A 47,310-nucleotide genomic window follows, 5' to 3' on the forward strand; every position below is an offset into this window, starting at 1 on the left:
ATGACCAATAATCCGGGGCTCGAGCGTATCTTCAAGACCACCACCCTGGGCGTGCAATACTACATCTCGCCCATGGCGCGCGTCACATTTAACTACGCGATCAATCGTATCGATATACCGCACCTTTCCTCGGTGGGTCCGGCCGCGGCGCAGAACAATGCCTCGGCGGTTGCAAGCGCCAAGGACAATACGATCGCTTTGCAGACGACACTGCTCTTTTAAAGGACCCAAACTACAGGAGGTTTTGTGAAAAAAGGCGCTTTATGGACGGCCCTGTCCTTTCTTGCGGTAAGCGCTCCGGCGCTGGCCGTGCAGGGGAACCTGCACTGGCACAAGATCCATATCCAGATCCCGGTGCGCTTGAAGGCGGCCAAGGTGGTCTTCAATATGGACCATCCGGTGTTCATTCCGCACACGCGGGAGCCCGTGGGCCTCTCGCAGATGCGGATGATGCTGGCGAAGTTCACGCGCGACCATACGCACTGGAAGATCGATGCGGTCTTCCAAGGGGCGGATGGTTATATGTTGCTGAACGACAAGGCCTACAACCAGTTCATGCATGTGCGTACTGGTAACCCCTACCGCGGTCAGATCGAGGCCCTGTTTCATAAGGGCATCGACATCGAGGAGTGCGGGGTCACCATGCGCGCCCATCACTGGGGCAACAAGCAGCTCTTGCCCAATGTGAAGGTGAACGCCGGGGCGGTTGCCCGCATCATCTGGCTCCAGCAGCACGGTTACATCGAGGTCAATCCTTAACGGATGCGGTAACGCGGCGTTCCGTCGCGGGTAAGGATCTGGGCGAGGGTCGGCACGACCTCGCCCAATCTTTTTTTAAGGCCGTAGGGTGGGTTCAGGATCACAAGCCCCGAGCCGTTCAGGCGGTTTTTGACATCCGGCGGCCAGGTCAAAAGTTCCACGCACAGGGTTTCTTTGCCGAGGGCCGACACGGCTGTGACCAGCCGATCTGCGTCGTGCTTATCCTTGATCGGGTACCAGATGAGGTAGATGCCCTGAGGGAAGCGCTCGAGCGCGGTCCTAAGGCCCGTCAAAAGCGCGCTGCGCTCTGTCACGCGCTCGTACGGGGGATCGATCAGGATTACGCCCCGGCGTTCCTTGGGCGGGAGCAGGGCCTTCAGCGCATGGTAACCATCCCCAAGAAAGATCTGGCCCTGCTCCGGGGGCAGGACCTGCTGTAAGGCGTCGTGGGTCTCGCGTGTCCCTTCCACCGCGACGAAGCGGTCTTCCGGGCGCAGCTGTCCGGCTATGAGAAGCGGCGAGCCCGGGTAGTCTCTGAGCTTGGGCCCGTTGAAGCGGCCTACCGCCTCGAAATAACGCGTTAAGGCCGGCCATTCGGCGCGACGGTCCCAGAGGCGCCGGATACCCTCGTCGGCCTCGCTTTCGGGCTGCAGGCGATAGAGCCCCTCGCCTGCATGCGTGTCGAGCGCGAAGAGGGGCTTCGGTTTCTGTAAGACGCGGTCCAGAGTCTCCAGGAGCACGACATGCTTCAAGACGTCGGCCGCCGACCCGGCGTGGAAGGCGTGGCGGTAGTTCACAGGTAGTCCGTGTATTTGCGGGCGCTGCCGCGCACCTTGTCGGCCGGGTACTTGGCGGCGTTCTTCTCGATCTTGGCCCATGCCGCCTGCTCAAGATCGATCCCGAGTCGATCGCAGAAGCGCAGCAGATAGAGGAGTACGTCGGCGGCCTCTTCACTCACCGCTTGGCGCTGCGCCTCCGGGAGTGCGTGGCTCTCCTCTTCGCGCAGCCATTGCAACTGTTCCACGAGTTCGCCTGCCTCGACGATGAGCGCCATGGCCAAGTTCTTCGGGGAATGGAATTGTTCCCAGTCGCGCTCTTTCGCGAATTGCGCGAGCCGTTCGGTCAGATCCTGAAAGCCGCTCATGAGGTCCTCCGGAGGGGTGGGCGCACCCTGGGTCATGCGAGATGGGCCAAGGGGCGCGCGCCTGCGCCCTCGTTCAAAAGCCGCCAGTCTAACGGATTTTGGGGAGCGCGTCCGGGGCCGGGGCCGCAGAAAGCGGCTGTCTGCGGCCCCATTCGGCGTCATAGCTTCGTCATGCAGCGCTTTTACTATCGGCTCCGTGATGCAAGGCGGCCCCTAAGACCGCCGCGCGCGTGCCTTAGGTAAGGCGCAGTACTGGACCGTCCCCCAAGGAGAGAGAGTTATGGCCCAAGACCATCGTTCGATTCTGCAGGCGCTTGACGAGGCGCCGGTGAGCTTCTTTCATATGCGCGCGGCCGTGACCGCCGGCATGGGATTTTTTACCGATGCCTATGACCTTTTTATCATCGGTATGGCGCTCGTCTACCTGAAGCCCGAGTGGCACCTGAGCGCGAGCCAGATCGGCTTGCTTGGGAGTGGGTCGCTGCTTGCAGCCTTCCTCGGGGCGCTCACGCTCGGGCGTCTGGCTGATCGGATCGGCCGCAAGGCCATCTACGGACTCGAGGCGGCGCTCATGGCTATCGGCGCGCTTGCCTGCGCCTTCGCCCCCAGCTTTGCTTGGCTGCTGCTGTTCCGCTTGATCCTGGGATTCGGGATCGGCGGCGATTACCCGATGAGCGCCGTGCTCATGGCCGAGTACAGCAATGCCCGGCAGCGCGGTTCGCTGGTGTCGCTGGTTTTTGGCATGCAGGGCCTGGGTCTCGTGTTTGGGCCCGTGGTCGCGCTCACGCTCCAGGCGGCGGGCCTTGGCCATGACATCGTATGGCGCATCATGCTGGGTCTGGGCGCGCTTCCGCCGCTTGCGGTCCTTTATCTGCGCCGCACCATGCCCGAGTCGCCGCGTTATAAGGCGCTTGTGCGCGGACAGTCGGAGGCCGCTGCCCATGACATGTCGCTTTATTCTGAAGGTCAGGTCCAGGCCTCCGGCCCGGTCGTGCGCCCTCGCCCGATGACGCTGCGCGCTTTTCTGGGTGATCGGCGTCATCAGATTATGATCCTCGGCACGGCCGGCGCCTGGTTCCTGCTCGACTACGCCTTCTACGGCAATGTCATATCGACGCCGCAGATCATAGGCCTGCTCGCGCCGCACGCGAGCCCCATGCAGGCGACCGCTTGGGCGCTCATGATCTTTGCCGCTGCGGCGGTGCCCGGCTATCTCGCCTCCATCGTATTAATGGATCGCATTGGCCACCGGCGCCTGCAGATGATCGGTTTTGCGGTCATGGCCATAAGTTTCGGGCTGATTGCTCTCGTGCCCGACATGACCCATGACGTCCTGCCGTTCCTGCTTCTGTATGGTGTGAGCTTCTTTTTTACCGAGTTTGGGCCCAACTGCACCACCTTCGTGATCCCGGCCGAGGTCTTTCCGACCGGCGGGCGCACCACAGGTCACGGCATCGCCGCTGGGATCGGCAAGCTCGGCGCCTTTGTAGGCACTTTCCTGTTCCCTTACATAAGCCATGCCGGCGGCCTGAAGGGTGCCATGATGTTCGCGGCAGGTGTGTCGGCCCTCGGTCTTTTGCTGACGCGGCTTACCTTGCCTGAGACCAGCGGCCAGAGTCTGGAGACCCTATCGGCTGAGACGCAGGAGGTCTCTCCGCCTGCAGGCGGGCTTGCGGGTTCCGGCGCCTCTTTGATATAGGGCGGCGGGTGTCCAGCGGGGGGTGGCCATGGTTCTCAAATACCGCGGCCATGGCACCGGGTATCAGCCTAGGCTCTTGGCGTAAGCGCCTAGAGGCCGCCGATGCGTTGGCTGATGTGTCCGGCGGCTATCTCGCGAACCTTCCTGAGGCTGGCGTGCCAGACGAGAAGCCGCGGGCATGGGCCCCGGACATGTGGGCCAAGATTGGCAAGAGCTTGGGTCGTCGCGGGCTCGCAGGCCCGAGAGGTCGCAGCGAGCGCAGCCTCGTCCTGGCCGTCAGCACTGTCGCCATGTTCAATGGGTCAAGGATCTTTTGGGCCGGCTTCACTTCGGCGGCCCGTCGTGGCTGTCCTGCGATATTCACGGGCCCGGTTGACTTGTTTTGGTGCTCGCGCTTAGGGTTAGGCCTGCGCCCGGCGGAACTTGGGCGGTCTCGTCGGGTCTCAGTGACACAGTTTCGGCCAATTTGGCCAGGCATCTCTTTTTGAGGGGGAACGCAATGGACTACCAGCAGGCACAAAACCAGTTGGCGCTCGTACAGCAGCAGAACCAGACGGCCATGCAGACGCTGCAGGCCCTCGCGCAGAAGCTCGCGGCGGCGGCGCCGGATCCCACGACCGGGCGTGAATGGGCGATGGATCTACGCGAGGCGGCGATGGCGATGCAGACCCAGGCGCAGAGCACGACCATGCTGGTCCAGCAGATGGCCCAGTATATACAGCAACTCGAGGGGGCCCTGGCCACCCACCCGAATGCCCCAGTACGGCCGACTGGCTGGGCCAATCAGCCATCTGCGGGCAGCGGTTTCCTGGGTTCGCTCGTAGGCGGCCTTGGCATGGGCGCCGGCTTCGCGGCGGCCGACAATATCGTGAACGATATCTTCGATTTGTTCTAAGCGGGCCTACCTTCCAGGTCGGCGAGGCGCGTCCGCCCGCGCGCGACCGCCTCATGCACTTGCCTGGGGGCCGTGCCGCCAAGGTGGTCGCGCGCGGCCAGCGACCCTTCCAGGGTGAGCACGGGGAAGATGTCCGCCTCGATCAGGGCTGAGCAGGTCTTCAGCTCGGATAGTGGCAGTTCCGCGAGATCCACGCCCCGGTCTATGGCAAGCCGCACGGCGCGGCCGGCGGCCTCGTGGGCGTCCCGAAACGGCAGGCCCCGTCTCACCAAGTAATCCGCGAGGTCGGTTGCAGTCGGGTAGCCGCGACGGGCCTCTTCACGCATCCGTTTCCGATGGAAGGTGGTCGCCGGCAAGAGCTCGGTGAGTGCGCGCAGGGAATCGCGGACGGTGTCCAGGGTGTCGAAGAGCGGCTCCTTGTCCTCCTGGTTGTCCTTGTTATAGGCGAGCGGCTGCCCCTTCATGAGGACCAGCAGGGCCGTGAGATGGCCTATGACGCGGCCGCTCTTGCCGCGCAGGAGCTCGGGGACGTCCGGGTTTTTCTTCTGGGGCATGATCGACGAGCCGGTGCAAAAGCCGTCGGCCAGCTCTATGAAGCCGAACTGGGGTGTCGACCAGAGTACGAGTTCCTCAGCGATGCGTGACAGGTGGACCATGATCAAGGCCGCGGCCGCCGTGAATTCGATGACAAAGTCCCGGTCCGAGACCGCGTCGAGCGAGTTTTCGGTCGGGCGCGTAAAGCCCAAGGCCTGGGCCGTCATATGCCGGTCGATGGGGAAGCTCGTGCCGGCCAGCGCCCCGGCCCCGAGCGGCATGACGTTCAGGCGGGCGCGGGCGTCCTTGAGGCGTCCTGCGTCGCGCAGGAACATCTCAAACCACGCGAGCAGGTGGTGGCCCAGGGTCACGGGCTGTGCCACCTGTAAATGGGTGAAACCCGGCATGATCGTCTCGGCCTCGCGCTCGGCCAGCATGAGGAGCACGGATCCGAGTCTCTGGAGCTGGCCCACGAGCCCGTCTAGACCCTCGCGCAGATAGAGACGCACCGCGGTCGCCACCTGATCGTTGCGCGAACGGGCCGTGTGCAGTTTTTTGCCGACCTCACCGATACGCTCGATCAAGGCGGCCTCGACGTTCATGTGGACGTCTTCGCGCCCCACAGACCATGTGAAACGGCCCGCGTCGATGTCCTTCTCTATGGCGGACAGCCCTTCGGCGATGAGTGCAGCCTCACTCTCCTGGATAATGCCCACCGCCGCGAGCATGTGCGCATGCGCGATCGAGCCGCGAATGTCATGGCGGTAGAGCCGTTGGTCAAACCCGACCGAGGCCGTGAAGGCTTCCACGAAAGCATCCGTGGGTTCGGTGAAGCGGCCTTTCCAGGCTTTGTCGGTAGGAGACATGCGCGCGCTCGACGAAGGAAAAGGCGTCCATGGTACCGAACTGTGGGCGTGCCGTTAAGGGCGGCATGTGTTTGCCACTTGTCCGTCGACCTGTTCCGATCATCGGTGATGGGTTGAGACGAGCTCATGCGTCGACTAAGGTTGTTTCCGTAGTGCCTGGGCCGGACTCTCCTTATGCACCCCCACCCCGAAATGCCGGCCCAGGGTTGCCGGGCCCACGAGCACGACTCGGGGCCCTCTTTTTCCTGCTAGTCTAATGGTAGTCCCGATCCCCCGGGGCCCCGGTCTCGCGTATAAGGTGGTCATGAAGGACTCGACGAGCTATTTTCTGCCCGATTTCGGTTCTCTCGCCATTGCCGCCAAGGTGCTCCTCATGGCCGAGGCGATCGCCGTGATATTCGCTATCGCTCGAAGCGACAGCCTGGGACTGACTACGGGCCGCTATTTCCTGTTCCTTTCGGCCTACACCCTCAGCATAGCTCTGGTGAGCTTGGGGTTATGGCGGCTCGTCAACCGCGGATTGCACCGGTTGTCGGCCACGGTGGGCTCGTTGCTCGTGATCGCGCTCATGATCGTGGCGGTGGTGGTGGTCACCGAGGGCTTCATAAACGGGCTCTACGCGCTCGGCATCATCCCCAACCGTTCGCCCGCATGGCAGCTCACCATTTTGATCCACGGCGTCCTGATCGGTACCATAGTCATGCTGCTTGGTCTGCGCTATCTGTTTGTGTCGCACAAGGCGCAGATCGATGCCAAGCTCGAGCAGGAGGCCCGTATCCAGGCCCTGCAGTCGCGCATTCGACCGCACTTCCTCTTCAATAGCATGAACAGTATCGCAAGCCTTACGCGCAGCGACCCGCCGCGCGCCGAGGCCGCGCTCCAGGATCTTGCTGATCTGTTCCGGGTATTGCTCGCCGATGCCCGCAAGCTCGTGCCGATCTCGGCTGAACAAGAGATATCGCGCCAATATCTGGAGATCGAAAAGTTGCGGCTCGGCGACCGACTCACCGTGCAGTGGACTGTGAGTAACGTTCCCCGCAATGCACTTATTCCAACGCTGACCTTGCAACCGCTCCTCGAAAACGCCATATATCACGGTATCGAACCGCGGTTCGGCGGAGGTACGGTCAAAGTCGAGCTCTGGGGAGATAACGCCGAGACCTTGAACGTCCTCATCAGTAATCCGATTCCGGAGGTCCGCAAGCACGCCCACGGGCGCGGCAACAAGATCGCCATGGATAATATTCGCCAGAGGCTCGCTTCGCACTTTTCGGATGCGGCCACCTTGCAAACGTTCGAGGAAGGCGATCAATATCATGTCAAAATAAAAATGCCTATTGTGAGAAACCAGGGGGGCAGCTACTAAGCGGAGAGTTCACGATGAGAGAGAGCGGCGCACCAGCTGAACAGAGGAGGGACACAATGAGGGTCCTGATCGTAGACGACGAAAAATTGGCGCGCGATCGGTTGCGGGAGATGGTGGGGGAGATCGGCGAACACACGGTGGTGGGCGAGGCCATGAACGGCAGTGAGGCCATTGCCCAGACCGAACGCCTGAACCCCGACGTGCTGCTCATGGATATCCGCATGCCGGGCATGGACGGCCTGGAGGCGGCCATGCATCTTATGGGGCTCGATACGCCCCCCGGGGTGATCTTCACGACCGCCTACGACCAGCATGCCCTCGACGCCTTCGAGGTCAATGCCGTCGACTACCTCTTGAAGCCGATCCGCAAGGACCGCTTGGCCAAGGCCCTGAGCAAGGCCGGCAAGCTGAGCCTGCAACAGCTTCAAGACCTGAATCAGGCGCAGGATTCACCCATTGTCCGCACCCACTTGAGCGTCCATCTACGCGGCAATATCCGTCTGGTCCCAGTGCAGGATGTCTTGTACTTCCTGGCGGACAACAAATATGTGACGGTGCGTACCGCAAGCGAGGAACACCTGATCGAGGACTCGCTCGTGAATCTCGAGCGCGAGTTTGGCGAAAGCTTTTTGCGCATCCACAGAAACGCCTTGGTCGCCACGCCCTATATCAGCGGCATAGAGAAGGACACGAGTGGCACCTGGCATGTCACGCTCAAGGGCCTCGACAAGCGGCTCGCAGTCAGCCGGCGACACGCCGCAGCGGTCCGTCGCTGGGCGCGCCGCTAGCCTACAAGGGGACGCCCCGGCTCTGCCCCGGGAGATGCTTGCTCGTTCACATGCGCCAGAGGGCGGCGACCGGTCGCTCGCTATAGTCCGCAGATTCGAGTGGCAGCCGGTGCTGACGGATGTCGTCCAAGGTCTCGGCGACGCGCGCGAAGTCATGTTGGAGCCGCCAGTAGACGCGGGCGCGGTCGCTATGTCTCTCGAAGTCGGCTGTTTGCCCAAAGGCGCTGCGCCCGTGATCGGCGTAGTAGGATAACTGTCCGCGTGAACGCAGTCGCTCCCGAAAGAAGCCGCTCATGAAGAGTGCGTATTCGGCCATGTGGCGCACGACGACCATCTCGTGGGCGCGGTCCTGCTCCTGGGCGGCCCTTTGTTCGGCGAGAAACTGCACGAGGGTGGTGAGCGGGCGTTTTTCGTGGTCGTTCAGCGGATAGAGGGCTTCAGTGCGCGCGAAGCGGGTGAGAAGATCACTGACATAGGCCACGGTGGCGGGTTCTCCGATCCCGGCGCGCCGCAAGCCCTGCTGGATGTGGCGATGAAAAAACTGATAGAGAGTCGGCGTCACGATTACCTCCTAACACGATCCCTACCTCTTATTATAGTTATAGCGTAGCGCGGGACTACCCCTCTCCGGCAGGGGGATTGTGGGAGCGTCACCGACGGCATGAACGTAAGCGGCGGCGCGACTCCTCGGTGACTGCGAGGCGCCGTTTGGCGGTCGCGCCCTTCCAAGTATGTGCCCATGCCTGGACGCTCCAAGGGCTTTCTTTTTCGCGGGTCTTGCGCGAGTATTGCTCGCGCCCGTGCCGCCCCTGACGGGGTCGCGGAGCCGGACGCGGACGAGGGCTTTAGAGGGTCCCGTAGGCCCTACGGGGCGGCGCTCGGACTTTCCGAGCTTTAGGTGTCGCTGCGAAGGATGGGCGGTCGGGAACGAATTGGGTGTCGATACGGGGATCGGGGACGCCCGCGCGAATAGGAAGGAAGAATGACAGCAACGACATTGGATAGACAGACGGCCCTGATTGTGGTCGATCTGCAAAAAGGGATCGTGAGATTGCCCATGGCGCATCCGACGGCCGTGGTCGTGGCGAAGGCCGTGGAGTTGGCGGCAAGTTTTCGGCATCATGCCTTGCCGGTCGTGCTCGTGAACGTAGACGGCCGGGCGCCGGGGCGCATCGAACGAGGGCCCCTCAGCACGGAGCGTCCCCCCGACTGGACCGAACTCGCGACGGAACTTGGCGCGCACGCGACGGATCATCGGATCACGAAGCGCAGCTGGGGGGCGTTCACCGAAACGGGGCTTCTGGAGTTCCTACGCGCACGCCAAGTCACGCAGGTCGTGATCGCGGGGATCGCGACCAGCATCGGTGTCGAAACCACGGCGCGCCAGGCCTACGAACTTGGGTTCAACGTGACGCTTGCGTGCGATGCGATGACCGATTTCAGTAGCGAGTCTCACGATCACAGTGTCCAGCGCCTCTTCCCGCGCCTGGGCGAGACCGCGACGGTCGCTGAAGTCGTTAAGCTGCTTGCCCAGCGGGACATGTGAGCGACGCGGGCGCACCCCGTTCACCCCGCCCCTTGAGCGCGACCTTCCGCGCGCTCGCGACACGGGATTACCGCCTCTGGGCGGCCGCGGCCCTGGTCTCCAACCTTGGCACCTGGATGCAGCGCACGGCCCAGGACTGGCTCGTGCTCACGCAGCTGACCGCTCATAGCGCGGTAGCCTTAGGGCAGATCACGGCCCTGCAGTTCGCGCCTCAGGTCCTGCTTTTGCCATTGATCGGCTATGTCGCCGACCGTCTTGATCGTCGCCGGCTCCTGATCGTTACTCAATCGATCATGGCGTTGCTCGCCCTCGTGCTTGCCGTCCTTGTCCTGTCCGGCGCGATCCGCCTATGGGAGACTTATCTTCTCGCGCTCCTGCTTGGGATCGCCGCCGCCTTCGATTCGCCGGCCCGCGGTGCTTTTGTAGCGGACCTTGTGCCGCCACGGGATCTTGCCAACGCGGTCGCCCTCAATTCCCTGTCCTTCAACATCGCCCGCGCCTGTGGTCCTGCGCTTGGCGGGATATTGATTAGTTCGCTTGGCACGGGCCCGGTCCTTTTGCTAAACGCGGTTTCCTTTGGGGCGGTGCTTGCGGCCTTACGCCGATTGCGGCGCTCCTCCATCCGCAAGCCCGCGCGTCTCATGGTAGCGTCCCGCGCCTTTGCGGAGGGGCTGCGCTATGTCGCCGCCAAGCCCGAGATCAAGGCCGTCCTTGCGATGTTCTTTTTGATCGGGGCGGCCGGTGTCGCCTTCCCCATCCTGATATCGGCCATGACGGTCAGCGTTTTCCATGCCAGCGCCGCGCTTTATGGTCTGCTGATGTCGCTCATGGCGGCAGGTGCCGTGGGTGGCGCCTTGTTCGCTGCCTCGCGCGTGCCGCGATTCGCGGTCTTACAGGGGGCGGTCGCGCTGCTTGCCGTGGCGGGTGTCGCGGCCGCGGTTGCGCCCGGCCTGGTCGCGTTTGCCTGCCTGCTCCCCATCCTGGGTTTTGCCATACAGGTCTTCACGACATCCGCCAACAGTCTGATCCAGTCTTTGGCGGAGCCTGCGTTGCGCGCGCGTCTGCTCGCCCTCATGATTGCCTCAGCCTTGGGCGGCGCCCCGATCGCGGGCCCTCTTGCGGGCTGGATTGCCGACCACCTGGGCCCGCGGCTTGCCTTCCTTGAGATCGCCGTGCTCGCGGGCTTGGCGCTCGCCGTGGGTCTGCGCCGTCGTCGTGCCGCAAGGGCGCTCGGTGCACCCGCGTCTTCGGGGGCGAACCCGCCCGTTTCGGTAGGGGTCTCTGTCACGCTCGCGGTCGAGGATTGAGGCCGAGGTTCCCGGTGCTTCACCCCGGAATATAAAGAATTGACAGGCCGGGGGTCAGGGGTATGATGCGCGGCAACCACCCCCACCCCCGCTGCGGAGTTCTTGTCATGACAGTTTTGGGTACCCCCTTGACACGCGACGCTATGCGTCTGCTTTTGCTCGGTAGCGGCGAATTGGGTAAAGAGGTCGCCATCGAGGCCCAGCGGCTCGGTGTCGAGGTCATAGCGGTCGATCGCTACAAGGATGCCCCGGCCCATCAGGTGGCCCATCGCTCCTATGTCATCGATATGCGTGACCCCAAGGCTGTGCGCGACATCATCACACGCGAGCGGCCGGATTTCGTGGTCCCAGAGATCGAGGCGATCGCCACCGAGACCCTGATGGAGATCGAAAATGAGGGCCTGGCCGAGGTCATACCGACCGCCCGCGGGGCCTTCCTGACCATGAACCGCGAGGGCATTCGGCGGCTGGCCGCCGAGGAGCTCAAGATCCCGACTTCGCGCTACGCCTTTGCCGGCAGCCTCGAGGAATTGCAGGCGGCGGCTGTCATGGTGGGCTTCCCTTGTGTCGTGAAGCCGGTCATGTCGTCCTCGGGGAAGGGTCAGTCGGTGGCCGCGAACGAGGCGGAACTTGTGGCGGCGTGGCACGAGGCTCAGAAAAAGAGCCGGGTGAAGATGGCGCGCGTCATTATTGAGGCCTTCATCGAGTTCCAGTACGAGATTACCTTGCTCACAGTACGCGCCGCCGGCCCCGGGGGCGTGATCGAGACCCATTTCTGTGAGCCCATCGGGCATCGTCAGGAGCGCGGGGACTATGTTGAGAGTTGGCAGCCGCAGCCTATGAGCGAGAAGGCCCTATATCGGGCACGCGAGATGGCGGAGAAGGTGACGGGGGCGCTTGGGGGGCGCGGTATTTTCGGCTGCGAGTTCTTTGTGAATGAAGACCAGGTCTGGTTCTCAGAGGTGAGTCCGCGGCCGCACGACACGGGGCTTGTGACCCTGGCGAGCCAATATCAGAGCGAGTTCGAGCTGCATGTGCGGGCCATTCTGGGCCTGCCGGTGTCGACGGAGTTGATGCGCCCTGGGGCGAGCGCCGTCATTTACGGCAACCAGGACGCGAAGGGCGTCCGCTTCGGGGGTCTGGATCAGGCACTACGGGTACCCGGCACCAAGCTGCGGCTCTTCGGCAAGCCCGAGAGCTTCGTGCGGCGGCGCATGGGCGTGGCGCTTGCCGTGGCATCCGACATCGACACCGCGCGCCGTCGTGCCCAGGAGTGCGCGAATCTCGTCCAGGTCCTTGCCCCCAAGTCCTGAGCGAGAGGCGGATCCCGATCCCGAAGCTCCGGCATCGCAGTCGGCTGGTGTGCCAGGCGGGACGAGCTACGGTACCTGCGGGTAGACCGTGGGCCTGACCGATCCGTTCCGGGCAGGTACTACTCACGCCCTCAAGGGCGGAGTCTCTCCACGGCATGACCGCTGAGCCGAAGGGGTGATCTGCACCGATTCCCGCCCCTGCGGGCTACCGCGGCTGCTGTCAACGGGCATGGGACCCGCGGTACGCGCCCAGGAGGGTGTGCTGGCGGACATCGGCCATAGGCTGTCGCGGCGCATCTTGATTGAGGCGGCCGGGTGCTATCGTTTCACGCCACGCATCGGCGAATCCCTTCAGGCCCGCCCCGATCGGGCATCACGATCGCCTGGAGGCGCGGCTGAAGGTCAGTCACAGCAGGTCATTCGTCCTCTAACGCCGTGGCGTGCCCTCTAACAAGGCGTATTTGGCGCGATACCGCTCTTGAATGCCAAATAAAATGGCGCGATACTCAGTTGTGCGACAAATAAAAGGCTTATCGTGCCAAAAGTGATCCCTTTAGCGGATTTTGACCAGATAGCGGAGGTCGTGCGCCGATTTCCCGAGGGAGCAGGGCTTGAGGAGATAGCGGCGGCTATGGGTGAGGGACTGTCGCGGCGAACGCTTCAGCGCCGCCTTGCCGATTTGATTGCCCAGGGACGTATCGCCGGTCGACGCGAGCGGAAGGCATTCAAATATCGGTCTGCCGCTATCACGGGTACGTGGGATGTCACCAAAGGGCGTGACCGGGTGGAGGAGCCAGTCGAGGTTTATGTCCCGACCTCTCCCGGCGGCGCGGACATCAAGGCTTACGTGCGCCAACCCATTCAAGGGCGCCGCCCCGTTGGCTACAGGGCCGAATTCCTGGACGCCTATAGGCCGAACGAAACCTGGTATCTACCAGAGACACTGCGCGGGCAGCTCCACACTCTGGGCCGCTCTCCTGCCGAGCAGATGCCGGCCGGCACTTTCGCCCGTGACATTCTCAATCGGCTGTTGATCGATTTGTCATGGGCCTCGTCGCGCCTGGAGGGAAATACCTACAACCGCCTCGACACGGAACGACTCATTCGGCTCGGGGAAGTTGCGGAGGGTAAGAATGCGATTGAGACCCAGATGATTTTGAATCATAAGGCGGCCATCGAATATCTCGTTCGTGACGCCGAGCAAATAGCGGTGGATAGGAACACCGTCATCGCCCTTCACGCCCTTTTGTCGGATGGCCTGCTCTCTGATCCGATGATGTGCGGCAAGCTGCGTAACCGCGCCGTGGAAATCGGTGGTAGCGTCTACCGGCCCATGGCGTTACCGCAGCGCGTCGAGGAATATTTTGGCGTCGTGCTCGGCATGGCCGCCGACATTGAAGACCCATTCGAGCAAGCCTTCTTCCTGATGGTGCATCTGCCCTACCTCCAGCCCTTTGATGACGTGAACAAGCGCGTGTCGCGTCTCGCGGCCAATATTCCTTTGATCAAGAGTAACCTGAGTCCGCTCTCGTTCATCGATGTGCCAGAGTCTGCTTATGTTGATGCCCTGTTGGGTGTGTACGAACTGAATCGCATCGAATTGTTGCGCGATGTCTTTGTCTGGGCCTACGAGCGCTCCTGCCAGCAGTATGTGGCTGTCAGGAGCCATCTCGTGCCACCCGATACCTTCAGACTGCGCTACCGGGCTGCATTAACGGAAGCTGTGCGTGCCATCGTTCGGGGTGGGCTGCCAGCCATGATAGAAACAGTCCGTCAGTCGATGCCCGCATCGGTCGTGCCCGGTGATCAAGAAGGTTTTGCGAAACTCGTTCTGGAGGAGTTCAAGACCATGCACGCGGGAAACGCGGTCCGCTTCGGCCTCCGGCCATGGGAGTTCGAGGCCTGGAAGCAACAGAACCCAAGCATAGGATCAAATCACTCTTGTGGGCCTTGAGGTCATGGATCGCACGTAACGACCCATGAATCCCCGCCGCTTGCGGCCGAGCCGGTCAATACACGCAGTCTAGAGGCCGATCCCGATCCCGAAGCCGAAGTTCCAGCGCCGACGTCGCGGCCGGTAGGCGTGCCAGACGTGGCTCGCGAGCAGCTGCACCTGCGGGTAGAGGTAGTGCGCTTGGCCGATGAGCCCCGGACGGGTGCCGGTCACAGTCCCCACGATCGTCACGAGTCGGCCGCGCGCAAAGAGCATGGGGTCGAGGTAGCCGGGGGCGACGGCCTGGAAGCGCCCCTCCGGCATGGCGCTAAGCCGGGGGCGACCGCTTGCGCTCAAGGGATAGGCGAGCACAGTGAGCGTGCTGTGTACGGGCCCCACATTGTCTTGTACCACGACGCCACCCCAGCGTACCCGCGCCCCGCGCGTGCGCTGGGGGTGGGCAAGAACGGCCTGCAGGCCCATGTGGCGATCGATGTGGGTGGCCTCGGGCCGCGGATGCACGGCGCAGCCGGCGAGGCCCAGGGCGAGAAGGGCGACCGCAGCGCGCATCGCCCAGGTCTGGGTCATAGGCATTCTAAGTCAGCCCTCCTTAGCGTCTGTTTATGGCCAGTAGCCCGGACCTTCGTCCTCCTCGTGCCCGCCTCCGTCGAAATCCGGGCCAAAATCTATACCCCATCCCCATGGCCAGGGGCTGGCATAGTAATAGCGCGAGTATCGCGGGCGCGGGCGCCAAAGGTGGACGGCAGTCGTCTGGACGACCGGAAAGTCGTACAAATAGCGTCCGATGGGGTCTTTCTGGTAACCGGAGAAGGTTCCGAGCACGGTCACCTTGCGGCCCACCGCATAGACGGCGGGGTCGAGGAAGCCCGGAACCCGCGCCATGAAACGCCCCCCGCTGAAGCGCGCCCGGCGCGGCCTGCCATCGTGGCGCAAGGGTCGGCTCACGACCTGCACCCAGGTGGCGTGGGGGCTATTAATCACCCGGCTTATGATGCCGCCCCAGCGCACGCGTACACCGAGCGGCGCCGTGTGGGCACGCGCCGCCGCGACGCTCACAGGCGCGATGTCGGGCGCGCGCAAGGATCTCGGCACGGGTGTCGCGCATCCGGCGAGCAAAAACAGACTTCCGAGTACCGCGAAGGCTTTCATCCGTGTCGGCCTCCATGTCCCATCGTAACGGCCCTAGGGGAGTATCATAAGACCGCACTTAGGTCTTGGCCAGAGACCAGCTTTACCCGTGCGACCATGGCCGCGTACCGGCGCCGGCGCGTTCTGACACAATGGCCGGACCTTGAACCGAGCCTGGGTGGCCCCATAAGAGGGGCTCAGCCCCTAAAAAAAACGGCGAACGATAATTGATGACCATGAGCGATCCTGAATCGATGGCCGCGCCTGGCGGGACCCTGGCGCGGGCTGGCGATGTGCTGCCCACGACCCTTGCCGTTGTGCCCATAACCAATCGCCCCTTCTTCCCGGCTCAGGCCATCCCCTTGGTTTTGGATCGCGACCCCTGGAGTTCCACGATTGCCGCCGCGACCGAGAATCCGCATAAGGTCGTGGGGCTGGTCTTGATCCGCAAGGATCAGGCGACGGATGTCGTAAGGGGTGACTTCTACGATACGGGGACCGTCTGCCGTATTCATAAAGTGGCCCATAACGAGGACAAGCTCCAGGTGTTCGTGGAGGGCCTGCAGCGCTTTCACGTTGATCAATGGGTCTCGGACGAGCGCCCTTTCGCGGTGCGCGCGCGCTATTTTGCGGAGCCCGAGGCCGTCGAGGGCGCGGACATCAAGGCCTATTCGGTGGCGATCATCAACACCATCAAGGAGCTCTTGCCGTTGAACCCCCTGTACGGGGAGGAGCTCAAATTCTTTCTCACGCGCTTTGGGCCCGACCAGCCTTCGCGCTTGGGCGATTTCGCAGCCAGCCTCACGACCGCGAACAAGGAAGAGCTGCAAGACGTCCTGCGCACGGTCGATCTCGAGCCGCGGCTTGAGAAGGTGCTCTTTCTTCTCCGCAAAGAGCTTGATCTTGCCAAGATCCAGGCGCGCATCAGCGAGCGGGTCGAGGAAAAGATCAATGAACAGCAGCGGCAGTTCTTCCTGCGCGAGCAGCTGAAGGCCATACAGAAGGAACTTGGCATCGCCAAGGATGATCGCACCGCTGAGATCGAGGCCTTCCGCGAGCGGCTCACGACAGTCACTCTTCCCGCGGCCGCGCAAAAGCGTGTCGGGGAGGAGCTGCAAAAGATGGCGATCCTTGAGATGGGTTCGCCCGAGTACGCAGTCACGCGCAATTATCTCGAGTGGCTGACGACGCTGCCGTGGGGGCGTTATTCCAGCGACAAGATCGACCTGAAACAGGCCCGCCAGGTCCTCGATCGGGACCATGACGGTCTTGAAGACGTCAAGGACCGGATCATCGAGTTTCTGGCGGTCGGGGCGATGAAGGGTGAGGTGGCGGGCTCCATCCTGCTGCTCGTGGGGCCGCCCGGGGTGGGCAAGACCTCCATAGGCCGCTCTATCGCCGCCTCGCTCGGGCGCACCTTTTATCGGTTCTCCGTGGGGGGCATGCGCGACGAGGCCGAGATCAAGGGTCACCGCCGCACTTATGTCGGCGCGATGCCGGGCAAGTTCATCCAGGCGATCCGTGAGGTCGGGGTGGCGAATCCGATCATCATGTTGGATGAGATCGACAAGATCGGTTCCTCCTACCAGGGGAACCCGGCGTCGGCGCTGCTCGAGGTCTTGGATCCCGAACAGAACGTGGATTTCCTGGACCATTATCTCGATCTGCGCTTCGATTTCTCCAAGGTACTGTTCATCTGCACGGCCAACCAGCTCGACACCATACCGCGGCCACTCCTCGATCGCATGGAGGTCATACGGCTCGCGGGCTATATCACGAGTGAGAAGATGGCGATCGCCAAACATCATCTCCTGCCCAAGCAGATGGACAAGGTGGGTCTGAAGCGCGGACAGTTGCGCATCGAGGATCAAGCCATACGCGAGATCATCGAGGGCTACGCGCGCGAGGCCGGTGTCCGCAACCTCGAAAAGAAATTGGGTTCGATTGCACGCAAGGCGGTGGTCGCCATGATCAACGGCAAGGAGCCGCCGATCAAGGTGAGTGCGCGCAACCTGGAGGAATACCTCGATCGGCCGGTCTTCCAGCCGATCAAGCCCTTGCGCGGCGTGGGCGTCGTAACGGGCCTGGCCTGGACTCCGATGGGCGGCGCCATCCTCGACATCGAGGTCACGCGCGTACATCGCGCCAATCGCGGGATCAAGATCACAGGACAGTTGGGCGAGGTGATGCGCGAGTCGGCGGAGATCGCCTACAGTTATATCTCCTCGCACTGCAAACAGTACCACTGCCCCGAGGATTTTTTCGACAAGGCGTCCTTGCATCTGCACGTGCCGGCCGGCGCCATCCCCAAGGATGGGCCGAGCGCTGGCATCACGATCGCAAGCGCGCTCTTATCGCTGGCTCGTGGCAAGCGTCTCGTCCGGCCACTCGCGATGACAGGCGAACTTACGCTCACAGGCTATGTGCTCCCGGTGGGTGGCATACGCGAGAAGATCATCGCCGCACGGCGCGTGAAGATCTCGGAGATCATCATCCCCGAGGCCAATCGCAACGATTTCGAGGAGCTGCCGGACAATGTGCGCAGTGGGCTTGCGATGCACTATGTCAAACATTACCGCGATGTCGCGGCCCTGATCTTTCCGGAGTAGGCCGTGGGACATAAAGTGGATTTCGTGTGTCGCGCGTGCCGTTACGAGGAGCGGGATTTGGGTGTCGGGCGCGGCCGCAGGCCTTGGCCCATGTTGCGCCTGTTTCGGTGTGACAACTGCCATTCGGTCGGCAGCACCTGGGTCGACGAGGATGGCGTGGCGCGCTGCAGTCTCTGTTACCACAAGGATATCGCGCTCCTGGCCGACGATATCGCGTCTATCGCCTGTCCAAAGTGCGAGGAGCGCGGGGTATTCACCCACCACTCCGGGGAGACCTGGGAGTGATCTAGCGAAGCTGTACGGGTTTTTTCAGTTGCTGGCTTGCAAAGACTTCGAGGTCGGCCAGAAGCTCGTGGTCGCTGTTGCGTACCCAGTGGTCAGTGGCGGCATCGTAGTCGTAGTGAAAGCCCCCGGCGCGGGCTGCAAGCCAGATCTGTTTGAGCGGCCGCTGTTTATTGATCACGATATGCGAGCCGTCTGGGAATTCGAGCGTCAGGATCTCGCCTTCGGTCTCAAAATCGATATCCGGGGCGTGGGTCTCGATGGCCTGTTCGATGTGCGCAAGCGTCGCCCGCACCCGTGCCTCGTAGTCATGGTCATCTAGCATTGGCGGCTCCTTCGTCGTCCATCGTGCGCCGTTCGTCTTGCGCCCCTCCCTTTGCGGCGGTGGGGGCGTGGATCATAGCGGGCATGCCCGGTGCATGGTAGCGGGCCTTGCGCCAAACAGCCAGATGGCGAAGGGCCCGGTGCCTGGAAACGACCCCTGGAAGCGTCCTGGGGCCCGCCCGTCCGCGCCCTTGAGTCGGGCCCACTTTACCCACTATTCTTGGCAGCATGACAAAAAAGATCCTTATCCTGGGCGGCTATGGCACCTGCGGGCGCCGGATTGCCGAGATCCTCATGCAAGAGCCGGGGGCCGAGTGTGTCATCGGCGGCCGCGACGCCGCCCGTGGTCAGGCCTTGTCGGCCACGCTCGGTATCCCGTTTGTGACGGTCGACATCCAAAGGCAGGCGTCTTTGAATGCCGCCTTGGACGGTGTCTTCGCCGTCGTAAACACCTGCGGGCCGTTTCGCGCCCACGATTACGTGGTGGCCGAGCGCTGCGCACGCCGCGGCGTGCATTATGTCGACATGGCCGACGAGACCTCCTATATACTGGGTATCCAGGGCCTTTCGGGGCGCGCGGTCGAGGGCCAGGTGTCGCTGGTGTCGGGGGCGGGATCGGGCCTCGCTTTTTCCTCGATACTAGCCGCCGCCATCGCCCCCGGATTCGATACGATCGCGGACATCGAGATCGCGACCCTGTCCGGCAATCGCAATCCGCGGGGGCTTGCGAGCATGCAGGCGCTGCTTGCGGCACAGGCGCGCCGGGCGCGAATTTTTGAGGGGGGCGCGTGGCAAGAGGTGCCGGGTTACACGAGAGGCCGCACCGTGGCCCTCCCGGAACCGTTCGGACGCCGCCGCCTTTACGTGGCCGATGCCCCCGAGATCGAGATCCTGGGCAGGCGCTACGGCGCCGGGGTCACGTATCGCACCGGGCTTGAGCTTGCGGTCTTGAATCGCGCGCACGCCTGGCTCGGTTCCCTGAGCCGGTTGGGCGTGATCGCCGACCCGGCGCGGTATGCCAAGGGCCTGTACGCGGTGCAAAAGGGGCTGCGGCGCTTCGGTAAGGCGGCATTTGGATTGCGCGTCGTGTTGCGCGGCCAGCGGGGCGGCGGGCCCTTTATGCGCAGCGCCGCTCTTGTGGTCTGCGAGGACGGGCTTTCGACCTTGTGCTCGCCGGCCGTGGCGCTCGTACGCAAGTGGATGGCGGGCGGCGGGGAGCCGGGCGCCTTTCCCTGTTCCGGTGTTCTCACTTTGGCGGATATGACGCGCGAATGGGCGACGCAGCAAGTGGTGTTACAGCTTTCGTGATGGCGCGCGCCCTCGTTTTCATGGTGGTTCTGGCGCTTGCTGCGTGCGGCAAAACGGGCCCGCTCTACCTGCCGCCTGCAAGGCCCGCCGCGCCCCCGGCCGCGCATCATGGCGCGGGGCCGCACTCGTGAGCGCCTTTGATTATCGGGACGATCAGCTCTTCGTCGAGGATGTGGCGCTTGCGGAGATCGTGAGTGCAGCCGGGTCCCCCTGCTACGTCTACAGTCGCCGGACCCTGGTCGATGCCTACCAAGCGTTCGCCGACGCCCTCGGGGACCGGCCGAGCCTCGTTTGTTATGCCGTGAAGGCCAACGGCAATCTGGCTCTGCTTGCGACCTTGGCGGATCTCGGGGCGGGCTTCGATATTGTCTCGCAGGGGGAGCTTGAGCGGGTCTTGGCGGCCGGTGGTGATCCGGCGCGCATCGTCTTCTCGGGGGTCGGCAAGACCGAGGCCGAGATGCGTCGTGCGCTCCAAGTCGGGATCCGCTGCTTCAATGTCGAGTCTGCGGCCGAGCTTGCCCGGCTCGAGCAGGTGGCGGCGGCGCTCAAGGTGCGGGCGCCAGTGTCCTTGCGCGTGAATCCGGACGTCGACGCCAAGACCCACCCCTATATCGCCACCGGGCTCAAGGAAAACAAGTTCGGGATACCGCTTGCCGAGGCCGCGGCCTGTTATGCGCGCGCGCACGAATACCCTCATCTCGCCTTTATCGGTGTCGACTGTCACATCGGTTCACAATTGACCGATTTGCGGCCCTTTGCCGACGCCTTGGACCGCGTATTGCCAGAGGTTGTGCGTTGGCGGCGCGCCGGCCTTGCGCTATCTCATATCGATGTCGGCGGGGGGCTTGGAATACGCTACCGCGATGAGCGTCCGCCCACGATCCCGGCCTATGTCGCGCTGGTCCTGGAGCGGCTTGCATCGCACGGGCTCGAGGACGTGGAACTCGTCCTCGAGCCTGGGCGGGCGCTGGTGGCGGCCGCGGGGCTGCTTGCAACCCGTGTCGAATATATCAAAGACACCGAGAGCAAGCGCTTCGCCATCGTCGATGCCGGCATGAACGACTTGATACGGCCGGCGCTCTACGGGGCCTGGCAAAACGTGATCCCTGCGCGCAGGCGCCCGGGCCCCGTACGCGAATATGACGTCGTGGGGCCCGTATGTGAAAGCGCCGATGTCTTCGGGCGGGGCCGGTCCCTCGCGATAGAGCCCGGTGACATCCTGGCGATTGCCGAGGCCGGGGCCTATGGTTTCACCATGAGTAGCCAGTACAACGCCCGCCCGCGCCCGGCCGAGGTCCTCGTCGACGGCGCGCATTTTCATGTCGTGCGTGAGCGCGAGACCTATGAGGATCTCATGCGCGGTGAGCGCATAGTGCGTAAGGCGCAGTGGTCATGAAGGGCGCGGCCGCCGGGCAGCGTTTCGTCAAGATGCATGGCCTGGGCAACGATTTCGTTGTCCTGGATGCAGTGACCGGCACCCCCGACCTCGCGCCCGAGCGCATCCGCCGGATCGCTGATCGCCATTTCGGGGTCGGCTGTGATCAGGTCCTCGTGATCTTGCCGAGCAGCGAGCCGGGCGTCGATTTCGGATATCGCATCTTCAACGCCGATGGCGGCGAGGTGCAGCAGTGTGGGAATGGGGCGCGATGCTTCGCGCGCTATGTGCGCGACGAGGGTCTGAGCGCCAAAGAGACCCTCACTGTGCGCACGGCAGGCGGCATCATCACCCTCGCCGTCCAGGACGATGGGGATGTGGTCGTGAACATGGGTTTTCCGCGCTGGGACCCGGCGGTTGTGCCGTTTGTGGCCGAGCGCGCGCAGCGTCTGTACACCCTTGACGTGGGCGGACGCGCGGTGGAGGTGGCCGTGCTGTCGCTTGGCAATCCCCACGCCGTGCAGGTGGTGGAGGATGTCGAGCGCGCCCCGGTGGCCGTCCTGGGTCCCTTGATTGAGCGTCATGCCCGCTTCCCGGAGGGCGTGAACGTGGGCTTTATGCAAATCCTTGGTCGGCGCACCATACGACTGCGCGTCTATGAGCGCGGCGCAGGCGAGACGCTCGCGTGCGGATCAGGGGCCTGCGCGGCGGTGGTGGCGGGACGTGAACAGGGCTTGCTGGACGACGACGTCGAGGTCCATTTGCGCGGGGGGAGACTTACCGTCCGCTACGACGGCGCGGGGCCTATATGGATGCGCGGCCCGGCCGAGCGCGTGTATGAGGGGCGGTTGAGCGAGCAGGGGTGAGGCCGTGAAACAGTCGAGCGAAGAACTGTCGTGGGAAGAGGGGGTGGCGCGCTATCTGCGTAATAACCCGGATTATTTTGAGCGTCACGAGGATCTCCTGGAGGTCCTGCGCATCCCACACAAGGGCCGCGGGCAGGCGGTTTCGCTGCTGGAGCGCCAGGCTGCTGTGTTGCGCGAGCGCCTCGCCGCCAAGGATCGCGAGCGCCAGAGTTTCCTGGCCGCGGCGCGGGAAAACGAGGCGCTCGCCGAGAGGTTGCATAAGCTTGCCGTAGCCTTGATCGACGCCGCTTCCCTGGACGACGTATTCGGTAGTGTCTATGACCTGGGGCGTAACCAGCTGAAGCTCGATGCCGTGACGATCCTTTTGGGGGTGGATGGCGGCCCCCTGGGCGGACGGCCGGAGTTTGTGGCACCCGATGATGGCCGGCTGCGGCGTGCCCAGGCTTTGTCCCGCGAGCGGCCCTTGTGCGGGCCCAAGGCGGTTCTGGCCGAGGTGCGTGGCCTTTTGGGGCCCGATGAGGCGCGGATCGGGTCGGTGGCGCTTGTGCCTTTGCGCGACCCGGTACGTTCCGGGCTCCTGCTTTTCGGGAGCCACGACCGCGAGCGTTTCCCGGCGGGCGTGGGGACGATGTACTTGGGCCGACTCGGCGAACTTGTGATGCGCGCCGTGGCCCAACAGCTGGATCGCGCCTGATGGCGGACAGCTGGGCCGAGGCGATATCGCGCTGCCTCGAGCGGCTGGCCTACGAGCGGCGGTATTCGGACCGTACGCTGGCCGCTTACGCCCGCGATCTCGATGCGCTCGCCCGTTTTGCACGGACGCAGGGCTGCGAAGGCCCGGGGGGCATGACCGTCGAGGCCGCGCGACGCTTTGTCGCGACCTCAAGCCGCGCGGGTTTGGGTGGTCGCAGCATAGCGCGCGCCTTGTCGGCGGCCCGCACCCTTTATCGCGAGCTTGGTTTGCACGCTAATCCGTTTCGTGGGGTCAAGGCACCCCATACCCCCCGCTCCCTACCGCAGGATCTGACGGTGGACGCCCTCCAGGGCCTTCTGGCGCAGACCCCCGCGGGGGTCCTCGAGACCCGCGATATGGCCATGGTCGAGCTCCTCTATGGCGCCGGCCTGCGCCTGTCCGAGCTCGTGGGACTACGCCTCACCGACCTCGATTTCGCTCAGGGTCTCGTGCGGGTCACGGGCAAGGGGCGGCGCGAGCGCCTTGTACCCATGGGGCGCGCCGCCCAGGCCGCCCTGAAGGTCTGGCTGCCGCTGCGGCCGGGGGCCGATCCCTTGGGGTCCCTGTTCCCGGGGCAAAGTGGGCGGCCACTTTGCGCGCGTACAATCCAAAAGCGGCTTGCGCTCTTTGCCCGCACCCGCGGCCTTGCCATACCCCTGCATCCGCATATGCTGCGCCATTCGTTTGCGAGCCATATCCTGCAATCGAGCCAGGACCTGCGGGCTGTGCAGGAACTCCTTGGGCACGCACATTTGAGCACCACCCAGATCTACACCCATCTCGATTACCAGCAATTGGCCCGTGTCTACGATGCGGCCCACCCCAGGTCCCGAAAGAAGGCGCGTTGAAGCGGGCCTAGCCCTTGTGCTAGCGTGTCCCGTCGTTATGACTACCTGGGGAGGGGGTTTATGACGGGAAGAGATGGCGAGACGCCGCGCCTGGTGCGCGCCGCCAACTACTGTGGGCCGGATCGCAGACGTTCCGTGCGGCGCCGGCAAGGCGATCGGCGCGCCGTGATCCGCTGGGAGCCTGATCGGGGTGGCCGGCGCCAGAACGAGGGCCGCCGGGCCGTGGACAATCGCTTCCTTTATCGCTGACCGCCTCTTGCCTTTAACGGGGCGCGCCTCCACATGGAGGTATCGGCCTTAAGGTGGGAGGTAACGTTGGAACAATTTCACGGCACGACTATCCTGTCGGTGCGCCGCGACGGACGCGTTGTGATCGGCGGCGACGGCCAGGTCACGGTGGGTCACACCATCATGAAGGCCAATGCGCGCAAGGTGCGCAGGCTGTATCGGGATTCGATTGTGGCCGGATTCGCCGGCGGAACCGCTGACGCCTTCACGCTGTTCGAGCGTTTCGAGGCCAAACTTGAGCAGCATCAGGGCCATTTGACCCGCTCGGCCGTCGAACTCGCCAAGGACTGGCGGACCGACCGGCTGCTGCGCCGTCTGGAGGCGCTGCTCGCGGTCGCGGACAAGGACACGTCGCTCATCTTGACCGGCAATGGCGACGTCATAGAGCCCGAGGACGGACTCATCGCCATCGGCTCGGGCGGTCCCTACGCGCAGGCCGCCGCCCGCGCCCTGCTCGCCCACACCGATCTTCCGGCGCGCGACATCGTCGAACGCGCGCTGCATATCGCCGGAGACATCTGTCTCTACACGAATCACAATCTAACGATAGAAGAATTGGGACGGGCCTGATGTCGGAGATGACGCCACGCGAAATCGTCCAGGAACTCGACCGCCACATCGTCGGTCAAGGGGCGGCCAAGAGGGCGGTAGCCATCGCGTTGCGTAATCGCTGGCGGCGCGCGCAGGTGCAGGACGTGGATCTGCGCATGGAGATCACCCCAAAGAACATCCTCATGATCGGTCCGACCGGTTGCGGCAAGACCGAGATCGCTCGTAGGCTCGCGCGGCTAGCCCACGCGCCTTTTCTGAAGGTAGAGGCCACCAAGTTTACCGAGGTAGGCTATGTCGGGCGCGATGTCGATTCAATCGTGCGCGATTTGGCAGAGATCGCAGTCAAAATGATGCGCTCGCTGGAAGTTGAGCGGGTCCGCGCCAAGGCCGAAGATGCGGCCGAGGAGCGGGTCTTGGACGCGCTCATCCCGCCTACGCGCGAGAACGCCTACTCGCTCACCCGCACCGAGCATGACGGCGGTGCCGCACGTCAGCGCTTCCGGGCGCGGCTGCGCGCCGGCGAACTTGACGACACCGAGATCGAGATCGAACTGCGCGCCGCGCCCTCTGGCGTCGAGATCTTCGCGCCCCCCGGCATGGAGGAGATGACGAGCCAGCTCCAGGGTATGTTCCAGAACCTCGGTACAAGGCAGACCAAGATGCGTCGCCTCAAGGTTCGCGAGGCCATGAAGCTCTTGACCGAGGAGGAGGCGGCGCGGCTCGTCAATGAAGACGACATGAAGGCACGGGCAGTGGATCTAGTCGAGCAGCACGGCATCGTCTTCATAGACGAGATCGACAAGATCGTGGGGCGTGCGGAGACCCAAGGGGCGCAAGTCTCGCGGGAGGGGGTTCAGCGGGATCTTCTGCCCCTTATCGAGGGGTCCACGGTGTCCACGAAATACGGCATGGTGCGCACGGACCATATTCTGTTCATCGCCTCGGGGGCCTTCCATGTCGCGCGGCCGTCCGATCTCATACCGGAATTGCAGGGCCGGCTCCCGATTCGTGTGGAGCTCGATGCTTTGACCGCCGATGACTTCGAGCGCATCCTGAAAGAGACCCACGCCTCGCTCACCGAGCAATATGCGGCTTTGCTTGGCACCGAAGGCCTCACGCTCGATTTTAGGCCGGACGGCATCCGCAGGATCGCCGAACTTGCCTTCCAGGTGAATGAGCGTACCGAGAACATCGGCGCCCGGCGCCTCCATACCCTCATGGAGCGGCTTTTGGAGACCGTCTCCTATGAGGCCCCCGACAAGAGCGGAACCGCGGTCGCGATCGACGCCGCCTATGTCGATCTGCATCTCGCGGCGCTCGCCGGTAACGAGGATCTGGCCCGCTACATTCTGTGAGACCGGCATCGCCGCGTCGCCGCAGCGATGCCGGGCTTGGGTCGCAGGCACGTTACGAGGCGGCGGCCTCGCTCGGCGTCTGCGGCGCCTTCAGCAAAGGCACCTTTATGAGGTCGAGCAGCAGCACGTAGACGACCGTGAAGGCAAGCAATAGGCCGATATCGGACCACGCGACTTTAGCCATCCCGAAGACCCCGAAATGCGCGAGCAGGGACACCATGACGACGTCACTTGCGATCGCGAGCATCAGATAGCCGCCGGGGCGCGAAGACCACATGTAGGAGCGCTCGCGAACGAGCAGGACGTTGGATAGACCCGAGTACACGAGACCGAGGAAGCTCAAGGTACGCAGTTCCGGGATCGGCAGACCCAAGACGTCCTTGCCGACGCCAAACACGGCGAAGATGTAGGCGAGCCAGGCGGCGGCAATGATGAGCGAGGTCTTGATGAGCATCCGCACATTCCAGACGTCTGGTTCCGGGGATATCCGCACGTTGTCGTTGGCAATCGACATCGTCACGAAGTCGTTGGCAAAGAGCAGCAGCAGCACGAGCAGTGGCGTCACGACGAAGTGCCGGAATATGATGAGTCCGAGGCTCAGGAACACCGCCACCTGGATAGTCTTCACGATCTTGTTCAGCGTATAGGTCAAGAGCCTCTGATAGACGCGGCGCCCCGTCTTGACTGCCTCCACTACGCCTTTCAGCCCCGAGTCCGTAAGTACCATGCTGGCCGCCGCCTTGGCGACGTCGGTGGCGGTCGAGACCGCGATCCCGACCTCCGCCTGTTTCAGGGCCGGGGCGTCATTGACCCCGTCGCCGGTCATGCCGACAGTGTGTCCGATGTTCTGGAAGGTCTGCACCAAGTGGAATTTGTCTTCCGGGTAGACTCCGGCGTAGATGTCGCAGATGGCGCCCTTCGCGATTTCTTCGCGGCCGCCGATGACGGCGCCTTCCATCCCAAGCTCGGCGGCCACCACGCGCGCTGTGGCCATGCTGTCGCCTGTCACCATGCGTACCCGTACGCCGAGCTTCTTCAGTTCGGCGATGATGGCGCGCGCCTCGGGGCGCGGCGGATCGGCGAGCGCGATCAGGCCCTTGAAGGCGGGCACGGCGCCATCCGGCCCGGCAGCCACCCCGAGGACGCGGGCGCCGCTGGCTGCCAGGTCACTGATCGCGCCTTCCCAAAATGTACCCTCGACACCGGCTAGCGTCGCGACCACGTGCGGGGCGCCCTTGATCGCCCGCCACACGACGCCGTCGCGCGTGAAGGTGGCCTCGGAGCGCTTGGTGGCGGGATCGAACGGCGTGAAGCCAGTTTTTTCGGGGACCGCGTTCCCGCTTTCGCGGAGGCGTGCGAGGATGGCTGTATCCAGAGGGTCTTGCGTGCGCTCGTCGCTTGCGAGCGCCCCCATGAGTAGCAGGTCCCCGTCGTCCACCCCATCTGCGGCCTGCATTCCCGAGAGCGTGAGTTCATTGAGTGTCAGGGTGCCAGTCTTGTCGCTGCAAAGTTCATTCATCGCCGCCGATTCCTCGATGGCGGCAAGGCGCGTGAGGAGCACGCCTTTACTCGAGAGGTCGAGGGAGGCTACGGCGCTTGTCAAAGTGAAGGTGGCGGTGAGCGCCACCGGCACCGAGGCGACGAGCAGGATCAGCGCGAAGGGCATGACCTTCAGGAGTGAAAGCCCGGTGAGTCCCGCGTAGATCAGGATCGCGACTACCAGGGCACCGTCCATGAGCAGCAGGTAGCGCATTATGGACATGACGAGGGCCTCGGCATGCCCGCGGCTGCCAGCGCCGCGCATCAATTCCGCGGTCTTGCCGAAGAAGCTCTGGCTTCCGGTCGCCGTCACGGTCCCGCTCGCCTCGCCGCGACGCAGCACCGAGCCCGAATACACGTTCTCCCCCGGTTCGCGCTCTACCGGCACAGATTCCCCGGTCAAGGCCGACTGGTCGATCAGGACCTGCCCTTCGGATATCACGAGGTCCGCGGGTGCGAAGTCGCCTACCCGCAAGTGCACGTAGTCGCCAGGCACGAGTTCCGAGGATGCGAGCACTTGCCAGGTGCCGTCGCGCAAAACGCGCGCTTTGATCTGCAGGCGGGTCCTTAGCATGTTCAGGGCATTCTGCGCCTTTTGTTGATGCAGAAAACCCAAAAAGGCGTTGAATACCAGAAGAAACCCGATAATCAAAGCCTCTATACGATTGCCCATGATGAGCTCGAGCGCCAGTGTCACCTCGAGCATCCACGGCACGGGCCCCCAAAGTTTCTTGAAGAATAATCGCAGCGGGTTAGGCTTGTCCTCGGCGATCACGTTGGGCCCATGTTCGGCCAATAGCCGCGCCGCTTCGGCGCTCGTCAGTCCCTTGAGGTTCACGACATACCCGATCGCCTGGTCGTCCGCTGCCTTGCTCATCTCACCCCCTCGTGTCTTTGTGCTCCTGCCCCAGCCGTTTGCCCCTTTCCTAGACGCGCGGCTTCAAGTCAGACCGATCGCCACCCCGGTCGAGTTTGCGGTCGAACGTCTCCTTCAAGACCGCCTTGTGGACATCGCCTATGCTGAGCATGCCCACAAGCTTGCCGTCGGTGGCCACCGGGATGCGCCGGATCCTATGGGCGATCATGAGTGCCGCGGCGCGCAGTATTTCGTCGTTCGGCCCCACCGTCAGGACATTGGACGTCATGAACTCCGCGACCCGCTCGTCCAAGACGTCGTGAAACTCGCGGTCTAAATCGTCGAACTGTACGGACGCCATGAGCCGTATGGCATCATTGATCTTCGGGTACATGGCCCGCAGCACGTCTTTCTCGGAGATGACGCCGACGATCGTGCTGCCGTCCGTCACGACGGGTAGTCCGCTTATGTGATAGAAGCCGAGCAGGGTGGCGACATCGCGCAGCGCGCTGTCCGGGCCCACCGTCTTGATTTTCGTGGTCATGACATCTTTGACGAGCATGGTGTTCCTCCGCGGGCGATCGGGCGAGACCGGAGACGCCCAGGATCGAGTGATATGGTCATTCGATATATCCACGACTCCGAAAAAGCACGCAGTCCCGAGAGAGCTGATGGGGGCGCGTGCCTAGGGCTTAGGACTATAGGATGCGAGGGGCACTGCCGCAAGCGCGTGCCCGGGACGCATTTCGCAGTGGGAATCAAGGAGCCCTTATGCGAAGCGATAAGAATCGTCTATGAAGGAGACGGCACAGTGACGGGCCAATTATATAGAAACACGAGTAAGGGAAGAATGAATTGCGTTATGTCAGTGAAAGGCCACATAAAAATTCCAGGCCAAGGGGTGCTCGTGGTGCGCCTCGTCGTGCAGTATTTAAAAATATAATGGAAAAGCCTCATTAATGCGGACAATCGGCCGGTAAAAAAATCAAAAGACGTGAGACCCGAATCCAGGGCACTGGAGGGTGCCCGCCGGGCGCAGGAGGGGCGCTTGAGCGGCTCGCAGCTGGTCAAAAAAGCCACCCCCAGGGTGGCCTGCCAGGATGTGTTTTGTGCGTGGCCCAACGGCGCCGTTGGATACGTAGGCGCATGGGACAGCGAACGCGACCGCTTTGCACATCAGGAAGCGAGGGCCTTGAAATTGTGGCCCCGCGTACCCAAATGAAAGGCGTCGCCGGGAGAGCTTTCCCGGAAACCGTTAACATGAGGAGGTGGTTATCATGGCAGCTTTGATGCAGAGCCCGACCAACTCGGGTTGGACGCTTGTCAACGATGAACTCGACAATCTGCTCGAAGGCTTCTTCCGTCCACTGCGTCGCAGGACCGAGGGTGGGGCGACCGGCGTGGTGCCGGCTATGGACGTGACCGAGCGCGAGAACGAGTATCTCATCCGCATGGATATGCCGGGTGTAAATCGCGAGGATATCGATATCACGCTGGCTGAGGGTGTATTGACGATATGCGGTGAGGTCCGACGTCAGCACGAGGAGAGGTCGGGCGATCGCGTGATCCGCGAGGAGCGCTGCTATGGGAAGCTGTCGCGCAGCGTGCGTCTTGGGTCGCATATCGACGAAAAGAAGGTGACGGCGAACTACAAAGACGGTGTCCTCGAGCTTATGCTCCCGAAGGCCGAAGAGGTGAAGCCAAAGAAGATCAGCGTGGCCTGATTTTAGGCGCCGCGTTTGGGGGCCCCTGCGGGGGCCCCTGTTGTTTTGGGGGCCAAGAGGGTCGGGCGCGGCCCTCTTGGCGCGAGCGGCGGGCCGCGGCTGACAGGGCGCCTGAAATCGGGTACCTTGTGCCGCACTTATGCCGGAGAATCCCCGTGCCCTCGTCTTCGTCCATCGGCCTCTTGATCGAGGCGCTCCCCTATATCCGCAAATTCCAAGGCAAGACCTTCGTCATCAAATACGGGGGCAACGCCATGGTGGATCCGGTACTGAAGGACGGCTTTGCGCGCGACATCGTGCTTATGAAGCTGGTTGGCATGAATCCGGTCGTGGTCCATGGGGGCGGTCCCCAGATAGGCCAGTTGCTAGCACGTATCGGTAAGGAGAGTCGGTTCATACAGGGAATGCGGGTCACGGACCAGGAGACTATGGATGTGGTCGAAATGGTCCTAGGGGGGCTCGTCAACAAGGAGATCGTGCACCTGATCAACCGTCACGGTGGCAAGGCGGTGGGTCTGTCCGGCAAGGACGGGGCTATGATCAGGGCCCGCAAGCTCTCCTTGCGTCCCACGGCGGCCGATGGATTACCAAGTGAAATCATAGATATAGGGCATGTCGGCGAGGTTACGGGCATCGACGCAGAGCTTGTAAGCCTGCTCGATACCGGGGATTTCATCCCAGTGATCGCGCCGATCGGCATCGGCGACGACGGAGCGACCTATAATATCAATGCCGATCTCGTTGCAGGCTACCTAGCTGGGACCTTGCGCGCCGAGAAGCTGCTGTTGTTGACCAACACGGCGGGAGTTCTCGGGGCCGATGGCCAGCTCATGACGCGCGTGGATGCGGCCTCCACCGAGCGATTGATCGCCGAGGGGGTGATCCATGGGGGCATGCTGCCGAAGGTTCGCTGCGCCCTGGATGCGGTTGCCGCCGGGGTGGGCTCGGCGCACATAGTGGATGGGCGCGTGGAACACGCGGTGTTGCTCGAGGTCCTGACGGACGACGGTGTCGGCACCTTGATCCACGCCTGACAAGGGAGAGGGAGATGGATAAGTCGGCGATCGAGCGGTATTTTGCCGCCACGCCTATGCTAGCCGCGCTGTGTTCGCAAAACGGCTGGCCCGATAACGACAGTCTTGCAGTCGAGGTCCTGGAATACGGGTCCGAGGACGCCGTGTGCTCGGTGTCTTTCGAGGAGATCCTGGTCGAGGGCGCAGGCTGTGTGGCCGGGCGCGTACCCTGCTGGGGACGATTCCGTGTGCGATGGGACGCGACGGGCCGCATTGTGCATGCGGCGCGCGAGGCCTGACGGTGGCGCGCCCGCGCCGCGGCGAGCGTCGCCAGGAAATTCTGGAGACCTTGGCCCGCCTCCTCGAAGAGGTGCCAGGGGCATCGATCACGACCGCGCATTTGGCCTCGGCGGTCGGTGTGTCGGAGGCGGCCCTCTATCGGCATTTCCCGAGCAAGGCGCGCATGTTCGAGGCGCTCTTTGAATTCATCGAGGAGAGCCTGTTCACGCGCATCAACCGCATAGCCGCTGAGCCGCTCACGCCCGCCGCCAAGATCGGTCAAGTCCTGCGCCTCTGGCTTGCCTTCGCCGACAAAAACCATGGGCTGGCGTACCTGCTCCAGGGGGCGGTTCTGGCTGGGGAGCACGAACGTCTGCGCGACCGTCTGGCGCAGATCTATGAACGCGTCGAGACCCATCTGCGCCTCATCTTGCGCGACACCCAACTTGCTCCCCACCTGCCCGCGCCCTTGGTGTGCGCGCAGCTTTTGCTCGCAGCCGCCGACGGCCGCATTGCGCAGGCGGTGCGCACCCGATTTCGCGTCTCGCCGGTTGCCGAGTGGGAGGCCCAGTGGGCCCTTCTGAGGCGCGCGATTTTCGGTGACGGTGATGAGGTCACCTAGATCTTGGCGTGGGACTTAAGGCGGAGTGTTGTGGCCGCCCGCCCCGCGTCTTGATGAGGCTTGGCGCCGTGGCCACGCCAGGCCTTGCCGTAAGTGGGCGTCGCCGTCTCGCGCGCGACGAACTGGGAGAATCGGCTTTCGTGGCCGAAGGCGGTCTCGTCCTGGTCCAGCAAGGTGAGATGGCGTTCGTCGAAGGTCTCGGAAAAACGCTCCCATGAGATGAGCTCGGGGCGATTGTCCCCGCCGCGGTTGGGGAAATCGGCTCGCAACAGCCCTCCGCCTTCGCTCGTGGATGTCATGTGCGCGGGCTTGGGCCTCTGCGCCGTTCGATCCAGCGTTGGATCGGCGCATCGCTTCGGGTCCCTGTGTGCGACAGCAGCGTGACCCTGGGTGGCCTGAGGGCCCACAAAGGGGCGGTCTGGACCTTAAGGCGAAGGGGGCGTCCCGCAGACGGGGCAAGTCGGGTCCCTGCGGCGGCGGATGCGGCGGCTTTCCATCTCCTTGGCATCAAAGACCCAGAGATCGCGGGCAAGCGGCGTAGCGAGGCCGGCGATGACCTTGAGGGCCTCTGCCGCCTGCAAGGTGGCCAGGGCGCCCGCCACGGGGCCCAGGACCCCACGCTCGCTGCAGGGCTCGGCCTCTTCCTCGATCTCGGGGTAGAGGCAGCGATAGCAGCCGGCGGCCGCCTCTTTCGGGTCCACGACCAGAAGTTGCCCCGCCATGCGGATCACGGCCGCCGATACGAGTGGGATCCGGGCCTTGACGCAGACCTCGTTGACGGCGAAGCGGGTGGCGAAATTGTCGGAGGCGTCGCAGACAAGATCGACGTGGTCCACCTCTTCGGCAAGCCGCGTCCCCGACAGCCGCTCGGTAACGAGGCGTGCGCCTGAGTAGCCTAGGGACGCGAGCGTCGCGCCTGCCGCCTCGGTCTTGGGCAGGCCCACCTGACGATCGGCGTAGAGGATCTGGCGTGGCAAGTTCGATAGCGATACGAGGTCCGCATCGGCGAGCGTGAGTTCCTGAATGCCGCTGCGCGCAAGATAGAGGGCCACCGTCGAACCGAGACCCCCTAGGCCCACGATGAGGACCCGGGCGCGCCGAAGGCGCTCCACGCCCTCAATGCCCATTTCGGGCAAAAAGATGTGGGCGCTATGGCGCAAAAGTTCTCTGTCATCCATGCCAGATCCCTTCGGTCACGCGGGGGTGGCCGGCATAATCGTTATGTGTGGCCACGTCTCCGAAGTCCGCCTGTTTGAGCAGCATACGCAGTTGCGGGCCCTGCGCGTAACCATGTTCCACGAGTAGCCGGCCACCCGGCCTCAGGGCTCGCACGGCCCCCGGAATCAGCGCCGCGAAGGCCGTGAGCCCGTCTGTGCCCCCATCCAGGGCATCACGCGGCTCGTAGCGGAGCCCGTCACCGTCCAGGCAAGGATCAGCGCTTTCTATGTAAGGGGGGTTGGCCGCGATCAGGGTGCAGGAGTGAGCCTCGATGGCGTCGAGCCAGGACCCCGCCCAGAAAGCGACCTCGAGTCCCAGGGTGTGGGCATTGGCGCGCGCCACGGCCAGGGCCTTCGGGCTCCGATCACAGGCCGCCACGAAGGCGTCGGGGCTTTCCTTTTTGAGGGCGAGGGCAATGGCGCCCGACCCGGTCCCGGCGTCGATACAGCGATCGCCGCGGGCCAAGGTCCGGCTCAGCGCGCGTTCCACCAGGATCTCGGTCTCGGGGCGCGGCACGAGGACGTCGGGGGTGATCTTGAGCGGTAGCGACCAGAATTCGGTATGGCCCACGAGATAGGCCAGGGGCTCGCCGTTTTGGCGCCTCAGCATGAGTTCGCGCCAGCGTGCCGCGTCCTCGGGGCGCAGCGGTTCGGCGGCATCAGAGGCGAGCAGCTGCGCGAGCGGGCGTTGCAGGATGTGACAGCCGAGCGTCCAGACCTCTTGGATGGGGCAGCGATCCGGAGACCCGGGGGCGGGCCGGGTCGCCTGTGCGAGGAAGCCCCGTATGGTCGTCATTCGAGGGCGAGCGCGGCGAGCTGCTCGGTCTGGTCCTCGGCGATCAGGGCATCGATCAACTCGTCCAAGTCCCCCTCGAGGACGCGTTCAAGGCGGTACAAGGTGAGGTTGATGCGATGGTCCGTCACGCGCCCTTGAGGGAAGTTGTAGGTGCGAATGCGTTCGGAGCGATCGCCGCTACCCACGAGCTTGCGACGTGTGGCCGCCTCCTGTTCCTGCTTTGCGCGCATCTCTTGTTCCCGCAGGCGTGAGGCAAGGACGGACAGCGCGCGGGCGCGGTTTTTGTGCTGCGAGCGTTCGTCCTGGCATTCCACGACCATGCCGCTCGGGAGGTGGGTTACACGGATGGCCGAGTCGGTCTTGTTGACGTGCTGGCCGCCGGCGCCGGAGGCGCGGAAGGTGTCGATCTTGAGATCCGCCGGATTGATCGTGATCTCGCGTTCCTCCACCTCGGCCATGACCGCTACGGTGCAGGCCGAGGTATGGATGCGTCCTTGCGCTTCGGTGAGCGGCACGCGCTGGACTCTATGCCCCCCCGATTCAAATTTGAGTCGCGAGTAGACCGAGGGGCCGGCCAGGCGCGCGATGATCTCCTTGTAGCCGCCGTGCTCCCCGCCGCTCGCGTGCACGATCTCCATCTGCCAGCCGCGACGTGTCGCGTAACCTGCGTACATACGATAGAGATCGCCCGCGAACAAGGCCGCCTCGTCGCCGCCTGTGCCGGCACGGACCTCGAGGAAGATGTTGCGCTCGTCGTTGGGGTCGCGAGGCAGCATGAGGCGTTTTAGGTCCGACTCACAGTCCACGCGTGCCAAGCCGAGGGCCGCGATCTCCTCTTCGGCCATTGCCCGTACGCTCGGATCCGCATCCTGCAAGAGGGTCTGGGCGGCGCTCAATTGTTCCTCGGTTTGGCGCCAGGCCGCGAAGCGCTCCACGACCGGGGTGAGTTCCGCATGCTCGCGCGACAGGCGCCGGAAGCGCTCCTGATCCTGCGTCACGCGCGGGTCCGAGAGTTCCGCGGTCGTTTCCTCGAGCCGCGATGCCAGCCGCTCGAGCTTGGCCACGAGCGATGCCTGCATCACGAGGCCTTGTCGTCGAGGCGAAAGAGCGCGCGCGTAGCGCTGATGAGATCCAGCTCGCCGTCGGCGTTGGCCTCCCGCAAGGCCGTGCTTGGGCAGTGCATGAATTTATTCGTGAGGGCGTGGGCAAAGCGCAACAGGACCTCGTCGGCCGGCTCACCGCGTTCGAGCGCGCGTCGGGCCCTTTCCAGCTCGACGTCACGCAGCGCCTCGGTGGTGGCGCGTAGGGCGCGCACGGTCGGTACCGACTCAAGTGATCGCACCCAGCGCATGAACTCGATCACCTCGCTCTCGATGATCGTTTCGGCTTGGCGCGCCGCGGCTTGGCGCGACTCCATGTTTTCTTCAATGACGCCCTTCAGGTCGTCTATGGTGTAGAGATAGACATCCGACAGCTCTCCCACCTCCGGTTCTATGTCGCGCGGCACCGCCAGGTCGACCAGGAACATGGGACGGTGCTTGCGTGCCTTGAGCGCCCTTTCCACCGCGCCTTTGCCGAGCAGCGGCAAGAGACTCGCCGTGCAGGAGATGACGATGTCGGCGCTGCTCAGATAGTCGGGCATCTCGAGGAGCGAGATGGCCTCCGCCCCGTAGATGCCGCCCAGACTGCTGGCGCGTCCGATCGTGCGGTTGGCCACCACCATGCGCCGTATGCCCTGTTCTTTCAGATGACGCGCGGCCAGCTCAATCATCTCGCCTGCGCCTATGAGCAGCACAGTCTGGTCGGCGAGCCGGTCGAAGATGCGTCGGGCGAGGCTCACGGCTGCATAGGCCACCGATACCGCATTGGCGCCTATGGCGGTGTCAGTGCGCACCTGCTTTGCCACGGAGAAGGTGTGCTGGAACAAGCGGTTCAAGAGCTTGCCGGTGGTGCCGGCCTTGTGCGCGGCGGCGAACGCGCTCTTCATCTGGCCTAGAATTTGGGGTTCCCCGAGGACCAAGGAGTCGAGACCCGAGGCGACGCGGAAGGCATGGGCGACGGCGGTGCGGCCATCGTGGACATAGAGGTGCGGGCGCACGAGTCGCGGCGCGAGCTTATGGTAGTCGCAGAACCAGTCGATCAGCGACTCGTCAGACGGGTTGCGCAGGCCGCAATAGAGCTCGGTCCGGTTGCACGTGGAGAGGATGGTCGCCTCGCCCGCCCCGACTTCGGCTGCGGCATGGAGCGCGTCAGGCAGCGTTTGCAGGTCGAAGGCCGCCTGCTCACGCAATGCCACCGGCGCGGTTTTATGGTTGATGCCTAGTGCTACGAGGTGCATGGTCTTTGGACCGAGACGAAGATCCCCAAAGCCGGGCCGCCGCAACGGCCTCGATCGATATGACGGCGACCGCTAGCGCGGCCCGAATCGGATGGTGCGTGGCGCCACTCCACCCGATCGCGATCACCGCAATGTCGGTTAACGCCAGCAATACATATCCCAAGGATACCATAAACCCCGGAAAGTCACGGCGCATGAGGATGAGCGCGAAGGCAGCCCCGATCCCGAGCAGCGCCCCGAGGAACAGTTCGTCGGTCGCGCTGAGACCGTGGGCCGCCCATAAAAGGCCCCCCAAGAGGGCGGTGGCCATGAGCGGTTGGAGTCGGCCGAGGGGCGAGGTCTCGCGGGCGAGCGCCTCCTGTTGGCTCTCCAGGGCCGCCACGGTGAGTAACAGGAGGGCCGCGAGCAGCACCTGGCTTACCCAAGGGCCCAGGCCGATCGACGCCATGAGCCGCTGATTGCCCTCGACCCCCGCCGCCAGGAGCGTCACGAGGTCGGGACCGTGACCAAAAAAGCCCGACCACGCGGTGACATTCGGGAAGGCGCGCTCGGCGTCCATGAGGAAGGCGACGGCGCAGCCCGCCTGAAAGAGCAGGGCCATATAGGTCCCGGACAGGGTCCGGCGGCCGACTGCGTTGTCTCCGAGCGGGGCGAGCGCCGCGGCAAAGGGGAGCGCGCACGCAAGCCACGGCAAGGCCATGGCGAGCTGCCCGTGGCGCAGCCTTGGAATCGCCATCGGCGGATGGCTTACGAGGGCTGCCACGAACACCAAGACCGTGACCGCGCCGAGCAGCAAGGCGCCGACTGCGCCATAGGCGGGGCGTGACACGAGGCGGCCGGCACGCTTCTTTTGGATCAGCATGACGAAGAGCAGGGCATAGAAAAACACGGGGGCCGCCTGCGTTAGGCGTTCGTAGGGGCCTATGACGAGGCGTACCGGGCCTTCAAGGGCCAGCGGCCAGGAGACGCCGATCGCTGAAAACAGCACGCCTATGGCGGCCACCAGGATCAGGCCCGCGGCGAGGTCGGCGCGGCGCGCGAGCAGGAACGGGATCAGGCGGTCAGCGGCAAGGTATAACACCACGAAGGTGAGGAGCGCATGGGCGCCGTGGGCCGCCAGTCCCGCCCACACCAGGGCCAGAATGGCGCTCACGAAGAGACGTCCGAGGGTGTTGGCGGTGCGCAGCGTGGCGGGCGTGCGCAGCCGCATCTGCGCGATCGCGCCGACCGCGCCCAGGGTGGTGCCGGCCAAGAGGATCCACAGGAAGGCCGGGGCCCAGCCAAAGCGCAGGCCGAATGCCGCGCCCCCTAAGAGCATCGGGGTCCCAAGGACGCCGAAGTCGCGTAGTCCCGCCACGACTCCCGACTCTGCCCCGGCCGCAGGCTCTGTATTATACTGCGCGGAGTCCTCGGCGATCGCGACCGCGAGCCGCCCCAGGAAACGGTAGGCAAACGCCAGGACCGGGATGGCGATCAGGGGGAGCACAATCAGATTCATGGCGCAGGGCCTCCCGCAGGTTTTCGAAGAGCATAGACGCTCAAGGCTTCGGTGTGTCCCCATCATATCAGTGGCATGGAGTGTTATGACGCAGGGTTTGTGGCGAGCAGCGGCGTCGATGCTCGTAGTCGGCCTCTTGGCGGCATGCGCCACGGTCGCTCCGCCGCCTGTGGTCCACCACGTCGCGACCGCCCCATCCTCTAAAGCGCATCGCCAGGGTCGTCTCTTTTACCACGTCCTGCTCGGCGACATCGCCGGTCAACAGGGCCGTCTGGGCGCCGCGGCGCAGGCGTTTGGTGAGGCCGCGCGCGAGACCGGCAACCTCGGTCTTACCCGCCGCTCGACGCTCTTGTCGCTCTACGCGCGCCGTTATGCCCAGGCCCATTATTTGGCGCGCTTATGGCTCTCTTTGGCCCCCAAGAGCGCAAGTGCCCGCGAGGCCTTGGCTGATGCTGATCTGGGCTTGAATCGGACCCAGGCTGCTGTGCAGCAATTCGAGCGCGCCTTGGCGCAGGCGGCGGCCGCTCAGGGGTCGGCCGGCCGTGCCTTCGCGTTCGAGCATATCGCCACGCTCCTCTTGCGTCACAAGCGGGTCCCGCCGACCTTGATGGTCATGCAGGCCCTGACGCAGCGTTACCCCAAGGATCCGATCGGGGCGTATGCGCTTGCCGATTTGGCGCGGCAGGACCACGACCAGGCCACCGCGCTGCGGGCCATCGACGCGGCGCTTGCGCTCAAGCCCGACTGGGAGGGGGCGGCGGTCTTGAAGGCGCGCATCCTCTGGAGCGCCGCGCCGCGCCGCGCGCTCGCGTTTTCGGCACGGTTCCTGAAGAGCAACCCCAGCGCGACGCGTCTGCGCCTCGACTATGCGCGCCGGTTGGTGTCGCTGGAGTACTGGCATCGGGCACTCGCGCAGTTCCGGGTGATCGCCGCCGCCGCTCCGAACGATGCGCGGGTCTTGTATGCCGCGGGCCTGATCGCGCTGCGCAGCGATGACCTCGGGCTTGCGCGATCCTATCTGAAGCGCAGCCTGGCGCTCGCCCCCGGGGATCCACGCGCCGAACTGTATCTCGGTGAGATCGCCCAAAAGCAGAACCGCTTTGCGCGCGCCCATTATTACTATGCCCGTGTGGGCGCGCCCTATCGTTTTACCGCGTCGATGCGCGACGGGCTCATGTTGCTTCAGGAGTCGGCCCCGCGCCTCGCCTGGCAACGCCTCGCGCGCGTGGCCGCGCATACGCCCGCTCAGATCACGGCGCTGGCGCTCGCCCGCAACGAGGTCTTGATGGCCATGGGTCACTACGCCCAAGGTCTTGCGCTCTTGAAGGCGGTGACGCCCAAGAGCCCCCATCCCAACGTCCTGCTCTACGCGCGGGCCTTGGATGAGGAGAAATCCGGCGCGGTCGCCGCGGCGGAGCAGGATCTCGAGCACTTGGTGGCGGCCCACCCGCACAGCGCGGTCGCCTTAAATGCGCTCGGCTACACCTACATCAATCATCATCAGCATGAAAAGCGCGGCATGGCGTTGGTCCGCCGGGCGCTCGCCTTGGACCCGAAGAATCCGGATATTCTCGATAGCATGGGCTGGGCCTACTATCGCACGGGGCATCCGCGGCTGGCGCTTCCTTATCTGCGCCGGGCCTTCCTTCTGTCCCGTGACCCGACCATTGCCGCCCATCTGGGCGCCGCGCTCTGGCGGGCCGGGGAGCACGGCCGCGCCTTGCGTCTCTGGCGCGCGGCACTTACGAAGGCCCCGCATAATGCGGTGCTGAAGGCCGAACTCGCCAAGCACTCCGCCCTATGATGCGCCGGTGGATGGTCGCGGTCCTTGCGGTGTTTGTGGCCGGATGCGCGACTATGCCCAGGCCTGCGGTCCGCCACCCCCACAGGATATGGGTCGCGCACCGGGCCCGCATGGCGGCGATCCAGGCGTTCAGGGTATCGGCGGAGAGCGGCGTGCTCGCTGGCCGCCACGGCGGGACACTCATGTTGCGCTGGGTCGTGAGGCCCGCGGCCTACCAAATGACGGGCTTCGGCCCGTTTGGGCGTGTCATCTTCCGGTTGCGTGCGGGCCCCGCCGGGGCGCAGCTGCGCACCGAGCACGGACGTTTCCAGGGCACGAGCGCATCGCGCCTCCTCTGGCGCTTGACAGGCTGGCGCCTGCCGGTGGCGGGTCTGCGGTTTTGGATCCTCGGAATGCCCGCACCCGGACCCGTGGTGGAGCGCAAGCTCGATCGCCATGGGCTCCTCGCGTCGCTCAGGCAGGCCGGTTGGTCGATCCGTTATCGGAGTTATGGGCGGACTCCCAAGGGCCGGTTGCCGCGCTTTTTGACGCTGACCCGGGAAGGGGTCTCGGGGTCTGGCCGGATCGTGGTGAAGATCCGCATCGACCGGTGGCGCGTGACATGAAGGAAGCCCTGCCCGAGGTGTGGCCGGCCCCGGCCAAGATCAATCTTTTTTTGCATGTCGTGGGGCGGCGGCCCGACGGCTATCACGATCTCCAGACGGTCTTTCAGTTCATCGACTGGCAGGACGATCTGCGATTCACAGTCACCGACGATCGGGAGATCGCGCGTGATGGGGCCGTGGCGGGGATCGACGCGGACCGGGACCTCACGGTGCGCGCCGCGCGGTGTCTCCAGGAGGCCTCGGGGACCCGTCATGGGGCGCGCATCCACTTGACCAAGCGCCTGCCGATCGGTGGGGGCTTGGGCGGCGGCAGCTCAGACGCCGCCACAACCTTGCTTGCCCTGAACGCCCTCTGGGGGCTTTATTGGTCGCTGGAGCAGCTCGCGGATCTGGCCTTGAGTCTCGGTGCCGATGTCCCTGTGTTCGTACGCGGGAGCGCCGCGTGGGCCGAGGGGGTGGGTGAGCGCTTGAGTGCCATCGATCTGCCCGAGCCTTGGTATGTTGTCATCGTTCCGGACACCGCGGTGCTGACCGGCCCTGTGTTTGCTGCGCTTGATTTGACAGGCCTTGGGCGGCCCATCACAATACGCGACTTCCGTGCCGGGCAGGGAGATAATGACCTCGCGGCGGTTGTGCGCGCGCGCCATGGGGTAGTCGACGAGGCCTGGCGCTGGCTTGAGGCGTACGGGCGCGTACGCATGAGTGGGTCGGGCGCGTCGCTTTTCATTGAGGTGCCGGATACGGCCTATGGGCAAGACGTGGTAGCGGCCTGCCCGCCCCGTTGGCGTGCATGTCTCGCTCGCGGGCACAATACCCATCCCGTGCACGCGCGCTTGAGTTCGATCACGCATTGGGGTGTCGCCAAGCGGTAAGGCACCGGATTTTGATTCCGGCATTCCCAGGTTCGAATCCTGGCACCCCAGCCATTTTTAGTGGTACGGAACAGTTTTCAGTCGATCCGCGAGGAACCCGTGTCAACAGACAACATGGCGGTTTTCACGGGCAACGCGAATCCGGCGTTGGCCGAATCCGTGGTGCGCCACTTGGGGATCCCGATTGGAAAGGCGCATGTCGGGCGCTTCAGTGACGGCGAGATTCAGGTAGAGATCATGGAGAACGTCCGCGGCAAGGACGTCTTCCTGTTGCAGCCCACCTGCGCGCCGAGTAATGACAATTTGATGGAGCTCTTGATCCTGCTTGACGCGGTCAAGAGGTCGTCGGCGCGACGGATCACCGCCGTGATCCCGTATTACGGATATGCGCGGCAGGATCGCAGGCCGCGCACCGCGCGTGTTGCGATCGCCGCCAAATTGGTGGCGGACATGGTGAGCGCCGCGGGCGCCAACCGGGTCCTGACTATGGACCTCCATGCCGACCAGATCCAAGGATTTTTCAGTATCCCGACCGACAACATTTACGCGGCCCCGGTGCTCTTGGGCGATATCTGGCGGCATAGTTATGAGAATCTGTTGGTGGTGTCGCCAGACGTCGGGGGCGTGGTGCGGGCCCGGGCGCTCGCCAAGCACCTCGATGCCGGGCTTGCCATCATCGACAAGCGCAGGCCCAGGCCTAATGAGGCCAAGGTCATGCACATCATAGGCGAAGTCGAGGGGCGAACCTGCGTCCTCATGGACGATCTCGTGGATACCGCCAACACGCTCTGCGAGGCGGCGACCGCCTTGAAGGCGCATGGCGCGCTGCGGGTCGTGGCCTATTGTACACACCCCGTGTTGTCGGGGCGCGCCGTCGAGCGTATCGAGGGGTCGGTGCTCGATGAGATCGTGGTGACAGATACCATACCGTTGGGCGCGCAGGCGCGCTCATGTGTGAAGATCCGGCAGCTTAGCGTAGCCGAGCTGCTCGCGGAGACCATAAGGCGTATCGCGGACGAAGACTCCGTGAGTTCGCTCTTCATGGACTAATCAGTCCGGCCGCGGGACGTCGGAGGGCCTTGGTCGCGAGGCCCCCTTAAAGAGAGGAAGTGGTCATGAGTGGAAAATTCGAGTTGAACGCCGAGATGCGCAGCGAGAAGGGTACGGGTGCGAGCCGCCGCCTGCGCCGCGCCGGCAAGGTGCCGGGGATCTTGTATGGGGCCGGCAAGGAACCCGTGATGCTGTCTTTTGATCACGACCCGCTTTGGCACCATACGCGCCATGAGGCCTTTTTCACGTCGATCCTGTCGGTCAAGGTCGACGGCAAGATCATCGACCAGGCGATCCTGCGCGACCTGCATATGCACCCCTTTAAGCCTAAGGTCGCCCATTTGGACCTGCAGCGGGTGAGCGCCACCGAGCGCCTCCATCTGCTGGTGCCCTTGCATTTCATCAACCAGGAGGCCGCTCCCGGCGTGAAGCTCCAGGGCGGCCTCGTGGCGCATCTCATGACCGAGGTTGATGTGAGTTGTCTGCCGAGCCAGCTGCCGGAGTTCCTGACGGTTGATGTCGGCAACCTCAATGTCGGCGACTCCATCCACTTGAGCAACTTGACCGTGCCCGAGGGCGTGACCCTGACGGACCTCACCCATGGCAACGATCTCGCGATTGTGACCATTACCGTGGTCCGTGAGGCTCCGGAGCCGGAGCCGGCCTCGGCCGCCCCCGAGGCGACCGCCGCGGCCCCCGAGGCGGAGGCCCCGAAGAAGGAAGGGAAGTAGTTGGGAGAGCCCCTGGCGACCCTCGTGGGGCTTGGGAATCCCGGACCGGAATATGACGACACCCGGCACAACGCCGGGTTCTGGTTTCTGGACCGGGTCGCCCACGGGGTGGGCGCTACGTGGCGGCACGAAGGCAAGCTCTCGGCGTCCGTCTGCCGTGCGCACGTGCATGGGGCGGAGTTGTGGCTTGTGAAACCATCAACCTTCATGAACGAGAGCGGGACCACGGTGGGCGCTTTGTGCCGATACTATCGCTTGGCGCCCACGCAAGTCCTGGTCGCGCACGATGAGCTCGATCTCGCGCCGGGCGTTGTCCGTCTGAAGAAGGGCGGGGGCGCGGGCGGACATAACGGACTCACCGACATCATCGCGCACCTGGGGGCCGACTTCTGGCGCTTGCGGATCGGCATAGGCCGACCGCCCCCGCGGCGTGATCTTGTCCCTTATGTGCTGGGACGGCCGTCCCGCGAGGAAGCCTCGGCAATCGAGACGAGCCTTGCGCGCGGGCTCGAGGTCTTGCCCTTGATCGTTCAGGGCGATACGCAGCGGGCCATGAATCTATTGCATACGACAGGCGGAGAGACGGCCGATGGGGCTTAAGTGCGGTATCGTGGGGCTTCCCAACGTCGGCAAGTCGACGCTCTTCAATGCCCTGACGGCGGCGGCCATTCCGGCCGAGAACTACCCGTTTTGTACCATCGAGCCCAATGTGGGTGTGGTCGCGATCCCGGATAAGAGGCTGAACGCTTTGGCCGCGATCGCTAAACCCCAGCGCATCGTGCCTGCGGTCATGGAGTTTGTGGACATCGCGGGACTTGTCGCTGGGGCCGCGCAGGGCGAGGGCTTGGGCAACAAGTTCCTGTCCCATATTCGCGAGACCGACGCCATTATCGAAGTCGTGCGCTGTTTCGAGGACGACAACGTGGTCCATGTGGCCGGGCGCGTCGATCCACTCTCCGATATCGATGTGATCCATACTGAGCTTGCGCTTGCCGACCTCGAGAGCGTGGAACGCGCGGCTGCGCGCGAGACCAAGGGTGCGCGTGCCGGCAACAAGGAGGACGCCAAGCGCCGCGATCTGCTGACACGTATCCGTGAGCACTTGAACGGTGGCGGCATGGTGCGGACCTTGCCTCTGACCGACGACGAGCGGCTCATGATCCGTGGCTTCTCGCTGCTTACGGCCAAGCCCGTGCTTTACGTCGGCAATGTCCAGGAAGGGGGCTTTTCCGATAACCCCCTCTGGGAGCGGGTAGCATCGCGCGCCCGTGACGAGGGTGCCCAGGCGCTCGCCATCTGCGCGGCCTTCGAGGCGGAGCTCGTGTCGCTGCCCGATGAGGAGCGCCCGGCCTTCCTGGCCGAGATCGGCCAGGACGAACCGGGCCTGAACCGCCTCGTGCGCGCGGCCTTCGCGCTCCTCGGTCTTGAGACCTTCTTTACCGTGGGGCCCCAGGAGGTCCGGGCCTGGACCATGCGCCAAGGGAGCCTGGCGCCGCAGGCTGCGGGCGTCATCCATACCGACTTCGAGCAGGGCTTCATCCGCGCCGAGGTGATAGGTTATGAGGACTATGTGCGGTTGCGCGGCGAACAGGGGGCGCGCGAGGCCGGCAAGATGCGGCTCGAAGGTCGCGATTATGTGATGCAAGACGGTGACGTGGTGCATTTTCGGTTCAATGTGGGCCGTTAGCGGCGGACGGCGTCGGAGCGGTCTCGTTCCTTGACATCGCCCAAGTGTGCCCCCAAAATGCCCCACCTTCAGGACAAGGCTATGTAGCTCAGCTGGTTAGAGCGCGGCACTCATAATGCTGAGGTCGGTGGTTCGAGTCCACCCATAGCCACCATATAAAACAAGCAGTTAAGCGCGCACTACCCCTGCCCTATTCTCGATTTGCTGTAACCGCGCCGTAATGCGGCTTCGTTCGCGATAAAGTTTTACCCAAAAATACGAACAACAAGGGGGGAGCGTATGGCATCGTTCATTCCGCGCAAGGGGCCCCGGGGTCGGCGGGTCTGGCGGGCGCACATCCGCAGACGAGGCTCTCCAACACAGGTTCGCGCCTTTGACACCAGGGCGGAGGCCGAGGTATGGGCGGCCATTATCGAGTCTGAGATCGCGCGGGGCGTGTTCGTATCGCAGGCCGAGGCCGAGTCCACGGCCTTGGCGGAGGCCCGGGACCGATACGAGTGCGAGGTCACTCCCAAGAAGAAAAGCCGCAGTGACGAGGGGCGTACGCTCGGAGCCTAGCGCTCGAGCGGTTTAGGGGGCCACTCTTTAAGCTTCTATCCGGGGGAAAGACTTGGCGGCATGGCGAGACGCCGAGCTCGTCAGCGGTTCCCCTACGGGCACCGTGCGCCGCAAGCTGGCGCTCTTGGCGCATATATCCAAAGTGGCGAGAAAGGAATGGGGAATGGAATCTTTGGCAAGTCCGGTGGACTCCATTCAGTTGCCCCCTCCCGGCCAGGCCCGTGACCGTCGCTTGGTCGGCGACGAGCAAGCCCGCCTCCTGTCCGCAGCAACCACCTACGGCGGCGAAATCGGTCCGATCGTTACCTGGTCATCGAGACCGTCATGCGCCGTGGCGCGATTGCGGCCATGCGGTGGGAGCACCTGGATCGAAAAGCCAATGTCTTGCTGATCCCGGAGACCAAGACCAGCTCCCCAAGGCGCGTGCCGCTGTCCACGACCGCACTGGCCGTCCTCGATGCCCCGCCACGCCGGCGCGCCTTGCCACCCCCGCAGGGGTGGTGTGGAGCAGCGCCCGGATTCGATCTTGCAGCCCTTTGAGCGGGTCTGTAAGGCCTCCGGCATCACGGGCCTGACCTTCCACCACTTGCGCCATGAGGCCGCGAGCCGCTTGGGAGAGTGTGGGTTCAGTGCCCTGGAGGTCGCGGCGATTACCGGCCACAAGACCATGCAGATAGTGAAGCAGTACGCTCATCTCCGGGCCGAGGATTTGGTGGGGAGGATGGGTTAAATGGCCGACCCAAAACTGACAGGGCCGATCCAACAGGTCGAGACCATAGCCGAAGGGTCCTCGATTCGTGAGCTAGCCAATCTCTAATTTTGAGGTGCTAGTTTATGGATACCGAATCTTTGTACAAGCAGGAGATCCCTGGGTTTCCCGTGGTTGTTCAGTCCGTCCGGCGTGCCGCTGCCTTCCACAAAATTGAGATGGAGGGCGCTGCGAGCATCGCCGCCGAGGGGGCTTTGGCGCACCCGGCTGCGATCCTGCGGCCCACCCTCTGGGCGCGGGTCCCATCACAGCGCCCGGGCGTGGCCCTTTCGGCTGCGAACGAAACGGCTCCATGGAGCACGCGTTCACACACCATGGCCATAGCAAAAAACAGCGGCTTAGCTCTCCGAATCGCGGACATCTTTAAGTCTCGCCGCTACTTCCGTGGGCGGCAGCGGTTTACTGAAGTAATACCCTTGATACTGATCGCAGCCCTGATCACGCAGGATAATGCGCTGTTCGTCGGTTTCGACGCCTTCGGCAATGACCGTCATATGGAGACTGTGGCCCAAGGTAATCACTGCCGTCACCACGGCGGCATCACTTGTGATGTCGCGCACAAACGACTGATCGATTTTCAGAATATTAACCGGCAGGCGCTTCAGATAACTCAAGCTTGAGTAGCCCGTTCCGAAATCGTCAATGGCGATCTGGAAGCCCATGGAGCGAAGGACGTGTAGTATCTCTATGGCCTTATCCCCATTCCCCATGACCATGCTTTCGGTGATTTCGAGTATGAGGTGGCGGGGCTCCACGGCTGACTCATCTAAAATGCGCGTCATGGTGGCTATGAGTCTGCTGTCGCGGAACTGGCGGGCGGAAAGGTTGACTGCAATAGGTGGCACGTCTATTCCAGCCTTCGCCCATGTCTGCCGCTGGGCGCAGGCAGAGGCAAGCACCCATTCCCCGATCGGAACGATTAACCCCGTTTCTTCGGCCAAAGAGATAAAGTGGGACGGGCCGAGTAGCCCCTGCGTGGGATGCTGCCAGCGTATAAGGGCCTCAAGACCCACCACGGCCCCCGAAGCAAGGTCGACCACCGGCTGGTAATGGAGCCGGAATTCATCCCGCGCCAAGGCTTGGTGCAAATTCGTGTTGAGAGATTGCTTTTTAACGACCTCGCGATTCATCTCCGGCGCGAAAAAGAAACGAGTGTTGCCGCCCGCTTCTTTGGCCCGATACATAGCGATATCACAATTCTTGAGCAAGGTGTCCCCATCTTCGCCGTCATCCGGATAGATCGCCACACCAATACTTGCACCGACATAAAGAACGTGGTCTTGGATCTCGTAGGGCGCGATGATGCTCGCGAGCAGTTTTTGGATTACCTTGTCTATGGTCTCAATGCTCGTAAGCCCCAACAGGATCGCAATAAATTCATCCCCTCCTTGGCGCGCCACGGTATCCTCAGAGCGCAGAGTAGACCTCATGCGTCGCGCCACGGCCTTTAATATCAAATCCCCGGTCGCGTGCCCCAAGGAATCGTTAATGGTCTTGAATCCATCCAGATCCA

General features: G+C 63.9%; 49 protein-coding genes, 2 tRNA genes and 2 pseudogenes. 37 read left to right on the forward strand and 16 right to left on the reverse strand.

Annotated features, from left to right (window positions below):
* Together ACYCTF_RS07700 and ACYCTF_RS07705 are read left to right on the forward strand one after the other, a co-directional pair.
* Positions 1–222: pseudogene (locus ACYCTF_RS07700) on the forward strand (hypothetical protein); the annotation flags it as partial.
* Between the two features lie 24 nt (positions 223–246).
* Positions 247–759, forward strand: coding sequence for a DsrE family protein (locus ACYCTF_RS07705; RefSeq protein ID WP_461281990.1), 513 nt, complete (start codon positions 247–249; stop codon positions 757–759).
* On the opposite strand, the gene ACYCTF_RS07710 is transcribed toward ACYCTF_RS07705, so the two are convergent.
* Complete coding sequence (locus ACYCTF_RS07710; protein WP_461281989.1) at positions 756–1,556, reverse strand: 23S rRNA (adenine(2030)-N(6))-methyltransferase RlmJ; 801 nt, start codon at positions 1,554–1,556, stop codon at positions 756–758. The genes ACYCTF_RS07705 and ACYCTF_RS07710 overlap by 4 nt on opposite strands.
* Positions 1,553–1,903: a nucleotide pyrophosphohydrolase gene (locus tag ACYCTF_RS07715; RefSeq protein ID WP_461281988.1), complete on the reverse strand. Its 351-nt coding sequence runs from the start codon at positions 1,901–1,903 to the stop codon at positions 1,553–1,555. Before ACYCTF_RS07715 ends, ACYCTF_RS07710 begins: the two co-directional genes overlap by 4 nt.
* 280 nt (positions 1,904–2,183) lie before the next feature.
* Here ACYCTF_RS07715 and ACYCTF_RS07720 point away from each other — a divergent pair, with 280 nt between their 5' ends.
* Complete coding sequence (locus ACYCTF_RS07720) at positions 2,184–3,602, forward strand: MFS transporter (RefSeq protein ID WP_461281987.1); 1,419 nt, start codon at positions 2,184–2,186, stop codon at positions 3,600–3,602.
* A 499-nt stretch (positions 3,603–4,101) separates the two neighbouring features.
* Positions 4,102–4,497, forward strand: coding sequence for a hypothetical protein (locus ACYCTF_RS07725; RefSeq protein ID WP_461281986.1), 396 nt, complete (start codon positions 4,102–4,104; stop codon positions 4,495–4,497).
* On the opposite strand, the gene argH is transcribed toward ACYCTF_RS07725, so the two are convergent.
* The gene (argH, locus tag ACYCTF_RS07730) at positions 4,494–5,897 is read right to left on the reverse strand and encodes an argininosuccinate lyase (RefSeq protein WP_461281985.1); all 1,404 of its coding nucleotides are present in this window, start codon (positions 5,895–5,897) and stop codon (positions 4,494–4,496) included. The genes ACYCTF_RS07725 and argH overlap by 4 nt on opposite strands.
* Positions 5,898–6,201: 304 nt before the next feature.
* On the opposite strand from argH, the gene ACYCTF_RS07735 reads away from it, so the two are divergent.
* On the forward strand, positions 6,202–7,263 hold the full coding sequence (locus ACYCTF_RS07735; RefSeq protein WP_461281984.1) for a sensor histidine kinase: 1,062 nt from the start codon (positions 6,202–6,204) through the stop codon (positions 7,261–7,263).
* Positions 7,264–7,319: 56 nt separating this feature from the next.
* The gene (locus tag ACYCTF_RS07740; RefSeq protein WP_461281983.1) at positions 7,320–8,051 is read left to right on the forward strand and encodes a LytR/AlgR family response regulator transcription factor; all 732 of its coding nucleotides are present in this window, start codon (positions 7,320–7,322) and stop codon (positions 8,049–8,051) included.
* A gap of 46 nt (positions 8,052–8,097) precedes the next feature.
* Here ACYCTF_RS07740 and ACYCTF_RS07745 read toward each other — a convergent pair whose 3' ends face one another.
* A complete protein-coding gene (locus ACYCTF_RS07745; RefSeq protein ID WP_461281982.1) occupies positions 8,098–8,613 on the reverse strand; it encodes a hypothetical protein in 516 nt (171 codons plus the stop codon).
* A 420-nt stretch (positions 8,614–9,033) separates the two neighbouring features.
* Between ACYCTF_RS07745 and ACYCTF_RS07750 the strand changes: the two genes are divergently transcribed.
* The 4 genes from ACYCTF_RS07750 (at position 9,034) to ACYCTF_RS07765 (ending at position 14,171) form a co-directional block, all read left to right on the forward strand.
* Complete coding sequence (locus tag ACYCTF_RS07750) at positions 9,034–9,597, forward strand: isochorismatase family protein (RefSeq protein WP_461281981.1); 564 nt, start codon at positions 9,034–9,036, stop codon at positions 9,595–9,597.
* Complete coding sequence (locus tag ACYCTF_RS07755; protein ID WP_461281980.1) at positions 9,594–10,904, forward strand: MFS transporter; 1,311 nt, start codon at positions 9,594–9,596, stop codon at positions 10,902–10,904. The genes ACYCTF_RS07750 and ACYCTF_RS07755 overlap by 4 nt, the downstream gene beginning before the upstream one ends.
* Before the next feature lie 107 nt (positions 10,905–11,011).
* Positions 11,012–12,217 carry a formate-dependent phosphoribosylglycinamide formyltransferase gene (purT, locus tag ACYCTF_RS07760; protein WP_461281979.1) on the forward strand — a complete coding sequence of 402 codons (1,206 nt, stop codon included), beginning with the start codon at positions 11,012–11,014 and terminating at the stop codon, positions 12,215–12,217.
* A gap of 535 nt (positions 12,218–12,752) precedes the next feature.
* Entirely contained in the window at positions 12,753–14,171 is a 1,419-nt protein-coding gene (locus ACYCTF_RS07765) for a Fic family protein (RefSeq protein WP_461281978.1), read from the forward strand.
* Between the two features lie 69 nt (positions 14,172–14,240).
* Here ACYCTF_RS07765 and ACYCTF_RS07770 read toward each other — a convergent pair whose 3' ends face one another.
* Both ACYCTF_RS07770 and ACYCTF_RS07775 read right to left on the reverse strand, forming a co-directional pair.
* On the reverse strand, positions 14,241–14,744 hold the full coding sequence (locus tag ACYCTF_RS07770) for a Slp family lipoprotein (protein ID WP_461284765.1): 504 nt from the start codon (positions 14,742–14,744) through the stop codon (positions 14,241–14,243).
* Between the two features lie 27 nt (positions 14,745–14,771).
* Complete coding sequence (locus ACYCTF_RS07775; RefSeq protein ID WP_461281976.1) at positions 14,772–15,320, reverse strand: Slp family lipoprotein; 549 nt, start codon at positions 15,318–15,320, stop codon at positions 14,772–14,774.
* A gap of 215 nt (positions 15,321–15,535) precedes the next feature.
* On the opposite strand from ACYCTF_RS07775, the gene lon reads away from it, so the two are divergent.
* On the forward strand, positions 15,536–17,908 hold the full coding sequence (lon, locus tag ACYCTF_RS07780; RefSeq protein ID WP_461281975.1) for an endopeptidase La: 2,373 nt from the start codon (positions 15,536–15,538) through the stop codon (positions 17,906–17,908).
* Positions 17,909–17,911: 3 nt separating this feature from the next.
* A complete protein-coding gene (locus ACYCTF_RS07785) occupies positions 17,912–18,193 on the forward strand; it encodes a hypothetical protein (RefSeq protein WP_461281974.1) in 282 nt (93 codons plus the stop codon).
* 1 nt (position 18,194) lies between these two features.
* On the opposite strand, the gene cyaY is transcribed toward ACYCTF_RS07785, so the two are convergent.
* Positions 18,195–18,515, reverse strand: coding sequence for an iron donor protein CyaY (gene cyaY / locus ACYCTF_RS07790; RefSeq protein WP_461281973.1), 321 nt, complete (start codon positions 18,513–18,515; stop codon positions 18,195–18,197).
* 227 nt (positions 18,516–18,742) lie between these two features.
* Here cyaY and ACYCTF_RS07795 point away from each other — a divergent pair, with 227 nt between their 5' ends.
* From ACYCTF_RS07795 to hslU, 9 genes are all read left to right on the forward strand, one after another.
* Positions 18,743–19,822, forward strand: coding sequence for a saccharopine dehydrogenase family protein (locus tag ACYCTF_RS07795; protein ID WP_461284766.1), 1,080 nt, complete (start codon positions 18,743–18,745; stop codon positions 19,820–19,822).
* Positions 19,822–19,953, forward strand: coding sequence for an LPS translocon maturation chaperone LptM (gene lptM / locus ACYCTF_RS07800; protein ID WP_461284770.1), 132 nt, complete (start codon positions 19,822–19,824; stop codon positions 19,951–19,953). Before ACYCTF_RS07795 ends, lptM begins: the two co-directional genes overlap by 1 nt.
* Complete coding sequence (gene lysA, locus ACYCTF_RS07805; RefSeq protein ID WP_461281970.1) at positions 19,950–21,218, forward strand: diaminopimelate decarboxylase; 1,269 nt, start codon at positions 19,950–19,952, stop codon at positions 21,216–21,218. Before lptM ends, lysA begins: the two co-directional genes overlap by 4 nt.
* Positions 21,215–22,063, forward strand: a complete 849-nt coding sequence (dapF, locus tag ACYCTF_RS07810; protein ID WP_461281969.1) for a diaminopimelate epimerase — start codon at positions 21,215–21,217, stop codon at positions 22,061–22,063. Before lysA ends, dapF begins: the two co-directional genes overlap by 4 nt.
* Positions 22,064–22,067: 4 nt before the next feature.
* Entirely contained in the window at positions 22,068–22,757 is a 690-nt protein-coding gene (locus tag ACYCTF_RS07815) for a DUF484 family protein (RefSeq protein WP_461281968.1), read from the forward strand.
* The gene (locus tag ACYCTF_RS07820; protein WP_461281967.1) at positions 22,757–23,644 is read left to right on the forward strand and encodes a tyrosine recombinase XerC; all 888 of its coding nucleotides are present in this window, start codon (positions 22,757–22,759) and stop codon (positions 23,642–23,644) included. The genes ACYCTF_RS07815 and ACYCTF_RS07820 overlap by 1 nt, the downstream gene beginning before the upstream one ends.
* Before the next feature lie 60 nt (positions 23,645–23,704).
* Complete coding sequence (locus ACYCTF_RS07825; protein WP_461281966.1) at positions 23,705–23,893, forward strand: hypothetical protein; 189 nt, start codon at positions 23,705–23,707, stop codon at positions 23,891–23,893.
* A gap of 66 nt (positions 23,894–23,959) precedes the next feature.
* Positions 23,960–24,502: an ATP-dependent protease subunit HslV gene (gene hslV / locus ACYCTF_RS07830; RefSeq protein WP_461281965.1), complete on the forward strand. Its 543-nt coding sequence runs from the start codon at positions 23,960–23,962 to the stop codon at positions 24,500–24,502.
* On the forward strand, positions 24,502–25,839 hold the full coding sequence (gene hslU, locus ACYCTF_RS07835) for an ATP-dependent protease ATPase subunit HslU (RefSeq protein WP_461281964.1): 1,338 nt from the start codon (positions 24,502–24,504) through the stop codon (positions 25,837–25,839). Before hslV ends, hslU begins: the two co-directional genes overlap by 1 nt.
* 52 nt (positions 25,840–25,891) lie before the next feature.
* Here the strand turns inward: hslU and ACYCTF_RS07840 are convergent, their stop codons facing one another.
* Positions 25,892–28,255: a plasma-membrane proton-efflux P-type ATPase gene (locus ACYCTF_RS07840; RefSeq protein ID WP_461281963.1), complete on the reverse strand. Its 2,364-nt coding sequence runs from the start codon at positions 28,253–28,255 to the stop codon at positions 25,892–25,894.
* Positions 28,256–28,304: 49 nt separating this feature from the next.
* A complete protein-coding gene (locus tag ACYCTF_RS07845; protein WP_461281962.1) occupies positions 28,305–28,796 on the reverse strand; it encodes a CBS domain-containing protein in 492 nt (163 codons plus the stop codon).
* A 715-nt stretch (positions 28,797–29,511) separates the two neighbouring features.
* Here ACYCTF_RS07845 and ACYCTF_RS07850 point away from each other — a divergent pair.
* The 4 genes from ACYCTF_RS07850 to slmA all read left to right on the forward strand — a co-directional run bounded on the left by ACYCTF_RS07850 (position 29,512) and on the right by slmA (position 31,872).
* Positions 29,512–29,958, forward strand: coding sequence for an Hsp20/alpha crystallin family protein (locus tag ACYCTF_RS07850; RefSeq protein ID WP_461281961.1), 447 nt, complete (start codon positions 29,512–29,514; stop codon positions 29,956–29,958).
* 149 nt (positions 29,959–30,107) lie between these two features.
* Complete coding sequence (gene argB, locus ACYCTF_RS07855; RefSeq protein WP_461282133.1) at positions 30,108–30,992, forward strand: acetylglutamate kinase; 885 nt, start codon at positions 30,108–30,110, stop codon at positions 30,990–30,992.
* A 14-nt stretch (positions 30,993–31,006) separates the two neighbouring features.
* A complete protein-coding gene (locus ACYCTF_RS07860; RefSeq protein ID WP_461281960.1) occupies positions 31,007–31,270 on the forward strand; it encodes a hypothetical protein in 264 nt (87 codons plus the stop codon).
* Between the two features lie 2 nt (positions 31,271–31,272).
* The gene (gene slmA, locus ACYCTF_RS07865; RefSeq protein ID WP_461281959.1) at positions 31,273–31,872 is read left to right on the forward strand and encodes a nucleoid occlusion factor SlmA; all 600 of its coding nucleotides are present in this window, start codon (positions 31,273–31,275) and stop codon (positions 31,870–31,872) included.
* Here the strand turns inward: slmA and ACYCTF_RS07870 are convergent.
* The 6 genes from ACYCTF_RS07870 to ACYCTF_RS07895 form a co-directional block, all read right to left on the reverse strand.
* The gene (locus ACYCTF_RS07870) at positions 31,869–32,141 is read right to left on the reverse strand and encodes a hypothetical protein (protein WP_461284767.1); all 273 of its coding nucleotides are present in this window, start codon (positions 32,139–32,141) and stop codon (positions 31,869–31,871) included. The genes slmA and ACYCTF_RS07870 overlap by 4 nt on opposite strands.
* 156 nt (positions 32,142–32,297) lie before the next feature.
* Positions 32,298–33,050, reverse strand: a complete 753-nt coding sequence (locus ACYCTF_RS07875; protein ID WP_461281957.1) for a HesA/MoeB/ThiF family protein — start codon at positions 33,048–33,050, stop codon at positions 32,298–32,300.
* Complete coding sequence (prmC, locus tag ACYCTF_RS07880) at positions 33,043–33,885, reverse strand: peptide chain release factor N(5)-glutamine methyltransferase (protein WP_461281956.1); 843 nt, start codon at positions 33,883–33,885, stop codon at positions 33,043–33,045. The genes ACYCTF_RS07875 and prmC overlap by 8 nt, the downstream gene beginning before the upstream one ends.
* Positions 33,882–34,964, reverse strand: a complete 1,083-nt coding sequence (gene prfA, locus ACYCTF_RS07885; RefSeq protein ID WP_461282132.1) for a peptide chain release factor 1 — start codon at positions 34,962–34,964, stop codon at positions 33,882–33,884. The genes prmC and prfA overlap by 4 nt, the downstream gene beginning before the upstream one ends.
* Positions 34,964–36,223 carry a glutamyl-tRNA reductase gene (gene hemA, locus ACYCTF_RS07890; protein ID WP_461281955.1) on the reverse strand — a complete coding sequence of 420 codons (1,260 nt, stop codon included), beginning with the start codon at positions 36,221–36,223 and terminating at the stop codon, positions 34,964–34,966. Before hemA ends, prfA begins: the two co-directional genes overlap by 1 nt.
* Positions 36,192–37,721, reverse strand: a complete 1,530-nt coding sequence (locus tag ACYCTF_RS07895) for a hypothetical protein (RefSeq protein WP_461281954.1) — start codon at positions 37,719–37,721, stop codon at positions 36,192–36,194. The genes hemA and ACYCTF_RS07895 overlap by 32 nt, the downstream gene beginning before the upstream one ends.
* Positions 37,722–37,806: 85 nt before the next feature.
* On the opposite strand from ACYCTF_RS07895, the gene ACYCTF_RS07900 reads away from it, so the two are divergent.
* From ACYCTF_RS07900 to ACYCTF_RS07955, 12 genes and pseudogenes are all read left to right on the forward strand, one after another.
* On the forward strand, positions 37,807–39,525 hold the full coding sequence (locus ACYCTF_RS07900) for a tetratricopeptide repeat protein (protein WP_461281953.1): 1,719 nt from the start codon (positions 37,807–37,809) through the stop codon (positions 39,523–39,525).
* A gap of 11 nt (positions 39,526–39,536) precedes the next feature.
* Positions 39,537–40,130 (forward strand): lipoprotein insertase outer membrane protein LolB, encoded by a 594-nt coding sequence (gene lolB, locus ACYCTF_RS07905; protein WP_461281952.1) that lies wholly within the window; start codon positions 39,537–39,539, stop codon positions 40,128–40,130.
* Positions 40,127–41,002 (forward strand): 4-(cytidine 5'-diphospho)-2-C-methyl-D-erythritol kinase, encoded by an 876-nt coding sequence (ispE, locus tag ACYCTF_RS07910; protein ID WP_461281951.1) that lies wholly within the window; start codon positions 40,127–40,129, stop codon positions 41,000–41,002. The genes lolB and ispE overlap by 4 nt, the downstream gene beginning before the upstream one ends.
* Positions 40,982–41,056, forward strand: a tRNA-Gln gene (locus tag ACYCTF_RS07915). Before ispE ends, ACYCTF_RS07915 begins: the two co-directional genes overlap by 21 nt.
* A gap of 60 nt (positions 41,057–41,116) precedes the next feature.
* The gene (locus ACYCTF_RS07920; protein WP_461282131.1) at positions 41,117–42,052 is read left to right on the forward strand and encodes a ribose-phosphate pyrophosphokinase; all 936 of its coding nucleotides are present in this window, start codon (positions 41,117–41,119) and stop codon (positions 42,050–42,052) included.
* 65 nt (positions 42,053–42,117) lie between these two features.
* On the forward strand, positions 42,118–42,783 hold the full coding sequence (locus ACYCTF_RS07925; protein WP_461281950.1) for a 50S ribosomal protein L25/general stress protein Ctc: 666 nt from the start codon (positions 42,118–42,120) through the stop codon (positions 42,781–42,783).
* Complete coding sequence (gene pth, locus ACYCTF_RS07930; protein WP_461284768.1) at positions 42,784–43,383, forward strand: aminoacyl-tRNA hydrolase; 600 nt, start codon at positions 42,784–42,786, stop codon at positions 43,381–43,383. It begins immediately after the preceding gene.
* Positions 43,373–44,470: a redox-regulated ATPase YchF gene (ychF, locus tag ACYCTF_RS07935; protein ID WP_461281948.1), complete on the forward strand. Its 1,098-nt coding sequence runs from the start codon at positions 43,373–43,375 to the stop codon at positions 44,468–44,470. The genes pth and ychF overlap by 11 nt, the downstream gene beginning before the upstream one ends.
* Positions 44,471–44,547: 77 nt before the next feature.
* A tRNA-Met gene (locus ACYCTF_RS07940) sits at positions 44,548–44,624 on the forward strand.
* A 125-nt stretch (positions 44,625–44,749) separates the two neighbouring features.
* Entirely contained in the window at positions 44,750–45,028 is a 279-nt protein-coding gene (locus ACYCTF_RS07945) for a hypothetical protein (RefSeq protein ID WP_461281947.1), read from the forward strand.
* 300 nt (positions 45,029–45,328) lie between these two features.
* Positions 45,329–45,568: pseudogene (locus tag ACYCTF_RS07950) on the forward strand (tyrosine-type recombinase/integrase); the annotation flags it as partial.
* Positions 45,531–45,758, forward strand: coding sequence for a tyrosine-type recombinase/integrase (locus ACYCTF_RS07955; RefSeq protein WP_461281946.1), 228 nt, complete (start codon positions 45,531–45,533; stop codon positions 45,756–45,758). The pseudogene ACYCTF_RS07950 and the gene ACYCTF_RS07955, both read left to right, overlap by 38 nt.
* A gap of 377 nt (positions 45,759–46,135) precedes the next feature.
* Here the strand turns inward: ACYCTF_RS07955 and ACYCTF_RS07960 are convergent.
* On the reverse strand, positions 46,136–47,310 hold a 1,175-nt coding region (locus tag ACYCTF_RS07960; protein ID WP_461284769.1), incomplete at its 5' end, for a putative bifunctional diguanylate cyclase/phosphodiesterase.

This window comes from Acidiferrobacter sp., assembly GCF_054609335.1.

Coding starts and splice junctions, on each gene's coding strand:
- ACYCTF_RS07715 (WP_461281988.1), bottom strand. CDS start 1,903: ATGAGCGGCTTTCAGGATCTGACCGAACGGCTCGCGCAATTCGCGAAA.
- ACYCTF_RS07720 (WP_461281987.1), top strand. CDS start 2,184: ATGGCCCAAGACCATCGTTCGATTCTGCAGGCGCTTGACGAGGCGCCG.
- ACYCTF_RS07725 (WP_461281986.1), top strand. CDS start 4,102: ATGGACTACCAGCAGGCACAAAACCAGTTGGCGCTCGTACAGCAGCAG.
- argH (WP_461281985.1), bottom strand. CDS start 5,897: ATGTCTCCTACCGACAAAGCCTGGAAAGGCCGCTTCACCGAACCCACG.
- ACYCTF_RS07735 (WP_461281984.1), top strand. CDS start 6,202: ATGAAGGACTCGACGAGCTATTTTCTGCCCGATTTCGGTTCTCTCGCC.
- ACYCTF_RS07740 (WP_461281983.1), top strand. CDS start 7,320: ATGAGGGTCCTGATCGTAGACGACGAAAAATTGGCGCGCGATCGGTTG.
- ACYCTF_RS07750 (WP_461281981.1), top strand. CDS start 9,034: ATGACAGCAACGACATTGGATAGACAGACGGCCCTGATTGTGGTCGAT.
- purT (WP_461281979.1), top strand. CDS start 11,012: ATGACAGTTTTGGGTACCCCCTTGACACGCGACGCTATGCGTCTGCTT.
- ACYCTF_RS07770 (WP_461284765.1), bottom strand. CDS start 14,744: ATGCCTATGACCCAGACCTGGGCGATGCGCGCTGCGGTCGCCCTTCTC.
- ACYCTF_RS07775 (WP_461281976.1), bottom strand. CDS start 15,320: ATGAAAGCCTTCGCGGTACTCGGAAGTCTGTTTTTGCTCGCCGGATGC.
- lon (WP_461281975.1), top strand. CDS start 15,536: ATGAGCGATCCTGAATCGATGGCCGCGCCTGGCGGGACCCTGGCGCGG.
- cyaY (WP_461281973.1), bottom strand. CDS start 18,515: ATGCTAGATGACCATGACTACGAGGCACGGGTGCGGGCGACGCTTGCG.
- ACYCTF_RS07795 (WP_461284766.1), top strand. CDS start 18,743: ATGACAAAAAAGATCCTTATCCTGGGCGGCTATGGCACCTGCGGGCGC.
- lptM (WP_461284770.1), top strand. CDS start 19,822: ATGGCGCGCGCCCTCGTTTTCATGGTGGTTCTGGCGCTTGCTGCGTGC.
- dapF (WP_461281969.1), top strand. CDS start 21,215: ATGAAGGGCGCGGCCGCCGGGCAGCGTTTCGTCAAGATGCATGGCCTG.
- ACYCTF_RS07820 (WP_461281967.1), top strand. CDS start 22,757: ATGGCGGACAGCTGGGCCGAGGCGATATCGCGCTGCCTCGAGCGGCTG.
- ACYCTF_RS07825 (WP_461281966.1), top strand. CDS start 23,705: ATGACGGGAAGAGATGGCGAGACGCCGCGCCTGGTGCGCGCCGCCAAC.
- hslU (WP_461281964.1), top strand. CDS start 24,502: ATGTCGGAGATGACGCCACGCGAAATCGTCCAGGAACTCGACCGCCAC.
- ACYCTF_RS07840 (WP_461281963.1), bottom strand. CDS start 28,255: ATGAGCAAGGCAGCGGACGACCAGGCGATCGGGTATGTCGTGAACCTC.
- ACYCTF_RS07845 (WP_461281962.1), bottom strand. CDS start 28,796: ATGCTCGTCAAAGATGTCATGACCACGAAAATCAAGACGGTGGGCCCG.
- ACYCTF_RS07850 (WP_461281961.1), top strand. CDS start 29,512: ATGGCAGCTTTGATGCAGAGCCCGACCAACTCGGGTTGGACGCTTGTC.
- ACYCTF_RS07860 (WP_461281960.1), top strand. CDS start 31,007: ATGGATAAGTCGGCGATCGAGCGGTATTTTGCCGCCACGCCTATGCTA.
- ACYCTF_RS07875 (WP_461281957.1), bottom strand. CDS start 33,050: ATGGATGACAGAGAACTTTTGCGCCATAGCGCCCACATCTTTTTGCCC.
- prmC (WP_461281956.1), bottom strand. CDS start 33,885: ATGACGACCATACGGGGCTTCCTCGCACAGGCGACCCGGCCCGCCCCC.
- prfA (WP_461282132.1), bottom strand. CDS start 34,964: ATGCAGGCATCGCTCGTGGCCAAGCTCGAGCGGCTGGCATCGCGGCTC.
- hemA (WP_461281955.1), bottom strand. CDS start 36,223: ATGCACCTCGTAGCACTAGGCATCAACCATAAAACCGCGCCGGTGGCA.
- ACYCTF_RS07895 (WP_461281954.1), bottom strand. CDS start 37,721: ATGAATCTGATTGTGCTCCCCCTGATCGCCATCCCGGTCCTGGCGTTT.
- ACYCTF_RS07900 (WP_461281953.1), top strand. CDS start 37,807: ATGACGCAGGGTTTGTGGCGAGCAGCGGCGTCGATGCTCGTAGTCGGC.
- lolB (WP_461281952.1), top strand. CDS start 39,537: ATGGTCGCGGTCCTTGCGGTGTTTGTGGCCGGATGCGCGACTATGCCC.
- ispE (WP_461281951.1), top strand. CDS start 40,127: ATGAAGGAAGCCCTGCCCGAGGTGTGGCCGGCCCCGGCCAAGATCAAT.
- ACYCTF_RS07920 (WP_461282131.1), top strand. CDS start 41,117: ATGGCGGTTTTCACGGGCAACGCGAATCCGGCGTTGGCCGAATCCGTG.
- ACYCTF_RS07925 (WP_461281950.1), top strand. CDS start 42,118: ATGAGTGGAAAATTCGAGTTGAACGCCGAGATGCGCAGCGAGAAGGGT.
- ychF (WP_461281948.1), top strand. CDS start 43,373: ATGGGGCTTAAGTGCGGTATCGTGGGGCTTCCCAACGTCGGCAAGTCG.
- ACYCTF_RS07945 (WP_461281947.1), top strand. CDS start 44,750: ATGGCATCGTTCATTCCGCGCAAGGGGCCCCGGGGTCGGCGGGTCTGG.